This is a genomic window from Streptomyces sp. NPDC008125, assembly GCF_042957125.1.
Lineage (GTDB): Bacteria > Actinomycetota > Actinomycetes > Streptomycetales > Streptomycetaceae > Streptomyces.
Map to the genome: position 1 here is coordinate 65,469 of NZ_JBIBHR010000008.1, position 57,671 is coordinate 123,139.

At 70.6% G+C, this 57,671-nt stretch carries 46 protein-coding genes, 1 tRNA gene and 1 pseudogene; 21 read left to right on the plus strand and 27 right to left on the minus strand.

From position 1 onward, the window contains the following. Positions 1-147 precede the first annotated feature (147 nt). Complete coding sequence (locus ACFZAX_RS15580; protein WP_390962014.1) at positions 148-1,638, minus strand: S28 family serine protease; 1,491 nt, start codon at positions 1,636-1,638, stop codon at positions 148-150. Between the two features lie 118 nt (positions 1,639-1,756). After that, positions 1,757-5,539, minus strand: a pseudogene (locus ACFZAX_RS15585) (ABC transporter ATP-binding protein); the annotation flags it as partial. A gap of 572 nt (positions 5,540-6,111) precedes the next feature. Between ACFZAX_RS15585 and ACFZAX_RS15590 the strand changes: the two are divergent. Beyond that, on the plus strand, positions 6,112-6,483 hold the full coding sequence (locus ACFZAX_RS15590; protein WP_390962016.1) for a hypothetical protein: 372 nt from the start codon (positions 6,112-6,114) through the stop codon (positions 6,481-6,483). A 152-nt stretch (positions 6,484-6,635) separates the two neighbouring features. On the opposite strand, the gene ACFZAX_RS15595 is transcribed toward ACFZAX_RS15590, so the two are convergent. From ACFZAX_RS15595 to ACFZAX_RS15605, 3 genes are all read right to left on the minus strand, one after another. Then, positions 6,636-8,318 (minus strand): thiamine pyrophosphate-dependent enzyme, encoded by a 1,683-nt coding sequence (locus ACFZAX_RS15595; protein WP_390962017.1) that lies wholly within the window; start codon positions 8,316-8,318, stop codon positions 6,636-6,638. Continuing rightward, the gene (speB, locus tag ACFZAX_RS15600; protein WP_390962018.1) at positions 8,315-9,283 is read right to left on the minus strand and encodes an agmatinase; all 969 of its coding nucleotides are present in this window, start codon (positions 9,281-9,283) and stop codon (positions 8,315-8,317) included. Before speB ends, ACFZAX_RS15595 begins: the two co-directional genes overlap by 4 nt. 315 nt (positions 9,284-9,598) lie before the next feature. After that, on the minus strand, positions 9,599-11,158 hold the full coding sequence (locus tag ACFZAX_RS15605) for a sodium:solute symporter (RefSeq protein WP_390962020.1): 1,560 nt from the start codon (positions 11,156-11,158) through the stop codon (positions 9,599-9,601). 392 nt (positions 11,159-11,550) lie between these two features. On the opposite strand from ACFZAX_RS15605, the gene ACFZAX_RS15610 reads away from it, so the two are divergent. Then, entirely contained in the window at positions 11,551-13,086 is a 1,536-nt protein-coding gene (locus ACFZAX_RS15610; protein WP_390962021.1) for a helix-turn-helix domain-containing protein, read from the plus strand. Between the two features lie 290 nt (positions 13,087-13,376). Here the strand turns inward: ACFZAX_RS15610 and ACFZAX_RS15615 are convergent, their stop codons facing one another. Further along, entirely contained in the window at positions 13,377-13,817 is a 441-nt protein-coding gene (locus ACFZAX_RS15615; RefSeq protein WP_390962022.1) for a hypothetical protein, read from the minus strand. A 249-nt stretch (positions 13,818-14,066) separates the two neighbouring features. Further along, complete coding sequence (locus tag ACFZAX_RS15620) at positions 14,067-16,814, minus strand: N-acetylmuramoyl-L-alanine amidase (RefSeq protein WP_390962023.1); 2,748 nt, start codon at positions 16,812-16,814, stop codon at positions 14,067-14,069. A gap of 729 nt (positions 16,815-17,543) precedes the next feature. Between ACFZAX_RS15620 and ACFZAX_RS15625 the strand changes: the two genes are divergently transcribed. The 3 genes from ACFZAX_RS15625 to ACFZAX_RS15635 are packed head-to-tail and all read left to right on the plus strand — an operon-like array spanning position 17,544 to position 20,722. After that, positions 17,544-18,701, plus strand: a complete 1,158-nt coding sequence (locus ACFZAX_RS15625; protein WP_390962024.1) for an acyl-CoA dehydrogenase family protein — start codon at positions 17,544-17,546, stop codon at positions 18,699-18,701. A gap of 50 nt (positions 18,702-18,751) precedes the next feature. Then, entirely contained in the window at positions 18,752-19,630 is an 879-nt protein-coding gene (locus ACFZAX_RS15630; RefSeq protein ID WP_390962025.1) for an acyl-CoA thioesterase domain-containing protein, read from the plus strand. 57 nt (positions 19,631-19,687) lie between these two features. After that, positions 19,688-20,722 (plus strand): cation diffusion facilitator family transporter, encoded by a 1,035-nt coding sequence (locus ACFZAX_RS15635; protein ID WP_390962027.1) that lies wholly within the window; start codon positions 19,688-19,690, stop codon positions 20,720-20,722. Positions 20,723-20,835: 113 nt separating this feature from the next. Here ACFZAX_RS15635 and ACFZAX_RS15640 read toward each other — a convergent pair whose 3' ends face one another. Next, on the minus strand, positions 20,836-21,285 hold the full coding sequence (locus ACFZAX_RS15640) for a MerR family transcriptional regulator (RefSeq protein WP_390962029.1): 450 nt from the start codon (positions 21,283-21,285) through the stop codon (positions 20,836-20,838). 65 nt (positions 21,286-21,350) lie between these two features. Beyond that, positions 21,351-22,382, minus strand: coding sequence for a zinc-binding dehydrogenase (locus ACFZAX_RS15645; RefSeq protein ID WP_390962031.1), 1,032 nt, complete (start codon positions 22,380-22,382; stop codon positions 21,351-21,353). 250 nt (positions 22,383-22,632) lie between these two features. Here ACFZAX_RS15645 and ACFZAX_RS15650 point away from each other — a divergent pair, with 250 nt between their 5' ends. Further along, positions 22,633-23,226 (plus strand): hypothetical protein, encoded by a 594-nt coding sequence (locus ACFZAX_RS15650; RefSeq protein ID WP_390962033.1) that lies wholly within the window; start codon positions 22,633-22,635, stop codon positions 23,224-23,226. A 93-nt stretch (positions 23,227-23,319) separates the two neighbouring features. Here ACFZAX_RS15650 and ACFZAX_RS15655 read toward each other — a convergent pair whose 3' ends face one another. Then, positions 23,320-24,099 carry a phosphatase gene (locus ACFZAX_RS15655; RefSeq protein ID WP_390962034.1) on the minus strand — a complete coding sequence of 260 codons (780 nt, stop codon included), beginning with the start codon at positions 24,097-24,099 and terminating at the stop codon, positions 23,320-23,322. An 81-nt stretch (positions 24,100-24,180) separates the two neighbouring features. Then, positions 24,181-24,801, minus strand: a complete 621-nt coding sequence (locus tag ACFZAX_RS15660; RefSeq protein WP_390962036.1) for a TetR family transcriptional regulator — start codon at positions 24,799-24,801, stop codon at positions 24,181-24,183. A gap of 118 nt (positions 24,802-24,919) precedes the next feature. Here ACFZAX_RS15660 and ACFZAX_RS15665 point away from each other — a divergent pair, with 118 nt between their 5' ends. From ACFZAX_RS15665 to glmS, 7 genes are all read left to right on the plus strand, one after another. After that, entirely contained in the window at positions 24,920-26,557 is a 1,638-nt protein-coding gene (locus tag ACFZAX_RS15665; RefSeq protein WP_390962037.1) for a carboxyl transferase domain-containing protein, read from the plus strand. A 100-nt stretch (positions 26,558-26,657) separates the two neighbouring features. After that, a complete protein-coding gene (locus ACFZAX_RS15670) occupies positions 26,658-28,661 on the plus strand; it encodes a biotin carboxylase N-terminal domain-containing protein (protein WP_390962038.1) in 2,004 nt (667 codons plus the stop codon). A 26-nt stretch (positions 28,662-28,687) separates the two neighbouring features. Beyond that, positions 28,688-29,671, plus strand: a complete 984-nt coding sequence (locus ACFZAX_RS15675) for a hydroxymethylglutaryl-CoA lyase (protein WP_390962293.1) — start codon at positions 28,688-28,690, stop codon at positions 29,669-29,671. A gap of 8 nt (positions 29,672-29,679) precedes the next feature. Further along, positions 29,680-30,849 (plus strand): acyl-CoA dehydrogenase family protein, encoded by a 1,170-nt coding sequence (locus tag ACFZAX_RS15680; protein ID WP_390962042.1) that lies wholly within the window; start codon positions 29,680-29,682, stop codon positions 30,847-30,849. Between the two features lie 103 nt (positions 30,850-30,952). Continuing rightward, positions 30,953-31,600, plus strand: coding sequence for a GNAT family N-acetyltransferase (locus tag ACFZAX_RS15685; protein WP_390962043.1), 648 nt, complete (start codon positions 30,953-30,955; stop codon positions 31,598-31,600). Between the two features lie 504 nt (positions 31,601-32,104). Next, entirely contained in the window at positions 32,105-32,380 is a 276-nt protein-coding gene (locus ACFZAX_RS15690; protein ID WP_266704610.1) for a hypothetical protein, read from the plus strand. Positions 32,381-32,485: 105 nt separating this feature from the next. Next, complete coding sequence (gene glmS / locus ACFZAX_RS15695) at positions 32,486-34,315, plus strand: glutamine--fructose-6-phosphate transaminase (isomerizing) (RefSeq protein WP_390962045.1); 1,830 nt, start codon at positions 32,486-32,488, stop codon at positions 34,313-34,315. Positions 34,316-34,651: 336 nt separating this feature from the next. On the opposite strand, the gene ACFZAX_RS15700 is transcribed toward glmS, so the two are convergent. After that, on the minus strand, positions 34,652-35,173 hold the full coding sequence (locus tag ACFZAX_RS15700) for a universal stress protein (RefSeq protein WP_390962046.1): 522 nt from the start codon (positions 35,171-35,173) through the stop codon (positions 34,652-34,654). A gap of 1,164 nt (positions 35,174-36,337) precedes the next feature. Between ACFZAX_RS15700 and ACFZAX_RS15705 the strand changes: the two genes are divergently transcribed. From ACFZAX_RS15705 to ACFZAX_RS15720, 4 genes are all read left to right on the plus strand, one after another. Beyond that, complete coding sequence (locus tag ACFZAX_RS15705) at positions 36,338-37,558, plus strand: helix-turn-helix domain-containing protein (protein WP_390962048.1); 1,221 nt, start codon at positions 36,338-36,340, stop codon at positions 37,556-37,558. Between the two features lie 10 nt (positions 37,559-37,568). Continuing rightward, complete coding sequence (orn, locus tag ACFZAX_RS15710; protein WP_390962049.1) at positions 37,569-38,174, plus strand: oligoribonuclease; 606 nt, start codon at positions 37,569-37,571, stop codon at positions 38,172-38,174. 143 nt (positions 38,175-38,317) lie between these two features. After that, positions 38,318-38,390, plus strand: a tRNA-His gene (locus ACFZAX_RS15715). A gap of 995 nt (positions 38,391-39,385) precedes the next feature. Continuing rightward, on the plus strand, positions 39,386-39,763 hold the full coding sequence (locus ACFZAX_RS15720; RefSeq protein ID WP_390962050.1) for a tyrosine-type recombinase/integrase: 378 nt from the start codon (positions 39,386-39,388) through the stop codon (positions 39,761-39,763). A gap of 250 nt (positions 39,764-40,013) precedes the next feature. Here the strand turns inward: ACFZAX_RS15720 and ACFZAX_RS15725 are convergent, their stop codons facing one another. From ACFZAX_RS15725 to ACFZAX_RS15760, 8 genes are all read right to left on the minus strand, one after another. After that, complete coding sequence (locus ACFZAX_RS15725) at positions 40,014-43,094, minus strand: N-6 DNA methylase (RefSeq protein WP_390962052.1); 3,081 nt, start codon at positions 43,092-43,094, stop codon at positions 40,014-40,016. 205 nt (positions 43,095-43,299) lie between these two features. Further along, a complete protein-coding gene (locus ACFZAX_RS15730; RefSeq protein WP_390962053.1) occupies positions 43,300-43,809 on the minus strand; it encodes an ATP-binding protein in 510 nt (169 codons plus the stop codon). A 121-nt stretch (positions 43,810-43,930) separates the two neighbouring features. Further along, positions 43,931-44,668, minus strand: a complete 738-nt coding sequence (locus ACFZAX_RS15735; protein WP_390962055.1) for a methyltransferase domain-containing protein — start codon at positions 44,666-44,668, stop codon at positions 43,931-43,933. 61 nt (positions 44,669-44,729) lie between these two features. Then, positions 44,730-46,124, minus strand: a complete 1,395-nt coding sequence (locus ACFZAX_RS15740; protein ID WP_390962057.1) for a hypothetical protein — start codon at positions 46,122-46,124, stop codon at positions 44,730-44,732. A gap of 2 nt (positions 46,125-46,126) precedes the next feature. Next, positions 46,127-46,891 carry a hypothetical protein gene (locus tag ACFZAX_RS15745; RefSeq protein WP_390962059.1) on the minus strand — a complete coding sequence of 255 codons (765 nt, stop codon included), beginning with the start codon at positions 46,889-46,891 and terminating at the stop codon, positions 46,127-46,129. Between the two features lie 39 nt (positions 46,892-46,930). Continuing rightward, positions 46,931-47,515, minus strand: a complete 585-nt coding sequence (locus ACFZAX_RS15750; protein ID WP_390962060.1) for a hypothetical protein — start codon at positions 47,513-47,515, stop codon at positions 46,931-46,933. A 158-nt stretch (positions 47,516-47,673) separates the two neighbouring features. Further along, positions 47,674-47,973: a hypothetical protein gene (locus ACFZAX_RS15755; RefSeq protein WP_150268835.1), complete on the minus strand. Its 300-nt coding sequence runs from the start codon at positions 47,971-47,973 to the stop codon at positions 47,674-47,676. 80 nt (positions 47,974-48,053) lie between these two features. Next, complete coding sequence (locus ACFZAX_RS15760; RefSeq protein ID WP_328721541.1) at positions 48,054-48,563, minus strand: nucleoside-diphosphate kinase; 510 nt, start codon at positions 48,561-48,563, stop codon at positions 48,054-48,056. A gap of 409 nt (positions 48,564-48,972) precedes the next feature. On the opposite strand from ACFZAX_RS15760, the gene ACFZAX_RS15765 reads away from it, so the two are divergent. Both ACFZAX_RS15765 and ACFZAX_RS15770 read left to right on the plus strand, forming a co-directional pair. Next, the gene (locus tag ACFZAX_RS15765) at positions 48,973-49,632 is read left to right on the plus strand and encodes an NUDIX domain-containing protein (RefSeq protein ID WP_390962062.1); all 660 of its coding nucleotides are present in this window, start codon (positions 48,973-48,975) and stop codon (positions 49,630-49,632) included. Further along, on the plus strand, positions 49,629-50,042 hold the full coding sequence (locus tag ACFZAX_RS15770) for an NUDIX hydrolase (RefSeq protein ID WP_328721539.1): 414 nt from the start codon (positions 49,629-49,631) through the stop codon (positions 50,040-50,042). The genes ACFZAX_RS15765 and ACFZAX_RS15770 overlap by 4 nt, the downstream gene beginning before the upstream one ends. A 1,052-nt stretch (positions 50,043-51,094) precedes the next feature. Here ACFZAX_RS15770 and ACFZAX_RS15775 read toward each other — a convergent pair. From ACFZAX_RS15775 to ACFZAX_RS15785, 3 genes are read right to left on the minus strand one after another with little or no spacing between them, the layout of a single operon-like run. Beyond that, positions 51,095-51,799 carry an ATP-binding protein gene (locus ACFZAX_RS15775; protein WP_390962064.1) on the minus strand — a complete coding sequence of 235 codons (705 nt, stop codon included), beginning with the start codon at positions 51,797-51,799 and terminating at the stop codon, positions 51,095-51,097. Continuing rightward, the gene (locus ACFZAX_RS15780; protein ID WP_390962065.1) at positions 51,799-52,818 is read right to left on the minus strand and encodes a hypothetical protein; all 1,020 of its coding nucleotides are present in this window, start codon (positions 52,816-52,818) and stop codon (positions 51,799-51,801) included. The genes ACFZAX_RS15775 and ACFZAX_RS15780 overlap by 1 nt, the downstream gene beginning before the upstream one ends. Before the next feature lies 1 nt (position 52,819). Then, positions 52,820-53,149, minus strand: coding sequence for a transcriptional regulator (locus ACFZAX_RS15785; protein ID WP_390962066.1), 330 nt, complete (start codon positions 53,147-53,149; stop codon positions 52,820-52,822). 410 nt (positions 53,150-53,559) lie between these two features. On the opposite strand from ACFZAX_RS15785, the gene ACFZAX_RS15790 reads away from it, so the two are divergent. Beyond that, on the plus strand, positions 53,560-53,997 hold the full coding sequence (locus ACFZAX_RS15790) for a helix-turn-helix domain-containing protein (protein WP_328721535.1): 438 nt from the start codon (positions 53,560-53,562) through the stop codon (positions 53,995-53,997). 385 nt (positions 53,998-54,382) lie between these two features. Continuing rightward, positions 54,383-54,697 carry an SDR family oxidoreductase gene (locus tag ACFZAX_RS15795; RefSeq protein WP_390962067.1) on the plus strand — a complete coding sequence of 105 codons (315 nt, stop codon included), beginning with the start codon at positions 54,383-54,385 and terminating at the stop codon, positions 54,695-54,697. A 69-nt stretch (positions 54,698-54,766) separates the two neighbouring features. Here the strand turns inward: ACFZAX_RS15795 and ACFZAX_RS15800 are convergent, their stop codons facing one another. The 4 genes from ACFZAX_RS15800 to ACFZAX_RS15815 form a co-directional block, all read right to left on the minus strand. Beyond that, a complete protein-coding gene (locus tag ACFZAX_RS15800; RefSeq protein ID WP_390962068.1) occupies positions 54,767-55,492 on the minus strand; it encodes a hypothetical protein in 726 nt (241 codons plus the stop codon). A gap of 499 nt (positions 55,493-55,991) precedes the next feature. Continuing rightward, positions 55,992-56,480: a hypothetical protein gene (locus ACFZAX_RS15805; protein ID WP_390962069.1), complete on the minus strand. Its 489-nt coding sequence runs from the start codon at positions 56,478-56,480 to the stop codon at positions 55,992-55,994. Continuing rightward, positions 56,480-56,860, minus strand: coding sequence for an ATP-binding protein (locus ACFZAX_RS15810; RefSeq protein WP_390962071.1), 381 nt, complete (start codon positions 56,858-56,860; stop codon positions 56,480-56,482). The genes ACFZAX_RS15805 and ACFZAX_RS15810 overlap by 1 nt, the downstream gene beginning before the upstream one ends. A 35-nt stretch (positions 56,861-56,895) precedes the next feature. Beyond that, complete coding sequence (locus ACFZAX_RS15815; protein ID WP_390962072.1) at positions 56,896-57,408, minus strand: hypothetical protein; 513 nt, start codon at positions 57,406-57,408, stop codon at positions 56,896-56,898. Positions 57,409-57,671 lie beyond the last annotated feature (263 nt).

The following is a 57,671-nucleotide window of genomic DNA, read 5'->3' on the forward strand; positions in this document are numbered from 1 at the left end:
ACCCCCCCGCCGTGCGGCGCGTGCGCGGGGGGGCCCCGGGGGGGGGCCCCGCCCCCGCCCCCCCCCCGCCCCCCCCCCCCCGCCCCCCCCCCCCGGGGGGGCCCCCCCCCCCCCCGCGCCGGGTCGTGTTGCGGGAGAGCGGGTGGATCAGGGGTGCAGGGTGCGGTGCCGGTTCAGCTGGGCGTCCGGCTTGTCGAGGCGGGTGTCGTACGTCGCCAGCGGCGCCGCCTTCGCGGGGTCGGCGGCGACGGCGGCCGGGGTGACACCGGCCCAGCGCAGGATGGTCGCGGTGGCCGCCGCGCTCTCGTCGGCCACCAGACCGGCCACGTTGGAGCCGTGGTTGCCGCCGGGCTGGGTGTAGACGTAGCTGTCGCGGGAGCCCTTGCCGGGGGCGAACCGCTCGGCGCCCCACGGGTCGTTCTGCCCGTAGACGTACATCATCCGGGTGGCGTGGTGGGTGACCCAGGAGTCCACGTCCCGCATGACGCCCTTCTGGAAGGTCATCGGGATGGAACGGGGCACGAAGTCGCGCGGCGGCTGGTAGCCGTACCGGCTCAGCCTGCCGAGCCAGGGCTGCGCGATGTCGGGCGAACCGAGCTGGGTACCGGCCTGGTAGTAGTACGGCGTGTACGTTTCGAGGCCCTGGTCGGCGTAGGCCGAGAAGCCAGAGATGGCGTCGACCGAGTCCCAGATCTCCTGGTCGGTGGCGGACGTGGCGTCGGCCGGGAGGGAGGCGCAGTCGGCGACCTTGCTGTACTGCCAGAACGCCCAGACGTAGTCCATGACGACGGCCTCGTACGCCTTGTCGAGGGTGCCCACGGTGGTGAAGGTGTAGCCGTTCTCCGCCGCGTACGCCGCGTACTTCTCCTCCAGGGGCGCACGCCGGATCAGGGCCTCGCGCTGGACTGCGCTCAGCTTGTCGCGGCACTCCTTCGTACCGACCGTCTTGAAGAAGCGGTCGTACGCGGAGTCCTCGTCGTTCACCACGTCGTCCGGCGCGACGTAGGCGACGACGCCGTCCATGTCCTTCGGGTAGTAGCGCTCGTAGTAGGTCGCGGTCATGCCGCCCTTGGAGCCGCCGGTGGCCAGCCAGTTCTGGCTGTAGATCTTCTTCAGCGCGGTGAACACCCGGTGCTGGTCGCTGGCCGCCTGCCAGATGTCGAGCTTGGACCAGTCGGCGGGCTGGGGACGCGACGGGGTGAAGAACCGGTACTCCAGCGACACCTGGTTGCCGTCGACGATCCGGGTGGGCTCGCTGCGGCTCGCCGTGGTGGAGACGTTGTAGCCGCTGGTGTAGAAGACCGTGGGCCGCGAGGTGTCCTTGTGCAGCAGGGTGATCCGCTGCTGGAACGTTCCCTTGGACGGGTGGCGGTGGTCGATCGGCTGCGTGTAGTTCAGTACGAAGTAGCGGTAGCCCGCGACCGGCTTCTCCTCGATCAGGCTCATGCCCGGAATGGCGAGAACGCGGTCCTTGATGTCGACGACGTCCGCAGTCGCGGTCGCCGGCGCCCCTGCGGAGGTTCCCGCCTGCTCCACGGCCGGCTGCGCGGCGGTGGCCGCTCCGGCCGAGGCGCCTGTCGCACCGACCGTGCCGATCAGCAACGCGAGCGACAGAACACCTCTGAGCGTCTTACGCATACGCACTCCCCTGGGTTCACGACATTGGCCGTGAACCTAGCGGGAGCAACACCTGTCACGCCAGACCCGGTTGCCCCGGCGCGGCGTCCGACTGCCCGCCGCCGCGCCGGGGCTCCGCTCATACGGAGGCGGGCTCGTCCTCGCCTATGAAGGTGCGCCACAGCCGGGCGTACCGGCCCTGGAGCGCGAGGAGTTCGTCGTGCGGACCGTCCTCCACGACCCGGCCGTGCTCCATCACCACGACCCGGTCCGCGCGCGCGGCGGTGGTCAGCCGGTGGGCGACCACCAGCGTGGTGCGGCGGCCGGTGAGCCGGTCGGTGGCCTGGTTGACCAGGGCCTCACTGGCCAGGTCCAGGGAGGCGGTGGCCTCGTCGAGGAGCAGCACGTCGGGGTCGACCAGCTCGGCGCGGGCCAGGGCGATGAGCTGGCGCTGCCCGGCGGAGAGGTTGCGGCCCCGCTCCGCGACCTCGTGCAGATAGCCGCCGTCCAGCGTCGCGATCATGTCGTGCGCGCCGACCGAGCGTGCCGCCGCCTCCACGCGGGCGTCGGAGGCGTCCGGGATGCCGTAGGCGATGGCGTCGCGGACCGTACCGGGGAAGAGGTACGACTCCTGCGGGACGACTCCGAGGTGGTGGCGGTACTCCGTCATGTCGAGCCGGCGCAGGTCGGTGCCGTCCGCGGTGACCCGGCCGGACGTCGGGTCGTAGAACCGGGCGACCAGCTTGACCAGCGTGGACTTGCCGGCGCCCGTCTCGCCGACGAACGCCACGGTCTGCCCGGCCGGGATGCGCAGGTCGATGCCGGTGAGGGCCTCCTCCTCGTCCCCGTACGCGAAGGAGACGTTCTCGAACGCGATGTCGCCGCGCAGCCCGGTCAGCTCCACCGGCACGTCGGGGTCGGCGGTGGAGGTCGGCTCGCGCAGCAGCTCCTGGATGCGGCCGAGGGAGACGGTGGCCTGCTGGTAGCCGTCGAAGACCTGGGAGAGCTGCTGCACGGGTGCGAAGAACAGGTCGATGTAGAGGAGGTACGCGACGAGCGCGCCGACCATCAGCGTCCCGTCGTCGACCCGGCCCGCTCCGACGATCAGCACGGCGGCCGAGGCGACGGAGGAGAGCAGCTGGACGAACGGGAAGTACACCGAGATCAGCCACTGGCCGCGCACCCGCGCCTGCCGGTAGTGGGTGGAGCGCTCCGCGAACCGCGCCGCGCCGTCCCGCTCCCGGTTGAACGCCTGCACGATCCGCAGCCCGGAGACGGATTCCTGGAGGTCGGCGTTGACGGCACCGATCCGCTCACGGGCGAGCTGGTACGCCGCCACGCTCTTGCGGCGGAAGACGACGGTCCCGACGATCAGGAACGGCAGCACGGCGAAGACGACGAGAGCCAGCTGCACGTCCAGGACGAGCAGCACCGCCATGATCCCGAAAAAGGTGACGGCGGAGACGAACGCGGTGACCAGGCCCGTCTGCAGGAACGACGACAACGCGTCCACGTCGGTCGTCATGCGGGTCATGATCCGGCCGGTCAGCTCGCGCTCGTAGTAGTCGAGGCCGAGCCGCTGGAGCTGCGAGAAGATCTTGAGCCGCAGCGAGTACAGCACCCGCTCGCCGGTCCGGCCGGTCTTGCGGGTCTCCCCGATCTGCGCCGCCCACTGCACGACGACGGCGGCCAGCGCGAGGAGCGAGGCCGTCCAGATCGCGCCGGTCGACATCCGCGTGACGCCCGAGTCGATGCCGTGCCGGATCAGTACCGGCAGCAGCAGGCCCATCCCGGCGTCCACGGCCACCAGCGCCAGGCTGACCAGCAGCACCGGCCCGAACCCGTGCAGCAGCCTGCGCAGCCCGTACGAACCCTCCGGACGGACGGCCCGGTCCTCGTCGACGTCCGGGACGTCCGTCGCGGGCGGCAACGCCTCCACCTGGGCGAGCAGCTCCGGTGTGGCGGGCATGCCGGCGGTGGCCCGGTCGCGCTCCTGCTCCTTGCGGATCCAGAGCGCCGGGGTGATACCGCGTTCGGTGTCGAACTCCGCCTCCATCTCCTCCTGGAGCGTCCGGTCGTCCTCCAGGGGCGGAATCCGCACCGGCCGATGGCCGGGCGAGGTGCCGCCCAGCTCGTCCGGGTCGGTGAGCAGCCGCCGGTAGAGCGCGGAACGCTTCTCCAGCTCCTCGTGGGTGCCGACGTCGGAGAGGCGCCCGTCGTCCAGGACGGCGATGCGGTCGGCGAGGCCGAGGGTGGAGCGGCGGTGGGCGATGAGGAGCGTGGTGCGGCCCGCCATCACCTGGCGCAGGGTCTCGTGGATCTCGTGCTCCACGCGGGCGTCGACGGCCGAGGTGGCGTCGTCCAGGACGAGCAGCCGGGGGTCGGCGAGGATCGCGCGGGCCAGGGCGACACGCTGGCGCTGTCCGCCGGAGAGGGTGAGGCCGTGCTCGCCGACCTTGGTGTCGTACCCCTTGGGCAGATCGGCGATGAACCGGTCCGCCTGCGCGGCACGGGCGGCGGCCTCGATCTGCTCCTGGGTGGCGTCGGGACGCCCGTAGGCGATGTTGGCGCCGACGCTCTCGGAGAAGAGGAAGCTGTCCTCGGGGACGAGCCCGATGGCGGCGCGCAGGGAGCCGAGGGTCAGCTCGCGGACGTCGTGGCCGCCGACGAGGACGGCTCCGTGCGTCACGTCGTAGAAGCGCGGCAGCAGCATGGAGACGGTGGACTTGCCGCTGCCGGACGCGCCGACCAGGGCGACGGTCTCGCCGGGCGCGATGGAGAGGGAGAAGCCCTTGAGGACCGGCCGGTAGTGGGTCTCCTCGGCGTCCTCGGTCCCCTCGTCGCCCGACGTGTCCGCGCCGAGGCCGGGGTCCACCGCGGGGGCTCCCGGAGGTGTGCCGTAGCCGAAGCCCACGTTGTCGAACTCGACACCGGCCGGGGCGTCGGCCGGCAGCTCCTCGGTGCCGTCCGCGAACGTCGGCTCGGTGTCGATCAGCTCCAGCACCCGGTCCACACCGGCGCGGGCCTGCTGGCCCACGGTGAGGACCACGGCGAGCATCCGGACCGGCCCGACGAGCTGCGCGAGGTACGAGGAGAACGCGACGAACGTGCCGAGGGTGATCTGGCCCCGGGTCGCCAGCCAGCCGCCGAGCGCCAGCATCGCGACCTGCCCGAGCGCCGGCACCGCCTGGAGCGCGGGGGTGTAGCGGGCGTTCAGCCGGATGGTGCGCATCCGGCCGGCGAACAGCCGGCGGCCGACCTCGCGGAGCTTCCCGGTCTCCTGCTCCTCCTGCCCGAACCCCTTGACGACCCGGACCCCGGAGACGGCCCCGTCGACCACCCCGGCGACGGCGGCGGCCTGGCTCTGGGCGTACCAGGTGGCGGGGAAGAGGCGGGCCCGCGAGCGGCGGGCGATGAACCAGATCGCGGGTGCGACGGCGACGGCGACCAGGGTCAGCAGCGGCGAGAGCCACGCCATGATCACCAGGGAGACGAGGAAGAGCAGGATGTTCCCGATGGTCATCGGGAGCATGAAGAGCAGGCTCTGGATGAGCTGGAGGTCGCTGGTGGCCCGGCCGACGACCTGGCCGGTGGAGAGCTCGTCCTGGCGTCTGCCGTCGAGTCGGGTGATCGTCGCGTACATCTCGGTGCGGAGGTCGTGCTGTACGTCCAGGGCGAGCCGGCCGCCGTAGTAACGACGGACGAACGCCGTGACGTAGATGACGACCGCCGCCCCTATCAGCAGGCCGGTCCAGACGGCGAGCGAACGGGTGTGCGTGGTGACGACGTCGTCGATGATCACCTTCGTGATCAGCGGGACCAGGGCCATCACGGCCATCCCCGCGAGGGAGGCGCCGAGCGCGAGGATCACGTCGCGCCGGTAGCGCCAGGCGTAGCCGGCGAGGCGGCGGGCCCAGCCCTGGGGGGTGGGGGGCTGGGAGGCGGGAGGCTGGGAGGCGGGGGGCTGGTGGCCCGCGGTTTGGCCGCCAGGGGGCTGGTGGCCCGCAGCTCGGCCGCCGGGAGGCTGGTGGCCCGCGGCTCGGCCGCCGGGGGTTCCCGACTGCCCGGAGGTCGGTCCGGTGACGTCCTGTCGTCCGGTGACGTCCCGTTGTCCGGTGACGTCCTGTTGTCCGGTGACCCGTTTTCCGGAGCCTCGTTCTTCCGGTCCCCGTTGTTCCGCGCCCGCCACCGATGCCTCCCGATCGCCCTGCTGCCGCCTGCGAGCGTGCTGTCGCGTGACGCCACTCCCTCTGATCTTCCGCAACGCACCAACGCGCTGGGCTGCGGATTTCATCCCGCTGCAACAAAGGCAGGTCAATGTTCCCGAGGCGAGTCACTCGATCGGCTGAAGTCGGGGTTCGACTCCCTACGCACGTTCGATCCGCGACTACGCTGGGTAACCAAGACGGCGAGCGGCTCCAGCCGGAGAGGCGGAGTCGGGATGTCGGGTCTTCGGGAGACGAGGGCCGCGGCCGAGGGGGACGGGGAGATGCCATGAGCGGGGAGAAGCAGAGGACCGAGGCGTACCGCTGCGGTCAGGTGTACGCGGTGATCGAGGTGCTGGAGGGCCTGCGTCCGGGCGGTGGCTGCAAGCTGTCCGGGGAGAGCTGTCGCGCCGAGACCTCCGTGAAGCCCATGGGCAACCTGCGGATCGCCGTGTCCGGGGTGGGCAAGCACTACATCGAGGCGCGGCTCAAGCATCCGGTCGGTGACGTGGACAAGGTCTTCGGCATGCTGCGGGACGCCATGCCGTTGAAAAATGACTTCCCCGGCCGTCTGGAGGGCGAGGGGCCTGCGGAGTTCCTCCAGGGCCGCGAGGACCAGATAGCGCTCATCAAGAAGGAGACCGGCCTGCGCCTGCGCTGAGCACGCACGCCGGTCTCCCTCTCCCGCCCGTCTCCGGCCCGGGGGCCCGTCCGGGCGTTCCCGGTCGGCGGCCCCCGTCCAGGTTCCCGGTCGGAGGCCCCCGTCCAGGTTCCCGGTCGGCGGCCTCCGTCCGGGACGCCTCCGGCGCATGCCTACAGATGCGTCGGGGCGAACATCCTGAGCAGCGCCGGGAGCACGACCACGGACGGGCCGGGCTCGGCGAGTGCCTTCGCCAGGTCGGCGGCGAGGGCGTCCGGTGAGGTGCGGACGGCCGGGACGCCGAAGGACTCGGCGAGGGCGACGAAGTCCGGGCGGGCCAGCTCGGTGGCGGTGGCCTCGCCGAAGGCGCCCGTCATGTACTCGCGCAGGATGCCGTAGCCGCCGTCGTCGACGATCAGCCAGGTGACCGGGAGGTCGTACTGGCGGGCGGTGGCGAGCTCGGCGATGGAGTACATCGAGCCGCCGTCGCCGGAGACCGCGAGTACCGGCCGGCTCGGGTCGGCGGCGGCGGCCCCGAGGGCGGCCGGGAAGGCGTAGCCGAGACCGCCGGCGCCCTGGGCCGAGTGCATGGTGTTGGGGTGGCGGGCATCGAAGGCGGACCAGGCCCAGTAGGCCAGGATCGTCATGTCCCAGAAGCTGGGCGCGGTGTCCGGGAGCGCCTCGCGGACGGAGGCGAGGACGCGCTGTTCCAGGGTGAGGTCCTGGGCCTCGATGCGGGCCCGGACCTGCTCCAGCAGGGTCCGGACACGCCTCGGGGCGGTGGGGTCCTCGCGGGTCTCGACCGCCTCCAGGAGGTCGGCGAGGGCCTCGCGGGCGTCCGAGTGGATGCCGAGGGCGGGGTGGTTGGACTCCAGCTTCCCGGCGTCGGCCTCGATCTGGATGACCCGGCCCCGGGGGCTGAAGGTGTGGTAGTTCGAGGAGAGTTCACCGAGTCCGGAGCCGATGACGAGGAGGACGTCGGCGGACTCCAGGAAGTCGGTGGTGTGCCGGTCCTCCAGCCAGGACTGGAGCGAGAGGGGGTGCTCCCAGGGGAAGGCGCCCTTGCCGCCGAAGGTGGTGACGACCGGGGCGTCCAGCTTCTCGGCGAGGGCGAGCAGCTTGCCGCTCGCGTCGGAGCGGACGACACCACCGCCCGCGACGATCGCCGGACGTTCGGCGCGGGAGAGCAGCCGGGCTGCGGCGAGCGTCAGCTCGGGGCGCGGGTAGAGCTCGCGCGGGGTGGCGTCCATCGCGGAGACCGGCGGCAGCGTGGTCTCGGCGAGCAGCACGTCCTGCGGGATCTCGATCCAGACAGGCCCGTGCGGGGCGGTGAGGGCCGACTCCCAGGCGGCGGCGATGGCGGAGGGGATCTGCGAGGCGGTCCGCACGGTGTGGACGGACTTCACCACGTCGCGGAAGGAGGCCTTCTGGTCACGCAGTTCGTGGAGGTAGCCGTGCCGGCCGCCGCCGAGGCCGGCGGTCGGGATCTGGCTGGAGATCGCGAGGACCGGCGCGGAGGCGGCCGCCGCTTCCTGGAGGGCGGCGAGCGAGGTCAGCGCGCCGGGGCCGGTGGAGAGGAGCAGCGGGGCGACCTCTCCGGTGATGCGGCCGTAGGCGTCGGCCGCGAAGCCCGCGTTGTTCTCGACGCGGAGTCCGACGTACGAGAGGGAGGAGCGGCGCAGGGCGTCGAACATGCCGAGGGCGTGCTGGCCTGGCAGGCCGAAGACGGTGGTCGCGCCGAGTCCCTGGAGGGACTCGACGACGAGGTCACCGCCGTTGCGGCCGGGCGGCGGGTTGAGTGCGGCTTCGGCCTGGGCCTCGGTGAGGCGGGGCCGGTCGTCGTGGTCGTGGCTCACTTCGTCCGGGCCTCGGCGATCTGGCGGGACATGATCGTCGTCAGCTCGTACGCGGTGTGCGAGGCGGCGACGGCGGTGATCTCCGCGTGGTCGTACGCGGGGGCCACCTCGACCAGGTCGGCGGAGACGAGGTGGCAGGAGGAGAGGCCACGCACGATTTCGAGGAGTTCGCGGGAGGTGAGACCGCCGGCCTCGGGGGTGCCGGTGCCGGGCGCGTGGGCCGGGTCGAGCACGTCGATGTCGATGGAGATGTAGAGCGGCCGGTCGCCGATGCGTTGGCGGAGCTGGTCGGTGATCTCGTCCACGCCGCGCCGCATCACGTCGGCGGAGGTCACGATGCCGAAGCCCAGCTTGGCGTCGTCGGTGAGGTCCTGCTTGCCGTAGAGCGGGCCGCGGGTACCGACGTGCGAGAGGGCGGAGGTGTCGAGGATGCCCTCTTCGACGGCCCGGCGGAACGGGGTGCCGTGGGTGTACTCGGCGCCGAAGTAGGTGTCCCAGGTGTCCAGGTGGGCGTCGAAGTGGAGGAGGGCGACCGGGCCGTGCTTCTTGGCGACGGAACGCAGCAGCGGCAGGGCGATGGTGTGGTCGCCGCCGAGGGTCATCAGCCGGGCGCCGGTGGAGAGCAGGTCGTCGGCGGCGGCCTCGATCGTCTCGACGGCCTCGTTGATGTTGAAGGGGTTGGCCGCGATGTCACCGGCGTCGGCGACCTGCGCCAGCGCGAACGGCGAGGCGTCCTGGGCCGGGTTGTAGGGGCGCAGGAGGCGGGAGGCCTCGCGGATCGCGTTGCCGCCGAAGCGGGCGCCGGGGCGGTAGGAGACGCCGGTGTCGAAGGGCACGCCGACGACGGCGACATCGGTGGTGCCGACCTCGTCGAGCCGGGGCAGCCGGGCGAACGTCGCGGGACCGGCGTACCGGGGCACACGGGAGGAGTCGATGGGACCGCGAGGCGATTCGCTGCTGCTCATGGAGGGCCTTCCTTCGGGTCGTTCGGGTCGTTCGGGTCGTTCGGGTCGTTCGGGGTGTTCGGGTCGTTCGGGGTGTTCCGGGTGGGGGGCGTGGGTGCGGAGGTTCCGGAGCCTCCGCACCCGGGGAGTGGTGGCCCGCCCGGGTGCGGAGGTCCGGGAACCTCCGCACCGGGTGGGCCGCGGCCGCCCCCGGTGGGACGGGACCGGTGGCAGCCGTGGGTCGGCCGGTCGTGCCCGGGCTCCCGTGCGCGACCGAGGGGGCGGTCGGCGGCGGGGGCCCGGTCGAGGGGTCCGGCGCGAGTGGTCTCGTGGGTGCTACACGGTGGCCGGCTCCTGGGCGGAGCCGCCGGTGGCGGAGGCGCCCCCGTCCCGGCCCCCGCCGCGCCCGTCGCGTCCGGCCAAACGTTCCCGCCAGGCGTCGAGGACGGCGGGGTCGGTGGGCCTGGTGGCCAGCGAGACGACGACGTACACGGCGAGCGAGAGGAGCAGTCCGTAGTAGACGGGTTCATTGGCAAGGATGCCGTACACCGCCATCAGGACGACGACCGCTACCCCGCCGACGCCGACGGCGGCCAGCGCCCCGGCCGCCGTGCCCCGGCGCCACAGCAGTCCGCCGAGGATCGGCACGAGCAGTCCGGCGACGAGAAGGTTGTACGCGACGGTGAGTGCCTCGACGACGTCGTTGAGGGCGATGGCGATGAGGATGACGGCGACGCCCATGATGAGGATGAACGCACGGTTGCCCCGCACCTCGTCGTGCCCGCCCTCTTCCGCGGCTCCGCCTGTCCCTGCCCCGTCGGCGCCCGCTGCCTCCGTGACGCCCGGGGCTCCGGGCCCTCGGCCGAACGCGCCGCGCAGCCGGGACCAGATGTCGTTGTTGGCGACGGTGGCGCAGGCGATCAGCGCGCCGGAGGAGGTGGACATCACGGCGGCTAGGGCGGCGGCCAGCACGAGCCCGCGCACGCCGACCGGCAGCTCGTCCTTGACGATCGTGGCGAACGCCGAGTCGGCGCTCGGCAGCGTCGGGTACATCACCTTCGCGGCGGTGCCGATGACGGCTCCGGCGACGGCGTAGACGAGGCAGTAGGTGCCGGCGACGGTGCCGCCCCAGCGGGCCGTACGGTCACTGCGCGCGGTGAACACGCGCTGCCAGATGTCCTGGCCGATCAGCATGCCGAAGGTGTAGATCAGCACATAGGTGAAGATCGTCTCGCCGCCGATGCCGAGCGGGTCGAAGTACTCGGTGGGCAGCTTGGCCTTCATCTCGCTGAACCCGCCCGCCTTGACGACCGCGATGGGCAGCAGCAGGAGGAGCACGCCGATCGTCTTGACGACGAACTGCACCATGTCCGTGATGGTGATCGACCACATGCCGCCGAGTGTGGAGTAGGCGACGACGATCGCCCCGCCGAGCACGATGGCCACGGTCCGGTCGAGGTCGAAGATGACGTCGAAGATCGTGGCGTAGGCGATGGTCGAGGTGACGGCGAGCATGAGGGTGTACGCCCACATGACGACGCCGGAGATGATCCCGGCCCGGCCGCCGTAGCGGAGGTCCAGCATCTCGGAGACGGTGTAGACCTTCAGCCTGGCGATCCGCGCGGAGAAGAAGACGGACAGGGCGAGCAGGCCGAGGCCGATGGTGACGACCATCCACGCCCCGGAGAGGCCGTACTGATAGCCCAGGCCGACGCCGCCGATGGTGGAGGCGCCGCCGAGGACGATCGCGGCCATGGTCCCGGAGTACATCCAGGGTCCGAGCCTGCGCCCGGCCACCAGGAACTCGCTCTTGGACTTGGCGCGGCGCATGCCCCACCAGCCCATGGCGAGCATGCCGGCCAGGTAGACCACGATCACCGCGTAGTCGACAGCCATGGGCGTCCCTCCATCTCAGTCGGTCGGGTGCGCACGCCGGGTCGTTCCGCGACGCGCCGACACCGGGCGCCCAGGCGTTCCGGCGTCCCCGGCGTCCCGGCCTTCCGGGGCCGGGCAGCCTGCGAGGCTGCCGTTCCGGCAGGTGGCCCTCGGCCCCGGAGGAGTCCCGGAAGCGTTCCGGAGGCGTTCCGGAGGCGTTCCGGAGGCGTTCCGGAGGCGTTCCGGAGGCGTTCCGGAGGCGTCCCGGAGACATTCCGGACGACAGGTGTCCGTCCCGCGGGGACTTACACGTCTCGTACGTCTCGTGCGCCCTGATGACGGTAGGTGGCCCGTAGACGGTGCTGAAGTGTACGTTTCCTCCATCCTTGACGTACACGATGGAGCAATCATCCATGCCGGACTCCCCCGCAGGCCCCTTCCCGGCCCCTGAACCCGCCGGACCCGCGGGACCGACCGCCCCCGCAGCGCCCGCCGCGCCCGCAGCGCCCGCCGGGCCGCCCACGCCGCCCGTCTCCCTGGGCGCGCTGCTGGCCCGCGAGGAGCTGGGGCTGCGCAGGATCGCCGGACCCGGGCAGGCGGAGCTGCTCTGGGTGCACACCTCGGAGATGGCCGACCCGTACCCCTATCTCCTCGGCGGCGAGCTGCTGCTCAGCGCGGGCGTGCTGCTGACCGACCCGGAGTGGTACGTCTCGCGGGTGGTGGAGGCGGGCGCGGCGGCGCTGGGCTTCGGGGTGCGGCCGGTGCACGAGTCCGTACCGCCGGGGCTGGCGGAGGCGTGCGAGCGGCACGGGCTGCCACTCCTCGAGGTGCCGCCGGAGACCACGTTCACCTCGGTCGCCCGGGCGGTGTGGCAGCTGATGGCGGACGCCCGCCACCAGGAGCTGCGCCGGACGGCCCGCGCTCAGCAGGCCCTGGCGTCGGCGGCGGCCCGGCCCGATCCGGTGCCCGCGGTGCTCCACCAGTTGGCGGCCCAGCTGGGCGGGCACGCGGTGCTGCTGAGCCCCGAGGGCGGCGAGATCCACACGGCGGGCGCCCGTACCGCCCCGCCCGTGCGCACCGCGCTCTCCCGGCTGGCCCGGGTGGTCGCCCCGCAGGAGCGGCGGGCCGCTCCGGCGTCCGCCACCGAGACGGTGGACGGCACCCATCTGTCGGCGTACGCGCTGGGCGGCGGGCACGGTCTGGTGCTCGCCCTCGCCACCGGCCCCCGCGAGCCCGGCGACCACACGGTGGCCGGGATGGCCGTCGTCCTGCTCTCCCTGCTGGCCGCTCCGCACCAGGGCGCGGGCTCGGCGGACCGTTCGGCCGCGCTGGTCCGGATGCTGCTCGGCGCGGCCCCCGGGGACGTGGCACCGCTGCTCGGTTCACAGGGCCCGTGGACCGTGGTGCACGCCCGCCGCACGAGGAGCGGCGGCACCGCCCCGCTCACCGCGGGGACCCTCGGGGCTTCCCTGGGTTCGGCGCTGGTCGACACGGGCCGCCGTCCGGAGGAGGCGGTGCGCGTGCTGCTCACGGACACCGCCCGGCTGACCCCGCAGCCCGGCTGGGTGCTCGGCGCCTCCGACCCCGTACCGCTGGACGGGCTCGCGGCGGCGGACACCCGGGCGTCCCGGGCGCTGGCCCGCGCGGAGGCGACCCGTACCCCGCTCCTGCTCCACCGCGCGGACCGGGGCCTGACCGACCTGCTGACCGGCGAGGCGGCCGAGGCCCATGCCCGTACCCTGCTCGCCCCGCTGTCGGCGACGCTGCGGGAGACCCTGCGCTGCTGGTTGTCGCTGCACGGCAGCTGGGACCGTACGGCGGTGGCTCTCAAGATCCACCGCAATACGGTCCGCCAGCGCGTCGGCCGCTGCGCGGAGCTGCTGGGCACGGACCTGGACGACATGGACGTACGGACGGAGTTGTGGTTCGCCCTGCGCGTCCTCGGGTGACGCGGAAGCGGGGCGGCGACGTGGGGCGGGGCGGTCGGTACGCCGGCCCGGGTGCGGACCGGACGGTCGTCGTCGGGCAGGTCCGTGGTGCCGGCGACCCGTGGGAGCGGTTCCCCGCACGCGCGGGCCCTCGCGTCGGCCGTCCGGGACGAAGAGCGGGACCGGGCCCGGGAGTTCGGCCTCCCCGGCGCATCCTGGACGGCGTACCCGTGCTCATCGGCGCAGGCGCGTCCCGGACCGGGCCCGGCGGACCGTGACCAGCCGCGTGAGGGCCGGGAGCCGCCCCGCCCTCAGCGGGTCGGCTCGGCCGTCGGCGAGGGCTCCGCGACGGTGAGCGCCATCTTCACCAGCAGTCCGGACCGGTTGACCAGCAGCACCGGGACGTCGTCCTCGTAGAAGCGGAGGGCGCCGATGGTCCCCTCGGTACGGGCATGGCGGGCGAGCCGCTCGGCCAGGGCGTCGAGGTCGGGCAGCGACTCGGCGTGCACCTCCTGGCGGGCGGTGAGCGACCACCCGCCGCTCGTCCGCGCCAACTCCCCCACCAGCACTCCCCCGACCCGCGCCGCGGGTCCGCGCCCCGCCAGCAGGGGATACGTCCCCGCGACCCCGGACTCGCCGTACTCGGCCCCGTCCGCCCGTGCCCCGAGATGCCACTGCAGATCCGTCAGCACCGGGACGGGGGCGGAGGACGTGAGGTCGAGGCAGAAGTCCACCACGTACATGTCACTCATGGCGTCAGCGTACGGGCGGCGGCGCCCGCGCCCGGACGCACGGCGGGAGGGGTGGGCGCGGCGAAGAACGCTCGCCGCACCCACCCCTCCCGCCTTCTCCGGCTACCGCCTCCGTCACGCACGGAAGCAGCCGGTGAGGTCCGCCACGTCACGCACGGAAGCAGCCGGTGAGCTCCGCTACGTCACGCACGGAAGCAGCCGGTGAGGTCCGCTACGTCACGCACGGAAGCAGCCGGTGAGTCCGCTGCGTCACTTGCGGAAGTAGCCGGTGATGTCCGCGACCAGGTCGACGCTGCCCGCGTTGTTGTAGAAGCTGACCTTGCCGTTCACCACCGGCACGATCACCAGGTTCGGAACGGTCTGCCCCGCCACGACGTTCAGGTTCGACGCGCTCGTGCGGGTCGTCCCGTCCGGGTAGACCGACACGTAGCTCAGGGCGGTCGGGTCGGTCGCCGTCACGTTCAGCACCACGGCCGTGACACCCGTCGCCGGGACCCCGTTGACGCCCGCGACCTGAAGGGTCACCACGCCCGCCGGGCCGACCTTGGCCTTCGGCACTCCCAGTCCCGACCGTGTGTCCATCACGCGCTTCGGGCCGAGGTTGATGTGCGAGGCGCCCTCGCCACCGGAGGTGAAGTAGCCGGTGATGTCCGCGACCAGATCGAGGCTGCCCGCGTTGTTGTAGAAGCTGACCTTGCCGTTCACCACCGGCACGATCACCAGGTTCGGCGCGACCTGGCCCTCCACGACGTTCAGGTTCGACGCGCTCGTGCGGGTCGTCCCGTCCGGGTAGACCGACACGTAGGTCAGGTCGGTCACGTTGGTCGCCGTCACGTTGAGCACGACCGCCGTGACGTTCTCCGCCGGAACGCCGTTGGCGCCGGCGACCTGGAGGGTCACCACGCCCTTCGCGCCGACCTTCGCCTTCGGCACCCCGAGACCGGAGCGGGTGTCCATCACCCGTTCGGGGCCGAGGTTGACGTGGGTGGACCCCTCACCGGTGGTGCTGAAGTAGCCGGTGATGTCGGCGACCAGATCGACGGTGCCGGCGTTGTTGTAGAAGTCCACCTTGCCGTTCACCACCGGCACGATCACCAGGTTCGGGACCGTCAGCCCCTCCACGACGTTCAGGTTCGACGCGCTCGTGCGGGTCGTCCCGTTCGGGTAGACCGAGACGTAACTCAGCTCGGTCGGGGCGGTCGCGGTCACGTTGAGCACCACGGCCCCCACACCGGTGGCCGGGACTCCGGCGGTACCGGTCACCTGGAGGGTCACCACGCCCTTCGCGCCGACCTTCGCCTTCGGCACACCCAGTCCGGACCGCGTGTCCATGACCCGCTGCGGGGTGACGGGCACGAAGGTCTTCGGGGCGGGAACGTTCACGTTCACCGCCGCGGTCGTGGTGGTCGCACCCGACTGGTGGTACGCCTTCACGGCCAGCTTGTGGATGCCCGGCACCGTGAGCGTCGTCGCGGCGGTACGCGCGGCGGGGGCCGTGGTCGCCACCGGCCGACCGTCGGCCAACAGCTCGAACTTGCTGATCAGCGACGAGGGCGTGCTGGTCGACCAGTTCACCGACACGGGGCCCGGGGTCTCGTAACCGGCGTCCACGGCGAAGGCGCCGCCACCGACCGAGGAGACCTTGAGGTTCTGGACGGGACCGGCCGCGAGCGTCCGGATGGCCGGGAGCTGCGGGTAGAGCTTGGCTCCCGGGCACTCGGTGTTGAAGCCGTCCCGGTGGCCGGAGATCTGGTTGAACGTGTACGACTGCCCGGCGACGAACGCCTGGCCCGCGTAGTTCGTCTGCGTGGCGCCGGCGACCAGCGAGGTGGTGCCCGCCGGGTTGCCGCCGTACTGGCCGAGCTTGTACGCGGCCACCCGCGCGGTCGCCTCCAGCGCGGCGCTCGACGCGGCGGTGTTCGTGTAGTCACCGATGATCGCGACGCTGGTGGACTCGCTGTTGAAGCCGTAGGTGTGCGCGCCCATGACGGGCTGGTCGATGCCGCCCTGACGACCCTCGAAGATCGTCCCGCACTTGTCGACCAGGAAGTTGTATCCGAGGTCGCGCCAGCCGTTGGTCTTCACGTGGTAGACGTGGATGGCCCGCACGATGGCCGCCGAGTCCGCGCAGTTGTAGTCGGCGTCGGTGGTGTGGTGGACGAAGACCGCCTTGATGACGCCCTTCTCCAGGTAGATGGGCCCCTCGTCGTCCAGCGACTCGTCGGCCCCCCACTCGGCGCGGGTGACGACCGGCGGCTGCGGAACCGTGGACGGCGGCCCCGGCTCGATCTCGGCGGCCTCCCGCGCGGCGGCGGACGTGCCGGTGGCGGACGTGCCGGTGGCGGACGTGCCGGTGGCGGCGGAGAACACTGCGGGCTCGACGCCCGCGACGTCACTTCCCGCCGCGGCGGTCCCGGACGCACTGGTCCCGGACGCGCCGGCCCCCGAGGCACTGGTCCCCGCGTCGAGGTCCGGGTCGACCATGTCGAGCCGGAGGCCGGCCGGCAGGACGCCCGCGGACGCCCCGTCGCTCACCCGCACCTCGGCACCGTTCGAACGCCCCACCCAGACGGGCTCCGTGGATCCGCGCTCCGCGGGACGCACGCCGTCGAGGCCGGGCGCGTACGGCTCCAGCGTGATCCAGTCCGACCACGCCCCCGTCTCCGCGCTCCGGGTACGGGCCTCGATCGTGCCCTTTATCGCGGCTCCGGCGTCGGGCCAGGACACGCCCAGCAGCCCGAACGGCTCGGTCGTACGCCGCGAGAGGGTGGCCTTCCGCCGGCCGTCGGCCGTCAGGGCGAGCTTGTGCACCTCGCTCCTGACCGGCCCGTCGGCCCGCGCTCCGGCGGTGTACGTGCCCGTACCGCCGGTCCGAGCCTGCGGGGCGGCAGGTGCCACCGCCGCGGTCCGTGCTTCTGCGGCGACGGCACCGGTCGAAACGCCCTGAAGTCCCAGCGCGGCCAGAACTCCGAGCGCGACGGCAGCCGTGCCGCTCACTCGTTTCGGTCTCAATTTTCCCCCTGAATGAACAGAACATCACCGAACGGCGAAATAATACAGATCTCTCCACGAATCACGCCGAAGGGGTTACGAATGTTCCGGCCATTCCCGGAATGATTCATTCCCTTTCATGGACGGACGGAGCGCCGACGCCCGGACGTCGGACGACGGGACCGCGCGGACAACTCGAACCCACCACCGGCTGAACGGAACACGACCAGCCGGTACCTTCCGGTTCCACTTTCCGGCCCCCTTCCGGGACCTACCTTCCGGACACTGCGGCAATTTCCTGGAATTGCCACCCATTTCGCAAGGCTGTCGCACGTGCGCAGAAATGCCGACATACCGATATCGGTGGACCGGGCCCGTTCCACAATCCCCACGGCCTCACCGGCGGGGCGAGAATTCCCGGCGCGGCACACCAGGGACGCACCCGAGAAAGCGCCTGAGGAAGCACCCGGGGAACAGGGGTACCCGACGGTGCGCCACGGGCGGAGGATCGCCTCGCGGAGTGGGGGGCATCACCCTGGACAGCTCCGTGACCGCCGGGTAACTTCGGAGACCACTGAGCAAGCGCTTAGGTGACGCCCGGCGGCACATGGCCGGGGCCCCGGCGTCAGGGACGGCGCCGGCACGGCACCTGACCACGGCAACGGCACGGCACCTGACCACGCTCACTGAACGACCGGCCCACCGAACCCAGGCACCCGACCAAGGAGGCACCCCGTGCGCCGTACGGTATTCAACGAGGACCACGAGGCGTTCCGGGACACGATCCGCGCCTTCATCGAGGCCGAGGTCGTCCCCGTGTACGACGAGTGGTTCACGTCCGGTCTGGTGCCGCGCGACTTCTACTACAAGCTGGCCGAGCTGGGCATCTTCGGCATCGAGGTGGACGAGGAGTACGGCGGCGCCGGCATCGAGTCGTTCAAGTTCGAAGCGATCATCTCCGAGGAGACCGCCCGCGCGGCCGTGTCCTTCGGCGGCTCCGGCGTGCACGTGCTGCTCTGCCTGCCCTACCTCAAGGCGTACGCCACGAAGGAGCAGAAGGAGCGCTGGCTGCCTGACTTCGTGACCGGCAGGACGATGTACGCCATCGCCATGACCGAGCCGGGCACCGGCTCCGACCTGGCCGGCATGAAGACGACCGCGAAGCTCTCCGAGGACGGCACGCATTACGTCCTCAACGGCGCCAAGACCTTCATCACCGGCGGCGTGCACGCGGACCGCGTGATCGTCTGTGCCCGTACGGACGCTCCGAAGGCCGACGACCGCCGCCACGGCATCTCGCTGCTGGTGGTCGACACCAAGGCCGAGGGCTACTCGGTCGGCCGCAAGCTCGACAAGCTGGGCCTGCGCACCTCGGACACCGCCGAACTGTCGTTCGTGGACGTGAAGGTCCCGGTCGAGGACCTGCTCGGCGAGGAGAACAAGGGCTTCTCCTACCTCGGCCAGAACCTCCCGCAGGAGCGCCTGGGCATCGCGGTCAACGCGTACTCGCAGGCCAAGGCCGCCGTCCGGTTCGCCCAGCAATACGTGTCGGAGCGCACCGTCTTCGGCAAGCCGGTCGCCGCTTTCCAGAACACCAAGTTCGAACTGGCCGCCTGCCAGGCCGAGGTGGACGCCGCCGAGGCCGTCGTGGACCGGGCGATCGAGGCCCTGGACGCCAAGGAGCTCACCGCCGCCGAGGCCGCCTCCGCCAAGCTGTTCTGCACCGAGGTCGCCCACCGGGTGATCGACAAGTGCCTCCAGCTGCACGGCGGTTACGGCTACATGAACGAGTACCCGATCGCACGCCTGTACGCCGACAACCGCGTCAACCGCATCTACGGTGGTACCAGCGAGGTCATGAAGTCCATCATCGCCAAGTCCATGGGCCTGTAAGGCACTCGGACGCACGGGCCCGAACGATCCAGGACGGCTACGTTCCTCCCATGAGCGAAGCACTTGATTCCCTGCTCGATCTGCTCGACCTGGAGCGGATCGAGCGGGACATCTTCCGGGGCGCCAGCCGCTCGGCGGTGGTGCCCCGGGTGTTCGGCGGCCAGGTCGCGGCGCAGGCGCTGGTCGCGGCCGGCCGGACCGTGCCCGACGGCTGCCGGGCGCACTCCCTCCACGCGTACTTCCTGCGGATGGGCGACCCCGGCGCGCCGATCGTCTACAGCGTCGACCGCATCCGCGACGGCCGGTCCTTCACCACCCGCCGGGTCGTCGCGGTGCAGCACGGGCAGCCGATCTTCCACCTCTCCGCGTCCTTCCAGACGTACGAGGAGGGGCTGGAGCACCAGGTCACCGTGCCGGACGCCCCTGACCCGGAGACCCTGCCGACGGCCGCCGAGATGATGCCCCGGTACGCCGACCGCTTCACCGACCCCGGGATGATCGACCGGGTGCTGGAGGCGCGCGCGGCGGTGGACCTGCGGTACGTGGAGGAGCCGCCGTTCGCCACCGCCGGGCAGCCGCGCGAGCCCCGCTCGCAGGTGTGGTTCCGCACCCGGGGCAAGCTCGCCGACGACCCGCTGCTGCACGTCTGCCTGGCGACGTACGTCTCCGACATGACGTTGCTCGACTCCGTGCTGCTGGCCCACGGGCGCGGCGGCTGGGCGGTCGGCGACGTGGTCGGCGCGAGCCTGGACCACGCGATGTGGTTCCACCGGCCGTTCCGGGCGGACGAGTGGCTGCTGTACGACCAGGAGTCCCCCACCTCGTCCGGCGGGCGCGGACTCGGCCAGGCCCGGATCTGGACGCAGGACGGGCGCCTCGCGATCACCGTGATCCAGGAGGGCCTGATCCGCGCCCCGCGCGGTCGGTGAGGCGCACGGTCACGCCGGTACGGAGTGTCCGGCCGCATCGCGGACATACTCGCCACCATGAGTGCCGACCCCGCGAAGAGCCCCGAGAACCCCCAGGACCCGAAGACTCCCGGGAGTCCCGAGCACGCCGCCCGTCCCGAGAAGTCCGAAGAGTCCACGGCCACCGTCGTGGTCGCGGCGGCCGCCAACCTCGGCATCGCCGTGGCGAAGGCGGTCGCGGGCCTGATCAGCGGTTCGAGCGCGATGCTCTCGGAGGCCGCGCACTCGGTCGCCGACACCGTCACCGAGGTCATGCTCCTCACCGCCCTCAAGCGCAGCGAGAAGCCGGCCGACGAGGAACACCCGCTGGGGTACGGCCCCGAGCGCTACATCTGGGCGATGCTCGCCTCGATCGCCACCTTCGTCGGCGGCGCGGTGTTCTCGGTCTACGACGGGGTGCACACCCTCGTGCAGGGCGAGGAGCTGGGCGACCCTCTCGTCTCGTACATCGTGCTGGCCGTCGCCTTCCTGCTGGAGGGTTTCTCCCTGCGGACGGGCGTGAAACAGGTGCGCCGCGAGGCCGCCCGGCTGCACGCCCCCGCCGCCCACTATCTGCGGCACACCCCGGACACGGCGGTGAAGGCCGTGGTCATGGAGGACTCGGCGGCGCTGGCCGGGCTGGTCCTCGCGGCGGGCGGCCTGCTCGGCGGACAGCTGACCGGCTCCGGGACGTGGGACGGGATCGCGTCCGTGCTGATCGGCCTCCTCCTGGTGTACGTGGCCTGGGTGCTGGGCCGGTCCAACGCGCAACTGCTCATCGGCCGACCGCTGCCCGGGGCGATGCGGGCCGGAGTCCGGGCCGAACTCCTCACCGTGCCGAACATCGTCCAGGTGCTGGAGCTGACCACTCTGATCCAGGGGCCGACGGAGATCCTGATCGCCGCGAAGATCGACTTCCGCGACCTGGCGAGCGCCGCCGACGTGGAGTGGGCCTGTGAGCGGGCCGAGCGGCAACTGCGGGAGCGTTTCCCGTCCGTGAAGCGGGTGTACCTGGACCCGACACCGGGCCCGGAGCAGCGGCGGGAGCGGGAGGAGGGCGCGTCAGCGGGGTGAGCGGGGCCGTCCCTGCCGGGTGTGCCCGATGAGATGCGCGGGCGACCGGCAGCACCGCCCTACTCCAGTGCCGGACCATGACGGCACCGTCCCTCTCCCGTCCATCTCCCGGATCACGTGCGTCCGCCGACTCGACGGACTCCGGTCGACGTCCCCGACGGGCTCACCGCCTGACGGGCCCCCTCGGAAGGTGCGTCCGCCCCCTCCCCCGACACCTTCCGTGCCAGCGCCTCGCGCAGTCCGGTGAGGCGGGCGATCTCCGCGTCGAGGGCGGCGAGCCGTTGGCCGACGACTCCGGGCGATCCCGGCTCGGTGGAGGTGCAGCGCACCGGCCGGCCCGAGGTCAGCAGGTGGAGGCGGTCGGCGCAGGCGTGTACGTCCGCCACGGTGAACCCGGCGGCGAGCAGCTCCCGGACGACGCGGACCCGGGCGATGTCCTCGGAGTCGTACTCCCGTTGGCCGGAGGAGGTCCGGGCGGGCGGGTTGAGCAGGCCGCGCTGCTCGTAGAAACGCAGGGCCCGCGGGGTCGTCCCCGCCGCCGCTGCCGCGTCCCCGATCCGCATCCCGCACCGCCCCCGTCGCCACCGGTCCTCGGGGGCACGCGCATCGCCCCCCGTATCGCATCCCGTCAGGAGAAGACTTCCACCACGGCCCCGCCGAAATGCCTCCCCTCGACGAGTTGCTGGAAGGCGAGCGGGGCGCTCTCCAGCCCCGCGACGGCGGTGTACGGGAAACGGATGGCGCCCGAGCGCAGCCAGGCGCCGAACCGCCGGGTCCACTCCGCGTCGACGTCCGGGTGGTCGCCACCGGTGTAGCCGCGTACCGAGACACCCTTCACGATCAGCCGGTAGGTGTCGATCTCGGCGGGTGCGCTGCCTCCGCCGCGCCGGGCGTCCAGCTGTCCGGAGAGCGCTCCGACCAGGGCGAACCGGGCGCCCGGCCGGGCCGCGTCCACCGCCGCCGTGAGCTGTTCGCCGCCGACGAGGTCCAGCAGCACGTCGATGCCCCCGGGCGCCGCCCCGGCCAGCTGCCCGGCGAAGTCCGCGGTGCCGCGCACCACGACGGCGTCGTAACCGAGCTCGGCCACCAGGCGCTCGGCCTTGGCGGGCGAGCCGGTGGTACCGACGACCCGGGCCGCGCCCAGCAGCCGGGCGATCTGCCCGGCGAGGGTGCCGACCGCCCCGGCCGCCCCCGTGACGAGCACGGTGTCGCCGGGGCGGACTCCGGCGAGCCGGGTCAGCGCCCCGTACGCCGAGGAGCCCTGGGCGAGGTGAGCGACCGGGTCGGGGAGTTCGTCACCGAGCGGCAGCACCTGTTCGACGGGCAGGACGGCGTACTCCCGCCAGCCGAGCAGATGCGTCACCCGGTCGCCCGGCCGCAGCGGGCCGCCGTCCGGCGCGGAGACGACCTCGCCCACCGCCGGCCCGATGACGGTGTCGCCGCCGCGCAGCGGGGGCAGCGGGACCCCGTCGTTCTCGGTGCCCATCAGGGTGCGCAGTCCGGCGAAGAGGGCGAAGTGGCTGTTGCGGACCAGCACGTCGCCGGGACCGGGTCGTGGGATCGGGGTCTCGGCGAGGGTGAAGTGCTTGGCCTCGGGCAGCCCGTCGGGCGTCACGGCGAGGCGGATCTCGCGGGAGGTACGGGGCAGGTCTGCGGACATCGCGGGCTCCTGGCGTTCGCGGGTCGGCGGGCGGCGGGGCGCACCCGTCGCCCAACGGGTGGGCGGACGCTAGCCCTTGACCCGCGCGTCAGGGTCAAGTCCGGTGGAGGGACCCAGCGGGGTTCCCCGGATCGGTGCAGGTCAGGCATGCTGAGCCGGTCAGCCCACGCCCGGTTCCGGCATCAGCCGCGAGGCTCCCGTCCGTACCGTGGGGCGCCCGCCTCCGACAGAACGAGAGCGAACAAACGCCATGGCCACGGACCTGATCGAAGTCCCGTACGCGCTGACCCTCTCCACACGGGCCGACGGGGTCGTGCGGGCCCGTGTGCGCGGCACCCGGTTCCGGGCAGCGGTCGCTCTGCTGGTCGTGTGCGCGGCGCCGGCCCTCTACCTCTGGCGGGGAGAGGGGTGGTGGTCGAGCGGAGGAACGGGCGTGCACACGAAGGGGGCGACCGTGGAAGCGCTGCTTGCCATAGGCGTGTGCACAAGCTTCCTGTGGCGTCATTACTGCGCTTCGCGCGTCGTCTTCTCCGCCACGTCCGTTCTCGTGGTCGAGAGTCTCGCGCGCGTCAGGGTCCCCCTCTCCCGCGTCGAAGGGTTCCACCAGAGCGAGGGGGACGCGACGGTGTGGATGCGCGTCCGGGGAGCCACGACGGCCATCGGCCTCTTCCGCCCGCAAGGCGCCCCGGGCTCCGCCGACTGGCTCAACGCCATGCTCCCCGAGGAGCTCCCGGAGGCGGTGGCGGACGTCCCCGAGGCCGAGCGGAGAAGGTACGTCGCCGTCTCCGATCTGGCGCTCCTCGCCTCCCTCGGGATCGCCGCCTACGTGCTGCTCGCGTGGTGACCCGAATCGCGCGGCGCTTCCCGGACTCCCCGCCGACGCGGACACGCCCGCCCCTCGCCCGGCCCGCGACGCCCTTCAGCCGCCCAGGAACCCTCAGGCCAGCCCCGCCGCTCCCAGCAGGTACTCCGTCAGCGGGTCGTAGTGGCGCGGGTCGGGCACGTTGTCGTCCAGCGGGACGGTGACCAGGAGGGAGCCCTCGGCCTCGCCGAGGAAGAGGGCGGGGTCGTTGCAGTCGGCGTAGCCGATGGCGTCGAGTCCGCGTCCGCCCGCGCAGCCGGCCCAGCCGTGGTCGGCGAGCACCAGGTCCGGCCGGGGGCGGCCCTCGCGTTCCAGGCCGTCCAGGATGGCGGCCATCGGGGCCGGGGAGTGGGTGTGCCAGAGGGACGCGCCGTGTTCCAGCACCGCGACCCCCGCGAACTGGACGACGTTGCCCTCGTCGGCGCGCAGCCCGGCCGGGACGGTGATGATCTCGCAGCCCGCCGCGCGGAGCGCGTCCGCCGTCCTGCGGTGCACGTCGAGGAGGCCGCCGGGGTGGCCGGTGGCGACGAGCACGCTCTCGGTGTCCGCCACCGCCTTCCGCAGGCGTTCCGCCATCCGGTCGAGTGCGTCGACGGTCAGTTCGGGGTCGATGGTGTCCTGGCCGAAGCGGTGGGCCGGGTCGTCGATGACCCCGCAGCGCTCCGCCATGACGGCGAGGACGTCCTGTTCGTCGGTCCAGCGGTCGCCGAGTTCCAGCCCGAGCCAGTAGTGGCGGTCTCCGTTGGCGAGCGCCCGGTAGTGCGCGAGGTTGTTGTCGCGGGGCGTGGCCACGTCGCCGGCGATGCGGGTACGGACGAGGTGGTCGGTGAGTTCGGCGCGGCTGGGTATCGGCATGGCGCCCATTCTGCCGTCACCGGTGCGCGCCGCGCCCGGCATCCCGTACCCCGGAACCCGCGCGGGGGCGCGGCCGGGTGCTCAGCGCCCGTCGGCCGCCGCCGCGAAGGCGCCCCTGGCCAGCCGGTGCAGCAGCTTCGCGGTCGCGGCGCGGTCCGGGAGGGCCTCGGGGCGGGCGAGGCGCGGGGTGGAGTTCAGCAGGCCGAAGACGGCGTGCACGGTGACGCGGGCCTCGGCCTCGGTGAGGGCGGGGTAGCGGGTGCGGGCGACGGAGACCCAGATCTCGACGTACTCGCGCTGGAGGCGGCGGACCCGCTTGCGGTCGGTGTCACGCAGGCGGTCCAGCTCGCGGTCGTGCAGGGTGATCAGGGGGCGGTCGTCGAGGGCGAAGTCGATGTGGCCCTCGATGAGCGCGTCCAGCAGCGCGTCCGGGGAGCTCTCCGGTGCGGCGGCGTCCTCCTCGACGCGCAGCCGGCCGCCGGTGAGGAGGCGCTCGCTGATGCCGACCAGCAGCTCGGAGAGCATCGCGTCCTTGCCGGGGAAGTGCCGGTAGAGGCCGGGGCCGCTGATGCCCACGGCGGCACCTATCTCGTCGACACCGACGCCGTGGAAGCCGCGCTCGGCGAAGAGGAGTGCGGCCTCCCGGAGGATCTGCTCGCGGCGGGTGGGCCCCGCGACGCGGGCGGTGGCATGGGTGCTCATGGGGATTCATTCTAGACAGGGCCGTTAGCGCTCGTTAACCTGAGGCCGTTCGCGTTAACGCTCATTAACCGCACGGCGGGGGCCACGGGCCCCACCGCTCACGGGGAGGCTCGACACGATGCAGCCGGCACCGGCACCACAGGCACCGGTCCTTCTCAGCGCGGCCGATCCCGCCTCCGAGGCCTGGCGGGCCAACGAGACGGCGCACCGCGCGCTCACCGACGAGCTGCGCGCGCGGCTCGCCTCGGCCCGGCTCGGCGGGGGCGAGAAGGCGCGCGCCCGCCATGTGGCGCGCGGCAAGCTGCTGCCCCGGGACCGGGTGGACACGCTGCTCGACCCCGGCTCGCCCTTCCTGGAGCTGGCGCCGCTGGCCGCCGAGGGGCTGTACGGCGGCGCCGCACCGGCCGCCGGGGTGGTGGCGGGGATCGGCCGGGTGAGTGGCCGGGAGTGCGTGATCGTCGCCAACGACGCGACGGTCAAGGGCGGCACGTACTACCCGATGACCGTGAAGAAGCATCTGCGGGCGCAGGAGGTGGCGCTGGAGAACCGTCTCCCCTGCCTCTACCTCGTGGACTCCGGCGGCGCCTTCCTGCCGATGCAGGACGAGGTGTTCCCGGACCGCGACCACTTCGGCCGGATCTTCTTCAACCAGGCACGGATGTCCGGCGCGGGCATCCCGCAGATCGCGGCGGTGCTGGGTTCCTGCACGGCGGGCGGCGCGTACGTCCCCGCGATGAGCGACGAGGCGGTCATCGTGCGCGGCCAGGGCACGATCTTCCTCGGCGGCCCGCCGCTGGTGAAGGCGGCGACCGGCGAGATCGTCACGGCGGAGGAGCTGGGCGGCGGCGAGGTCCACTCGCGTACGTCCGGGGTCACCGACCACCTCGCCGAGGACGACGCGCACGCGCTGCGGATCGTGCGGAACATCGTGGCGACGTTCCCGGCGCGCGGGGCGCTGCCCTGGACGGTGCGCCCGGCCGAGGAGCCGAAGGCCGACCCGGCGGGGCTGTACGGCGCGGTGCCGGTCGACTCGCGCACCCCGTACGACGTGCGCGAGGTGATCGCCCGGGTGGTGGACGGGTCGCGGTTCGCGGAGTTCAAGGCGGAGTACGGCCAGACGCTGGTCACCGGGTTCGCGCACGTGCACGGCCATCCGGTCGGGATCGTCGCCAACAACGGCATCCTGTTCTCCGAATCGGCCCAGAAGGGCGCCCACTTCATCGAGCTGTGCGACCAGCGGGGCATCCCGCTGGTCTTCCTCCAGAACATCTCGGGCTTCATGGTCGGCAAGGCGTACGAGGCCGGGGGCATCGCCAAGCACGGCGCGAAGATGGTCACCGCGGTGGCCACCACCCGGGTGCCGAAGCTGACGGTCGTCGTCGGCGGTTCGTACGGCGCGGGCAACTACTCCATGTGCGGCCGGGCCTACTCGCCCCGCTTCCTCTGGATGTGGCCCAACGCCAAGATCTCGGTGATGGGCGGCGAGCAGGCCGCCTCGGTCCTCGCCACGGTCAAGCGGGACCAGCTCGGCGACGCCTGGAGTGCGGAGGACGAGGAGGCGTTCAAGGCGCCGGTCCGTGCCCAGTACGAGGAGCAGGGCAACGCCTACTACGCGACCGCCCGGCTCTGGGACGACGGGGTCATCGACCCGGCGGACACCCGGCAGGTGCTCGGCCTCGCGCTGACCGCGTGCGCCAACGCCCCGCTCCCCGAGCGGAATCCGGCGGACCCGGGCTTCGGCATCTTCCGGATGTGAGGCACGACGGGTGAGGCACGAGACGTGAGGCACCGGACGTGAGGCACCGGACGTGAGCGAGCGCATGCGTCGTACGGGCGAGAGGGAGAGAGGGACGTCCATGTTCAGCACGGTCCTGGTCGCGAACCGGGGTGAGATCGCCGTCCGGGTCATCCGGACGCTGCGCGCCCTCGGCGTCCGGTCGGTCGCCGTCTTCAGCGACGCGGACGCGGACGCGCGGCACGTACGGGAGGCGGACACGGCGGTACGGATCGGCCCGGCGCCCGCCGCGCAGAGCTACCTCGCCGTGCCCGCCCTGCTGGAGGCGGCCCGTCGCACGGGGGCCGAGGCGGTCCATCCGGGGTACGGCTTCCTCGCGGAGAACGCCGCCTTCGCCCGCGCGTGCGCGGAGGCCGGGCTCGTCTTCATCGGGCCGCCCGCCGACGCGATCTCCCTGATGGGCGACAAGATCAGGGCGAAGGAGACGGTCGCGGCGGCCGGGGTGCCGGTCGTCCCCGGTTCCTCCGGCAGCGGCCTCACCGACACCCAGCTCGCCGACGCGGCCCGGGGGATCGGCATGCCGGTGCTGTTGAAGCCCTCGGCGGGCGGCGGCGGCAAGGGCATGCGACTGGTGCACGACGAGACGCTGCTCGCCGAGGAGATCGCGGGGGCCCGCCGCGAGGCGACGGCCTCCTTCGGCGACGACACGCTGCTGGTGGAGCGGTGGATCGAGCGCCCCCGGCACATCGAGATCCAGGTGCTCGCGGACGCCCACGGCCACGTGGTCCACCTCGGCGAGCGGGAGTGCTCGCTCCAGCGCCGCCACCAGAAGGTGATCGAGGAGGCGCCGTCGGTGCTGCTCGACGCGGAGACCCGGGCGGCGATGGGCGAGGCGGCGGTGCGCGCGGCCCTTTCCTGCGGCTATGTCGGCGCGGGCACGGTCGAGTTCATCGTGCCGGGCGGCGACCCGTCCGCGTACTGCTTCATGGAGATGAACACCCGGCTCCAGGTCGAGCACCCCGTCACCGAACTGGTCACCGGGATCGACCTGGTGGAGTGGCAGCTGCGGGTCGCCTCCGGCGAACAACTCCCCTGCGCACAGCCGGACATCACCTTCACCGGGCACGCCGTGGAGGCCCGGGTCTGCGCCGAGGACCCGGCGCGCGGCTTCCTGCCCTCGGGCGGCACCGTGCTCGCCCTGGACGAACCGCAGGGCGGCGGGGTCCGGACGGACTCGGGGCTGAGCGAGGGCACGGAGGTCGGTTCGCTGTACGACCCGATGTTGTCGAAGGTCATCGCGTACGGCCCCGACCGGGCGACCGCCCTGCGCCGGCTGCGGGCGGCCCTCGCCGACACGGTGATCCTGGGCGTACCGACCAACGCCGGTTTCCTGCGCCGCCTGTTGGCCCATCCGGCGGTGGTGGCGGGCGAGCTCGACACGGGGCTGGTGGAGCGGGAGGCGGCGGGGCTGGTCCCGGACGGCGTAGCGGACGAGGTGTACGCGGCGGCGGCGGCCGTACGGGCCGGTGCGCTCGCCCCGGTGCCGGACGCGCACGGGTGGACGGACCCGTTCTCCGTACCGAGCGGCTGGCGCACCGGTGGCTCCCCCGCCCCGCTCGGCTTCCCGCTGCGGGTGGCCGGCCAGGAGCCGGTGGTACGGGAGGCGCCCCCGGGTGCGACGGTCGGTCCGGAGCGGGTGTCCGTCGAACTCGACGGCGTGGTGCACCACTTCCGCCGCGCCGGGCAGTGGCTCGGCCGCGACGGCGACACCTGGCAGGTGCGGGACCACGACCCGGTGGAGGCTTCTTTGAGCGGGGCGGCCCGCGCGGGCGCGGACACCCTCGCGGCGCCCATGCCGGGCACGGTCACCGTGGTCAAGGTGGCGGTCGGGGACGCGGTGTCGGCGGGACAGGCGCTGCTGGTGGTCGAGGCGATGAAGATGGAGCACGTCCTCTCCGCCCCGCACGCCGGGACCGTCACCGAGCTGGACGTCTCGCCCGGGTCCACCGTCGCCATGGACCAGGTGCTGGCCGTGGTCGCGCCGGACGCCGGAGCAGCGGACCCGGCGCCGGCCCCCGCCCCGGCCGTCGCCACCGCCGCCGCCCCGGAGGAGAGGCAGTCATGACGCCCCCCGAACGCCCCGCCCTGCCGATGACCGTCGCCGCGCAGGACCTGCCCGCCCGGGTCCGTATCCACGAAGTGGGCGCGCGCGACGGGCTGCAGAACGAGAAGACAGCTCTACCGACCTCCGTGAAGGCCGAGTTCATCCACCGGCTGGCAGCCGCCGGGCTCACCACCATCGAGGCGACGAGCTTCGTCCACCCCGCGTGGGTGCCTCAACTCGCCGACGCCGAGGAGCTGTTCCCGATGCTCGGCGATCTACCGGGGCCGGGCGGTGCGAACGGCGTCGCGCTCCCCGTCCTCGTACCGAACGAACGCGGGCTCGACCGGGCGCTGGCGCTCGGGGCGCGGCGGATCGCGGTCTTCGGCTCCGCGACGGAGAGTTTCGCCGCCCGCAACCTCAACCGGTCCGTCGCCGAGTCGCTGGCGATGTTCGAGCCGGTCGTGACCCGCGCGAAGGAGCACCGGGTGCATGTGCGCGGCTACCTCTCGATGTGCTTCGGCGACCCGTGGGAGGGGCCGGTCCCGGTGCACCAGGTCGTCAGGGTGGCGAAGGCGCTGATGGACCTCGGCTGCGACGAGCTCTCCCTCGGCGACACGATCGGCGTCGCCACCCCCGGCCACGTGCGGGCCCTGCTCGCCGAGCTGAACGAGGAGGGGGTGCGCACCGACACCATCGGCGTGCACTTCCACGACACCTACGGCCAGGCCCTGTCCAACACGCTCGCCGCCCTCCAGCACGGGGTGACCACCGTCGACGCCTCGGCGGGCGGCCTCGGCGGCTGCCCGTACGCGAAGAGCGCCACCGGCAACCTCGCCACCGAGGACCTGGTGTGGATGCTCCGGGGCCTCGGCATCGACACCGGGGTCGACCTCGACGCCCTCTGCGCCACCAGCGTGTGGCTGGCCGGGCGGTTGGGCCGCCCGAGTCCGTCCCGTACCGTCCGCGCGCTCTCGCCCACCCCGCCGCCGTCCCCCGCGTCCCCCGCGTCCCCCGCGTCCCCCGAGGAGTGACCCCCGCCATGCCCCTGGACCACCGGCTCGCCGCCGAGCACGAGGAACTGCGCCGCACCGTCGAGGAGTTCGCCCACGAGGTGGTCGCCCCGAAGATCGGCGCCTTCTACGAACGCCATGAGTTCCCGTACGAGATCGTGCGGGAGATGGGGCGAATGGGCCTGTTCGGGCTGCCGTTCCCGGAGGAGTACGGCGGAATGGGCGGCGACTACCTCGCCCTCGGGATCGCCCTGGAGGAGCTGGCCCGGGTCGACTCCTCGGTGGCGATCACCCTGGAGGCGGGCGTCTCGCTGGGCGCCATGCCGGTGTACCGCTTCGGTACCGAGGAGCAGAAGCAGCGGTGGCTGCCGGCACTCTGCTCGGGCGAAGCGCTGGGCGCGTTCGGGCTGACCGAACCGGACGGCGGATCGGACGCGGGCGGCACCCGCACCACGGCGGTACTGGACGAGGCGGCCGGCGAGTGGGTGATCAACGGCTCCAAGTGCTTCATCACCAACTCCGGCACGGACATCACCGAGTTGGTGACCGTGACGGCCGTGACCGGCCGCAAGGACGACGGCTCCCCGCGGATCTCCGCGATCGTCGTCCCGTCGGGCACCCCCGGCTTCACGGTCGCCGCCCCGTACTCCAAGGTCGGCTGGAACGCCTCCGACACACGTGAGCTGTCTTTCGCCGACGTCCGCGTCCCGGCCGCCAACCTGCTCGGCGAGGAGGGCCGCGGGTACGCCCAGTTCCTCCGCATCCTCGACGAGGGCAGGATCGCGATCTCCGCCCTGGCGACCGGACTGGCCCAGGGGTGCGTGGACGAGTCGGTGAAGTACGCCGCCGAACGCCACGCCTTCGGCCGCCCGATCGGCGCCAACCAGGCCATCCAGTTCAAGATCGCCGACATGGAGACCCGTGCCCACATGGCCCGTGTCGGCTGGCGCGACGCGGCCTCCCGCCTGGTGGCCGGCGAGTCCTTCAAGAAGGAGGCGGCCATCGCGAAGCTCTACTCCTCGACGGTCGCCGTCGACAACGCCCGCGACGCCACCCAGATCCACGGCGGCTACGGCTTCATGAACGAGTACCCCGTCGCCCGCATGTGGCGGGACTCCAAGATCCTGGAGATCGGCGAGGGCACGAGCGAGGTCCAGCGGATGCTGATCGCCCGGGAGCTGGGGCTGCCGGCGGCGTGAGAGTGCCGAAGATCGCGAAGCCCGCGACCATGATGACCGCCGCCCTGGTCACCACCCGGTTAAGCGGTCGACACCCTTCCGGGCGCTGCGACAGAGTTCGCCCATGACGACCCCGTACGAGCACTGGCCCCTGCACGGACTCCGTATCCGTACCCCCCGGCTCGAACTCCGGCTCCCGGACACCGCCCTCACCGACCGGCTCGCGGCGGTGGCCGCCGCGGGTGTGCACGCGCCGGACCGGATGCCGTTCTCGGTGCCGTGGACCGACGGTGAGCCCGGGGCGGTGGCGCGGGCGGTGTTCCAGCACGTGCTGTCCACGATCGCGAACTGGTCGACCGCCGACTGGGCCCTGAGCCTCGCCGTCCTGCACGACGGCGAGGTCGTCGGGCGGCAGGACCTGACGGCCAGGGACTTCGGGGTGACCCGCCAGGTGGCCACCGGCTCCTGGCTCGGCCTCGCCCACCAGCGGCAGGGGTTCGGGACGGAGATGCGGGCCGCCGCGCTGCACCTGGCGTTCGCGGGGCTGGGTGCCGAAAGCGCCGTGTCGGCGGCGATGACCGACAACCCGGCCTCCCTCGGCGTCTCGCGGCGCCTGGGCTACCTCCCCGACGGCACGGCGGTCGCCGCCGTACGCGGGGCCCCGGTGCTCCTCCAGCGACTCCGGCTCGACCGGGCACGGTGGGAGGAGTACCGCAGGGTGGAGGTGTCGGTCGAGGGGCTCGACGCCTGCCGGGGCGACTTCGGGGCGTGACCGGCGGAGGCCCTCGGCGGAGGCAGAGGCGGGGAATCCCGCGGAAGGGGCCCTCGGCGGGTGAACCCCTCAGCAGGGGCACGGCGGAAGCGCTCGGCGGGGAACCCTCGGCACGGGTACCGGCGGAAGCCCTCGGCGAGCGGTTGCCCGGCCCGGACGAACCCACCCCCGGCGCCTCCCATCCGGCCACCGTGGCCGGATGACCGCAGCCCGGGGCTCCGGAACCGACCGGGCGGACGGCGTCCGACGACCCGCGTACCAGGCCGGGCCGCGGGGCGTGCCCGTTCGCGGTGGCCCGCATCGGCCGGTACGCCTCGGCCGCGATGGGTGGAACCGCGCGCGACCTTCGGCTCCGGCGAACCGCTTCCGGCCATCTCCGGGGAGCACCCCCGTGAGCACCGCACCGCAGGCGTACACACCGCCACACCACATGTTTCCCACAGCTCCTGCCCGATTTCGGGCAGATTTCTTGCATAAGACCGCCTGCCCACGCAGTATCAACGGGTGCTCGAACGCCGCTCGTCCCACGACGACCTGATCGACCACCTCGTACGCTCCACCTCGCTCCAGCGCGGCGAAGCGGCCCGGGTGGTACTCGACGTGCTGGCGTTCTTCGACGAGACGACCGAGGCCTTCGTCCGGCGCCGCCACCGCGAACTGCAGTCCGGCGGCCTGGTCAACACGGAGATCTTCGAGCGGATCGCGGCCGAGCTGCCGCACCGCGCGGTGGCACCGCCGGAGCTCTCGCTCCGCCAGCTGCGCCGCATCGTCTACGGCTGAGGCAACGGCTGAGGCAACGGCCGGGCCACCGCCGGGCCACGGTCGGGGCCACCGCCGGGGCAGGGCACCGCAAGGCATCTGTACGTCGTAGGAGGGGTAGAAGACATGTGCGGGATCGTCGGATACATCGGCAGGCGTGACGTCGCTCCGCTGCTGCTGGAAGGTCTGCAGCGGCTGGAGTACCGGGGGTACGACTCGGCGGGCATCGTCGTGACGAGCAAGGCCGCGGCGGGCAAGCCGGGCACCTTGAAAATGGTCAAGGCGAAGGGCCGCGTCCGCGAGCTGGAGGCCCGTATCCCCAAGCGCTTCGCGGGCACGACCGGCATCGCGCACACCCGCTGGGCCACCCACGGCGCCCCGAGCGACGAGAACGCCCACCCGCACATGGACGCGGAGAACAAGGTCGCCGTCGTCCACAACGGGATCATCGACAACGCCTCCGAGCTCCGCGCGAAGCTCGTCGCCGACGGCGTCGTCTTCCTCTCCGAGACCGACACCGAGGTGCTGGTCCACCTGGTCGCCCGCGCCCAGGCCGAGACCCTGGAGGAGAAGGTCCGCGAGGCGCTGCGCTCCGTCGAGGGCACCTACGGCATCGCGGTGATGCACGCGGACTTCAACGACCGCATCGTCGTCGCCCGCAACGGCTCCCCGGTCGTCCTCGGCATCGGCGAGAAGGAGATGTTCGTCGCCTCGGACGTCGCCGCACTGGTCGCCCACACCCGCCAGGTCGTGACCCTCGACGACGGCGAGATGGCCACCCTCAAGGCCGACGACTTCCGTACGTACACCACGGAGGGCTCGACCACGACGGCCACGCCGACCACCGTGGAGTGGGAGGCCGAGTCGTACGACATGGGCGGCCACGACACGTACATGCACAAGGAGATCTCGGAGCAGGCCGAGGCGGTCGACCGCGTGCTGCGGGGCCGTATCGACGACCGTTTCTCCACCGTGCACCTGGGCGGCCTCAACCTGGACGCCCGTGAGGCGCGCGGGGTGCGCCGGATCAAGATCCTCGGCTGCGGCACCTCGTACCACGCCGGCCAGATCGGCGCCCAGCTGATCGAGGAGCTGGCCCGCATCCCCGCGGACGCCGAGCCGGCGTCCGAGTTCCGCTACCGCAACCCGGTCGTGGACCCAGACACCCTCTACGTCGCCGTCTCCCAGTCCGGCGAGACCTACGACGTACTGGCCGCCGTGCAGGAGCTGAAGCGCAAGGGCGCCCGGGTCCTCGGCATCGTCAACGTCGTGGGCTCCGCCATCGCCCGGGAGGCCGACGGCGGTACGTACGTCCACGCCGGCCCCGAGGTCTGCGTGGTCTCCACCAAGTGCTTCACCAACACGGTGGTCTCCTTCGCGCTGCTCGCCCTGCACCTGGGCCGCATCCGCGACCTGTCGGTCGCGGACGGCAAGCGGATCATCGCCGGTCTGCGCCGGCTGCCGGAGCAGATCAGCGAGATCCTGGCCGGCGAGGACGAGATCAAGCGGCTGGCCGCCGAGTACGCGGACGCCAAGTCGATGATGTTCATCGGCCGTGTGCGGGGCTACCCGGTGGCCCGCGAGGCCTCGCTGAAGCTCAAGGAGGTCTCGTACATCCACGCCGAGGCGTACCCGGCCTCCGAGCTGAAGCACGGGCCGCTGGCCCTGATCGAGCCCGCGATGCCGACCGTCGCGATCGTGCCGGACGACGAGCTGCTGGAGAAGAACCGGGCCGCGATGGAGGAGATCAAGGCGCGCAGCGGCCGGATCCTCGCCGTCGCGCACCAGGTCCAGGAGAAGGCGGACCACACCATCGTGGTGCCGAAGAACGAGAACGAGCTCGACCCGATCCTCATGGGTATCCCGCTCCAGCTCTTCGCTTACCACACGGCGCTGGCCATGGGCCGCGACATCGACAAGCCGCGCAACCTGGCGAAGTCCGTCACCGTCGAGTAGGGCTCGCGGGTCCGCACCGGACCGGGGCGACGAGAAGCGGGCGTCCACCACGATCGAGTGGTGGACGCCCGCTTCCGTCATGCGCGTCATGCACCTCACGTGCGGGTGACCCGCGTACTGATGTGCAGCCACTACCCGTTGACGGTCCGTCAATCCAGCGGCTGATCAACACCCGGGGTGCGTCGGGTCCTTCGTCGGGATCGGTCGGATCGGATCGGATCGGTCGGATCGGATCGGTCGGATCGGACCAGCCGGACCAGTCCGGTCGGATCAGTCCGGTCGGATCAGTCCGGTCGGATCAGTCCGGTCGGATCAGATCATCCGGATCGGTCGGGATCAGGGAATGACGATGACGGGACGTTGCGCACGGCGGGCGAGACGGCCGGCCACGGAGCCGAAGATCCGGCCCACCAGCCCGTGCGTCGACCCGACGACGATCGCGTCGGCGGCATACTCGCGGCCGACTTCTTCCAGTTCGTGGCAGATGTCGCCGCCGCGCTCGACCAGCACCCACGGCACCTCGGCGAGGTACTCCGCGCAGGCCAGTTCGAGACCGAGCACCTCGGTGCGGTGATCGGGTACGTCGACGAAGACGGGAGGTTCGCAGCCTGCCCAGACGGTGGTCGGGAGCCGGTTGGCGACATGCACGATGATCAGTCCGGAGCCGGACCTGCAGGCCATGCCGATCGCGTAGGCGAGGGCTCGCTCACTGGACGTGGAGCCGTCGAAACCGACCACGACGCCGTGCCGGAAGGCCGGGTCGCAGGAATGACGCGTTTCTTCGACCGTCAGGGGGTCCGACCCGTGGTCGGTTACCTGCTTGCGGTCTGCGGGTTCAGGGAATTCGTGACCGGCCATCGGTGTCTCGGCGAAGAGAGTCCTCTTGAGGAGGGAACGGCTAGGGGGACGTGTACGGCTGCGGGGAACGGTTGCCGTGCGGCGCTGTGGACTTGTGCCCTACGGCCGTCCGGGTCGGGAGCCCGACGACGGAGGTCGCGGGGCTGCTGCCCCGGGCTGGTGTCGGGCTGTTGTCCGGGAATCATCTTTCCAACCCTTTACCCCCAAGGGTACGGCGCCACTCCTCCACCGCCCAGACCGCCGCAAAGCGCGTGACGCGCTTTGGGGGAGCATGCACGAGGCGAGGGCGGTTGGCAATGCCGGATGGTCCGTACACCGAGCGTCGCGGTGCCGGAGAGTGCCCTTCGCCCCGTTTTTCCGACGGGCCGGTATGGCCAGGAGAGGGTCCTGGAACAGCGGCGCACGCCTCGTACGGCCTCCGGAGCGGCCTCTGTTGGCCACCCCGGCACGCCGATGACGACGCCGGGGCGCCGGGGTGCGCACCCCGAGCGTGCGCGTCGCGACCGCCCGCGCCCGACGCCACCCGGGCGCTCCCAGCCAGGCCGGGCACGAGCGCGGGAGGGCGCACGGGCAGGCGCACCGGGCGCAAGCGAATTCCCGGGCGTGCGCCGGTGAAGCCGTTGGTGCACCGGGCTCGCGTGCTCTCTTCGGCCCACCCCGTCCACGCCCCCGCCGGCGGTCCGCGGGGGCGACGAAGATCCCCTGGTGGGCCGCTTCGCGGATGCGCGGGGGGCGCGACCCACAGGGCACAGAGTGCGCGGGGAGCGCGCCGGGGCGTGACTGAATCCCACGCGCACGACGGTCGCTTTTCAGCCAACTTCACATCTGCGCCGAAACCTTGGCGATGTGCCCCTCATTTGCACTTGTCACCTGGCAGGAACGGACCGCGCGGTACGCTTTCACCCGACGCGGACGGGCCATGATCGCGACGCGCACTTCACAGTGCCGCTCGCGAGTGGAACGCTTCGTGATCGAACGCTTCACGCCACGTTGCCTTGTCGACATTGAGCCGGTGAGGGAACGTGTCATTTCGGCATCGCGGGACGCAGTAGGTTCGATCTTGAAATCGAGCACTGGGACACGTGCGGCACCGAGGGGACACGTGCAGGAGCGACAGGCCTGTAGGGACCAGGGAGACGCGAACACCGAGGGGGGCTTAGCGTCATGAGCCAGGACTCCGCATCCGCAACGGAGGCCGCACGGAAGTTGGCCGGGCGGCGACGCCGGGAAGTCGTAGCCGTACTGCTGTTCAGCGGTGGCCCGATCTTCGAGAGTTCCATCCCGCTCTCCGTCTTCGGCATCGACCGGCAGGACGCGGGCGTACCGCGCTATCGCCTGCTGGTCTGTGGCGGGGAGGAAGGGCCGCTGCGCACCACCGGCGGCCTCGAACTCACCGCGCCGTACGGCCTGGAGGCGATCAGCAGGGCAGGCACCGTGGTGGTGCCCGCCTGGCGTTCGATCACCTCGCCGCCTCCGGTCGAGGCGCTCGACGCGCTGCGCCGCGCCCACGAAGAAGGCGCCCGCATCGTCGGGCTCTGCACCGGGGCGTTCGTCCTCGCGGCCGCCGGCCTGCTGGACGGCCGCCCGGCGACGACGCACTGGATGTACGCGCCGACGCTGGCGAAGCGCTATCCGTCGGTGCACGTCGATCCGCGCGAGCTGTTCGTCGACGACGGTGACGTGCTCACCTCGGCGGGCACGGCCGCCGGGATCGACCTCTGCCTGCACATCGTGCGGACGGACCACGGCACGGAGGCCGCCGGCGCGCTGGCCCGCCGGCTCGTGGTGCCGCCGCGCCGCAGCGGCGGCCAGGAGCGCTACCTCGACAGGTCTTTACCCGAAGAGATCGGCTCCGACCCGCTCGCCGAGGTCGTGGCCTGGGCCCTGGAGCACCTGCACGAGCAGTTCGACGTGGAGACGCTCGCGGCCCGCGCGTACATGAGCCGCCGCACCTTCGACCGGCGCTTCCGTTCGCTCACCGGCAGCGCGCCGCTGCAATGGCTGATCACCCAGCGGGTGCTCCAGGCGCAGCGGCTGCTGGAGACGTCGGACTACTCGGTGGACGAGGTCGCGGGCCGTTGCGGCTTCCGTTCGCCGGTGGCGTTGCGCGGTCACTTCCGCCGTCAGCTGGGCTCCTCCCCCGCCGCGTACCGGGCCGCCTACCGGGCCCGCCGTCCGGGGTCGGGGCCGGAGCCCGGCGCGGTGGAGGCGGTGGTACCCGCGCAGGTGGCGTCCGCGGTACGGAGGATGCCGGGCGGTTCCCCGGGGCTGGCGGCGTTCGCCGCCTCCTCGGGAGCTCCGGTCCTCCAGGACCGGCCGGACCGGAGCCCGGACGGTTATCCCGGTGGGCGCCCGGCCCTGCCGGGACAGCGGAGCGCCCCGTAGGGTGGGGCCCATGAACGACCGCATGGTATGGATCGACTGCGAGATGACCGGACTCTCGTTGACGGACGACGCACTCATCGAGGTGGCGGCTCTGGTCACCGACTCGGAGTTGAACGTGCTCGGCGAAGGGGTGGACATCGTGATCCGCCCGCCGGACGCGGCGCTGGAGACGATGCCCGAGGTGGTGCGGCGCATGCACACCACCTCGGGCCTCCTCGACGAGCTGGCCGGGGGCGCCACCCTGGCCGACGCCGAGGCCCAGGTGCTGGCGTACGTGCGCGAGCACGTGAAGGAGCCGGGCAAGGCGCCGCTCTGCGGCAACTCCGTCGGCACCGACCGGGGCTTCCTCGCGCGCGACATGCAGGCGCTGGAGGGGTACCTCCACTACCGCATCGTCGACGTGTCCTCGATCAAGGAGCTGGCCCGGCGCTGGTTCCCGAAGGCGTACTTCAACAGCCCGGACAAGAACGGCAACCACCGGGCACTGGCCGACATCCGCGAATCCATCGCGGAGCTGCGCTACTACCGCGAGGCCGTCTTCGTGCCCCAGCCCGGCCCGGACTCGGACCGCGCGAAGGAGATCGCCGCCCGCCACGTGGTGTCGGGCGAGAAGTAGCCACCCCGCGGGAAACCCCTGTTCACGGGCCTGGAAGGGCCTGTGGGCGGGGCCGCGGAGGGGGCCGGGGAAAGGTGGCGCGAGCACCCCCGAAAACCCTGTACACTTTTTCTCGGCCGGTCGGAAACGCCCGGACGAACATGGTGGGTATAGCTCAGATGGTAGAGCACCTGGTTGTGGTCCAGGATGTCGCGGGTTCGAGTCCCGTTACTCACCCTTGAAGGGGAAGCCCCTGATCTGCGGAAACGCGGGTCAGGGGCTTCTTCGTGTTCCGGGCTGGCCAAACCGCGGCCAAACGCGGCCGGATTTTCGCCCTACCGTCTGCGCCATGGCAACGATCAGGGAGCGGGTCCGCAAGGACGGTACGGCGAGTTTCCAGGTCCGCTGGCTCCAGGGAGGGCGCGGCGGCACCTGGGAAGCCGAAAGGTTCGAGGACCCGGAGCAGGCGGACACGTTCAGGAAGCTCGTCGACGCCCACCAGCAGCAGTGGCCCTACGGGTGGGTTCCCGGCCAGGGCTTCGTCGAGCCCGAGCAGGACCCCGACGACGTGCCCCTGACCGACTGGGCCCGGCGCTACGTCGACCGGCTGACCGGTATCGACCCGCGGACCCGGGACGACTACCGGCGCGAGGTGGGTCGCCACATCTCCCTCATGGTGCACACCACCCGATCGGGGCTCGTGATGCCGGCCACGATCGGGAACATCACCGCTGACAACGTCCAGGACTGGGTTCGGCTTCAGGAAGCGGGCCAGCCGGACGCGAAGGCAGGGCGGTGGGTCCGTCGACCGGCCTCGCCGAAGTCCACGGCCAATCGACACGGCCTGCTGTGGTGCATCGCGCAGGCGGCGATCGATGCCGATCCCCCGCTGCGCACCAAGAACTGCTGCGCGAACACCCGCCTTCCTCGTGTCGACGACGGGACGTCCGAGGAGATGGTGTTCCTGGAGCAGGAGGAGTACCAACTCCTCCGCAAGCACCTCACCGAGCCTGTGGCGCGCGACCTCGCCGACTGGCTGATCGGTACTGGCATGCGGTGGGGCGAGGCCACGGCCCTCCAGGTACAAGATCTTCGGCTGGGCAGCCCCGGGCCGACAGTCAACGTCCAGAGGGCCTGGAAGAGGTCGCCCAGGGGCGCACAGTCCTCGTTCTTCCTCGGACCCCCGAAGAACGAGGAAAGCGCGCCGTCTGGTCGCCCTCGCCCCGACGCAGGTGGACCTCGCCCAGAGGCTGAAGCAGGGGATGCCACCGGAGGCGTTCCTCTTCCGCACGCCGATGGGCAAAGCCTGGAGGCACTCCAACTTCTACAACCGGAAATGGATACCCGCCGTCGCTGCCGCGATGGAGACCGGCCTCCCCCGCCGACCTCGGATCCACGACCTACGGCACAGCCACGTCGCCTGGCTGGTGGCCGCGAACATCCCTCTGCCGGCGATCCAGGCCCGGCTGGGCCACGAGTCGATCCAGACGACGATCGACCGCTACGGCCACCTGGCCCGGTCGCTCGACTCGGACATCAGTGCCGCCGTGCAGGCGGCAATGGGAGGCCGCCCGCCGTCCGATCACGGCCTGCGATTGGTCAGCGCTTGAAGGACGCCCGGTGACCCTTCACCGACCTACGCATTACGAGGGCCTGCAAGATCATCTAAGGCTGTACCACGTGATGCCGCAAAAATCTCGTTTCCGCTGGTCGAAAAGTTCAGCCGCCGTCCACGTAACACCGCGCCCGCCCTGATGCCAGCGGATCCGCTCACGCAGGGTGGGGCAGTTGCGGACCCGCGGGGCACCTCCTTCCCCGCCGCCGAGAAGGGAAACGCACGATTGGGGTGCGGGTTACTTCTCAGCCGAGTAGTTCGGTGACCAGTTGATCCAGTTCTTCGGCGTCGGTAGAGCTGAGGAGGAAGTCGCGCAGCGTTCGGCGGATCTGGATGTAGCTCTTGCCGTCCTCGAACTTCAGCTCTGCGATCCGCTGATACTCGGCCTCACCGAGCTCCGCGATGCGTGCATGCTTATCGTCGGCCGAGTCAAAGGTCGGGATAGGCAGCTCCCACACAGCCTTGTCGATGTCTCGCTCGTCCTTACCGTAGGACATAAGGGGACGCACGGCTTTGGTGCTATACGAAGAGTTCAGGAGCGCGAGTAGATACATGCCCTCCTGACGGGTCGAGACGGTTCCCCAGTACAACTTGTGGTCGATGATCGCGTTCGGGTCATCTACGAGCGCGGCAGTGACGTACATGCCAGCTTTCCCGTACACAACCCGCAAGGGCGCACCGGGAAGCTGATCAGTCAGGCCCCTACGAAAGTCGAGTCTCTCAGCCAGCGTAAGCCGTTCGCTTGAGCGGTTGTCATCCCAGAGCCGCTCAGCCTCGCGCCACCAAATCGCGAGGTCGGGGTACCGGTCAAGATGGTCATGCTCCCCGTTCATGAGAGTGTTCTTCCCCTCAACCGGCAAGACGACCTTATCGGAGCCCAAGATTCGGTAAGGGACAACGTGCTCGCCCAGCAGGACGGGCCGGACGAACTGTTTTTCGACTGATCCCTCCCGGTCGGGTAGTTCCTTCCAGGGCTTCTTCTCCAGGGTGCTGCGCTGGGAGCGAACCGCAACTCGACCGCCGCCGAGACCAAGGGGATTGGCAGCTTGTTCTTTGACAAAGAAGAGCACTCTAGGGACCACGGTTGCCCCTTGCCCGAACCGGTCCCGGTACGGCGAGTTGATCAACCCTTCCTTGGGGTAACGCAGCTCACCTGACTTCCGTGTGATCCAACCCTTGGCGCGATCCCAATGAGCCGCGCTCTTGGCGATCTTCCCGGTCCAGATCTCGGTCTGCCGAGGCAGAGGGATGGCACTGTTTCCCCTCTGGCCGATGGCAAGGGCGCGACGGCGGCCAAAGATGACGGCAGCGGCGCGGGGAAAGAAGTGCGGACGCAACCGGCGTAGATCCCAGGAGCCTGTGAAGTTGACCTTAACGGGGTGGTCGGGGTCGGTCCATTCCCCGCTGCGGAAGCCGGTCCAATAGGGGCGATCCAGCACGGGGTTGGGGACGACGAAGGCGAAGGAACCGCCTTCGCGTAGGTACTGCTGGACAGCGCGAGCGATGAACAGGCCAGAAAGGTCCTGATGAGTGGCGACCTCGAACCCCTTCCAGAGGCCGCGGGCCTGCATCATCTCCTTGAAAGTCGTCTGCATATCGCTGGGCATGTGCCGGTAGGACAGCCAGGGCGGGTTGCCGACGAGAACGTCAACGCGGTTCTCGGCGCGGGACAGCCACATGGGGCGGGCCAGGTTGCGGACGTAGTAGGCCCAGATGTGGTTGCGGCCCTCGTCAACGAGATCGCAAAGGACACGGAAGTTGTCCGTCAGCTCTTCCCGGTCGTCCGAACTGGAGATTCCGTGCCGGTTGAAGAGGGCCGCAAGGGATGGCAGCTTGCCTTGTGTCCGGTGAGGGTCAGCCGCCTTGTCGGCAAGCTCATTGACGATCGCATCGAAGCGGCTGGCATCGTGCAGCAAGTCTTCGGAGAAGCGGAGCTCGTTGGTGAAGAGCTGGTTGCCCGTGCCGGTCTGGATGACGAGGTGCCCATGGTCAATGAGGTCAGTGCGCTGGTCCCACTGAAGGCTGTCGCCCAGGTAGACAGGGACGCTTATCGGGCCACGCTCCTCGGAGGTAAGCGTCTCGCGGCCAATGGCAAGGAGGTAGGTGACGCGGGCAAGGGCCACGGCAACGGGGTGGAGATCGATGCCGGCAACATGGTCGTGGAGCCCGTCCAGCGCCTCTCGCAGTGGCAGTCCGATATCCCGTGCGGCCGCCAGATAGCGGCGGACGCCGTGGAAGAGGAACGTGCCAGAACCACACGACGGGTCCATGATCCGCTGGTTCAGCGGATCGGGGACAGCTTCGGTCACTGTCGCTTCGGCCAGCCAGTCTGGCGTGTAGTACTCCCCCTGCTTCTTACGGGTCTCTGCGGCGATCACCGACTCGTACAAAACCTTCAGTACGTCGTGCTCGACCCTTGACCAATCGAAGCCACCGAGGCGACGAGAGAGGTCTTGGACAAACCCCTCACCGCCTTCAATCTCCAGCGGCCAGCCGAAGAAGTCCGACTCCACCACACCTGAAATCCTCGCCCGCGTGAATAGCTGACCGTTAACTAGCGAGGCTGGCGGGGTGTCCTTCACGTCGATGCCCATCACCGCGTGAGCGATGATCGAGGCGGTGTTCACGAGGAGCGTGTGCTCGATGAACAGATCGTCGCTGTCCTCGAACTGGGCGCCCAGTGCGCTCCGCAGCAGCCGCGACCACAGATCGCGCTTCAGCTGAACGGTCGGCAGGCTCTTGTTCTCCTCATACAGCGCGGCCAGTACCGCCTTGTCGATGGAGTGGGCGACGCTGTCCGCTCCAAGCCGGGTCGCGATGGCATCCGGCGTGGGTGCCGCGCCCTCGGACGTCGCAAGGACACCTTCGAGCCACCGGACCAAGTCCAGCGGCTTGACGTTGCGATCACGCGCAACGAAATGGTTCACCTCGTTCAGCTCGTTGTTGACCAGCGTGTAGGCACGCCAGTCAGCGCCGTCTGTGAGAATTCCGACGTGCCGCCGCTCGCGCTGCTCGGTGCGGGCCCGCACGTACTTGGCCAGCTGCGCAACCGCGTCCTTGCGGATCTTTGGACGGCTGATGTCCTTCTTAACCTCTATGACGGTCGCGCCCATCTCAATATCAATGCGGTGACCGGTACCGCCGCCCACCTGCGCTTCCAGCACTGGAGTTAGGAGATCATGCTCGCCTAGATTGAGATCCGCATCGAGCAGGAACTGGCGGATGTCCGCCTGCAGTGTCGCTTCAGCGCGGACAGCCTTGCGCTCGATGACCCGCTTGAACACTGTTTCAAGCGCGGTGGGCGAGGGGGGTACGGAGAGCGTCACGGCGAGAGCTCCAAGAGCATCAGGGTCTGCAGGTAAGCGCGGGACCTCTGGTCCCGCCGACCATTGTCGTGCAGGTAGGGCGTGCCAGCACAGCCCCCCCCTGGTGCGATGTGTTCCATCCGGTCTCGCGTCCCGGCCGCGCCAGCCCATCTGGCTTCGAACCGCCGGGCATAGTCATTGGTACGGCACAACTCGCGTAGGCCCGTCAGGACCCGACCGATGAGCAAGGAGCAGCCTCACCACCGCCGGAACCGTTCTCGCCCAAATTGCTGCTGGGGTGGCTGGGGATCTCCGCCCAGATGGTTTTCCCGGGGTACGACTGCGTCGGGGAGTAGCCCCAGCGGTTGGTCATGGCCTGGACGAGGGCAAGTCCGCGGCCCCCGGTGGCACTGGCGTCATGGGCGCGCGGTGCAGGCGGTCGCGGGTCGGGGTCGCTGACCCCGATGATGATGCCGCTGTCGGTGGGCCACAGCCTGAGAACGATCGTACCGACACCAACGGATCCGGTGGCGGACATTTCAGACGTCTCCGTGGGGCGCGCGTGCTGAATCGCGTTGGTGGCCAGCTCCGAGACGAGGAGTCGGGCGACTTCGATCCCCTCGTCGGGGAAGTGCCAGCGCTGGAGGATGTCGACGGTGTGGCGGCGTGCCCAGGCGACGGCGTTGGGGGTGGCGGCGAGAGTCAGCTCGCTGATGGACGGGGGGACCTGGTTCATGCGGGTGGCTCCCTCGGCGGCGTGGCCGGGCGGGTGCGGGGCGCTGGGGCGTGGGTGGAGGACCGCCGAGGTCGGGACGGCTAGGGACGGGGCGTCTCGGCCTCGCGGGCTGCTTGAGGGGTTACTTCGTGGCGACGACGTAGACGCTGCCCCAGCGGCGTTTCGGGTTGGCCATGGTGGCGTCGAACGTCCAGGGCTCAACGGCGTTGAAGCCGGCCTCGGTGAAGAGCTGGACGAGCTTCTCGTGGTCGTAGGCCCACAGGTGCGGGGTGTACGTGGGGTCGTCCTCCTGGTCGCGGAAGACGAGGTTCACGAGGTCGAGTCGCGTGTTGATGTCGCCGCGGCAGTCGCGCTTGGCGTACCAGCGCTCGATCGTCTCGTCGGTGGCGTCGAGCGGGCCGGGGTACTGGCTTAGGGCGAAGGCGGCGTCGGGGACGCCGGTGATGATCCGGCCGCCCTGCGCGAGGATGCGGTGGGCCTCGCGGACGTACTGCTTGGCCGAACGCGGGTAGTCGATGTGCTCCAGGAAATGCTCGGAGAAGATCTCTTCGACGCTGTCGTCCTGGAGCGGTACGCCCTCGCGGATGTCCCAGAGCAGGTCGGCCGGCGGGACGAGGTCGATATTGAGGAAGCCGTCGATGCGGTGGGCTCCGCCGCCGATCTGCACCTTGGCGGGCTTGTCGTCGATCCGGCCGTTGGGCCAGACGCGGCGGCTGGAGTGGTGGTACCGGTGGAGTTCAATCTCCTTGGCGGCGGCCCGGAGGGCACGGGCGAGGCCGTGGGTGGTGGCGGGGTCGGCGAGGACGGAGGCGATCTGCTCGCCGAGGAGGTCGACGGAGGGCATGCCGGAGGGACTCATCACGGGTCTCCTACGTGTGAGGTTGCTCGGGGTGTGGAGGGCCGCAGGCGGCGGCGGTGGATCAGGCAGCGCTGGGCGCGGGGGCGGTCCACTGGTTGTTGCGCATGAGGGTGTACTTGATGTCCACCAGGCGCGGGGCGATGGTCAGCGAGAGCTCCTCGGCCGGGTGAAGGTGGCCGGCGTCGTCCTGCTCGGCGCGCCAGACGCGGTAGTCGAGGTTGGGGTAGGCCGGGTTGATGCCGATCTCGCCCTTGGGCATCGTGCCGTTGAACGGGGCGACGATGTCCATGTGGTTCCAGTAGTTCCAGGCTTGCAGCGCCTTGTGCTGGTCGAAGTAGAAGTAGAAGTCGGGATAGCGGCCGAAGGTGCGCAGTTCCCGGTGGATCAGGTGGCCAAGCAAAGGGCCGAGCTGGGTGGCCAGGGAGTCGAACTCCCAGCGCTTGTGGTGCCAGGCTTCGGGGGCGTCGCCGGGCGCGAAGAGGCGGGCGGCGACGAGGTAACTGATCCGCTCGACCAGGTACGAGCTGGCATGGGTGGTGTCGATGGTCGGGTCGACCCGAAGGAGGAGCGCGGCCAGCTGCTTCGGTCGGGGTCGGAACCTCGCCAGGTCGAACTTTCCGGCCATGGCGGGGAAGGAGGCGAACAGCATCTCCTTGTACAGCCAGTTGTTCAGCTCGCCGAGCTCGGCCAGGCGCTGCGTGTGGTGCGAGGTCGAGTGGAGCATCAGGTACTCGGCGACCGCTTCGAAGTACAGGTAGCCGAGGATCGGCAGGCGGGGGATCGTCTCGTCGAGCAGCCGGAGGTACGGCTCGGCGTCGATGCGGGTGCCCTGGTAGGCCACGGTCGCCGCGGTGGCGAGGTACGAGGCCGAGTTCTTGACGCGGCCGACGACGGTCTCGCGCAGCTGGTACCGCTCGTTCTTGCTCAGCAGGTATTCGAGGTGGCTGTAGATCTGCAGGTGGATGATTCCCAGCCGCAGGTAGTCCACTCCGGCGAGTCCGCGGTATGCCTGCGGCGGGGTGTCGATCTCGAAGATCAGCGGGGTGGGGACGCGGTCGGTGACGCCGAGCTTGGCCAGGAAGGCCGGCGCTTCCTTGGTCAGGACGTACGAGCCCAGGTTGTGCATGCGGAAGCCCTGGGCGGTCGCCGTGAGCGGCGCGCAGTAGATGCTTCCGACGAGGCAGCCGCCCGACGGGTAGAGCACCCCCTGCTGGCTGATCTCCTCCAGGGCGTGGGTGACGTGCAGCAGGTGCAGCTTGCCGTTCCCGCTGAGGGCGTCGAAGAGAGCGTTCTGCCGGAGCAGATGGCCGTTCGGGGTCTCCTCGGCGAGCCGACGGTCCCAGTCCGCGGCCTGGGTGGCGAGCGGGTCGGTGTGGCCGGAGGGGCTGAGGATGAGGGCGGAGTCGAAGAAGGCGTGGGCATCGGCCCACAGGTGGTAGGCGTCGACGAAGTCCATGGTCAGACCAGGCCCTTCTCGGCGAGTGCGTAGCGGACGGCCTCGGTGCCGTTGGCCCCGGCGAGGTAGGCCCGCTCGGAGACCAGGACGAGGTCGAAGGCGAGGCCGCGCGCCTGGTCGAAGGCGGGCTCGCGGACGTACCGGGCCTCTGGCCACCACTTCAGCTTCGGCAGGCGGTAGCGGTCCAGGGCGTCGGCGGCCTTGACCACATCGGTGATGCGCTCAGCGCGGGCGTGGTCGGTCCGGTCGTCGGTGCTGAACGCCTCGTACGGGACGTCGTGCAGACGGACGGCGGTGGCCGCCTGGATGATCCGCTTCGGTGTGGCGGTGAGGCCGAAGTGCGCCCAGACGGTGTCGGCGTTCGCCGCAAGCCAGATGGCCGCGCGGTCGCCGTGTCCTCGATCGCCCTTGTCGTTGTGTCTCTGGCAGTCGTGGACGGCGGCGGCAATGATCGTCGTGGTGGTGTCGGCGGCGTCCAGACCGCTCGTCTCCGCGAGGACGGCGGCCAGCGCCGCCGTCCTCATGGCGTGTCGGACGCCATGGAGCGAGGTGTACAGGCGCGGGTCGGTCCACCACCGGGTGGGCAGACCGCCTCGAAACAGGAGCTCCCGCGACAGCGGACGCAAGGCCGGCTGCGGCGCCTGCGGGAGGTCGGGCCTATTGTCGCCGATCCACGCGATGGTGGCTTGGTCCATGTGCTGGTGGAGCGGCAGCCGCCCTCGGGCAGCCAGGTCGATCAGACTTGCGGTCAACGGGGTCGTGCTCATTCGTGCCCACCCCCTTGGTGGTCTCCGCGGTGCAGTTCCCTACCGGATCGGCGCGGCCTGCTGCTCGCGCTCCTTGCGGTCCTTCTCGGCGGCCTCGAAGGCAGCGGTGAAGGCGGCCAGCTCGTGCTCCGTCATCAGGGTCACGCCGAGCGCCGTGGCGACGTCCGTGATCTTGGCCTCCGCCTCGACGCGGGCCGCGTCCGAGGCATCGTTCTCCAGCAGCACCTCGAACTCGGCGTGGTAGCCCCACGCCTCACTCCACTTGACCGCGATCTCGACCCCGTCGAAGCGGAAGTTGTGGCGGAAGTTGAACGCCTCGTGCATCGCGGTCTCGAAGCCGAGGGCGTTGAACACCTTCACCGCGGCAGGGACATCGGCGGGGGCGATGTCGAACTCGGTCTCCGCGAAGGCCGCGCCCTGCCCGATCCTGCTTCCCTTGAGGGTGATCTTGGCGGTGCCGGCGGCGGTGTTGTCGGTGACCTTCAGGAGCTGGTCGGGGAGCACGTAGAAGTAGATGTGCTTGTCGTCGGGGCCCAGGTCCTCTCCGTTCTCCTTCAGACGGGTGACGAGCAGGTCGTGAGCTTCCTTGGTGAAGCGGGCACGCATCTCGATCTCGACGGCCACGGGGCTGGTGCCTCCTTGTTTCAGGCATGGCGAAGCCAGCCGGACCCTGCCGTGAGGGGCCTGTCCGGTCGGGCGATCGCTATGGGGTCGGTGGTGGAACGCGGGGTGATGCGGCCGATGCTGGTGCCGGCCGCATCACCCCTGTGGATCTGCGGGTGTCAGCCGAGGGCCCCGAAGCGCTCCTGGACGACGCCCGAGTGCAGGTAGGTCGGCAGCTGGATGCCGCCCACCGACGTACGGCCGGTGGCGACCTGCTCCTCCGTCTCGCTGGGGAAGCCCTCCAGCAGGCGCAGGCACTGCTGGGCCCATTCCTGCGACGCGGGCCAGTCGCCCAGGTCGCGGTGGCGCACTGCCAGGGCGTACGCGGTCTCGGTGGCGGCCCACCGGTCGGTCGCCAACTCACGCTGGAAGATCGACTCCAGCTCGTCGGTGGAGGCCAGGCGGGTCTGGTTGGTCATGGTGCCCTCTCGGTTCAAACAGTCGTGCCCCAGTGCTGATCAACGCCCCGGCGTCCCTGCGGTGACGCCGTGACCCGCTGCTAGTACGTGTAGATCTCGGCCAGCGTCTTGTAGTCCTGCAGCTCGTCCTTGTCGAACCACAGCTCCACCTCCTGCTTGGCCTCCTCCGCGTTGCCGGAGGCGTGCACGAGGTTCGCGACCGCCTTGCCCGAGGCGATGCTGGCCGCCGAGCTGTAGTGCGAGAAATCGCCCCGCACCGTGCCGGCCGGAGCCTGATTCGGGTACGTGCTGCCGACGATCTTGCGGACGGTGGCGATCGCGTCGAAGCCTTCGAGCACCAGGGCGATGACCGGCCCCTGCTGCATAAACGTCGCCGTGACGCCGTAGACCTCCGAGCCCAGCCGTTCCTCGAGGTCGAAGTAGTGCTTACGGGTGAACTCCTCGTCCATCCACTTCATCTTGGTACCGACGATCTTCAGCGCGGCATCCTCGAATCGAGTGATGACCCTTCCTGCCAGGCCACGCGCCAGCGCATCGGGCTTGAGCAGGACGAGCGTGCGCTCGACAGTGTGTGCCTGAACCTCGGCCATTGACTCCCTTTCGCCTTGCTAACAACCGCACATGACGGACGATCAGCCGTCACTGGCTGAGATTACCGGCGCTGACAGAGCGGTTCGGGCGTACGGGCAAATGCCCCGGCCGGGCAAACGTGGGTGGGAGGACCTACGACCAGCCGAACATCAGGACCGATTCGGCCAACTTCCCTGTCTCTGCTATCCGCCGGGTGCGCGCACCTAGAATCCCCTTGTGGTCGTCTGGCGTTTTGGCGCCTCTTATGAGCCTCCTAGGGCCTGAGCCTTCGGAAGCGTGATTCCTTGGCCCCTGGTGTCTACGATTCTTCCGGGGCTTCTGCAGCGCGACCATGAAGCGCCAGTGCAGTGGGAGTGCACTTTCGGCGCGCAGGTTCCTGCACCAAAGCGGCGACGAGGGGGCAGCTTTGTGGACGTGATCGAGCGCTGGAGCGGCCGTTACGCCTGTCTGCTGCAGTCCGCCCTGCGGCTCGGCAACGAACAGTTCGCCGCGCGCCTGGGTATCGCCGTGAGGACCGTGGCCGCCTGGCACTCCGACGCGTCTGTCGTGCCTCGCAGGGAGATGCAGCAACTCCTCGACACGGCCCACGAGCAGGCTTCGGAGACCGTTCGACAGCGCTTCGCGCTCCTGCTGGCGAAGGAACAGACCCCAACGAACTCGACACCGCCAGGTGCGCAGGCGCTACGGGTAGCCATCGCGGTGGTCGTCCGCGACAGCGATGTCCTCCTGGTGTGCCGACGGGACGACGACGCCGCTGGAATCACGTGGCAGTTCCCGGCCGGCGTCATCAAGCCGGGAGTCAAGCCGGAGACCACCACTGTGCGGGAGACCTTGGACGAGACGGGTGTCCACTGCGCGGTCCGGCAGCGCCTCGGAAACCGCCTTCACCCTGTGACCGGCGTGCTGTGCGAGTACTTCCTCTGCGAATACCTGGCCGGCGAGGCCACGAACAGCGACGCGGCCGAGAACATCGACGTCATGTGGGTCCCCAGAAACGCGGTGCCTCGCTTCATCCCCGTCGATACGATCTTCCCACCCATCCTGGCCGTCCTGGAGGAGCAGACGTGACGAACCAGAACACGGACGAGCGCCCGGGCATCGCTGCCGCGATCGTCGTGAACGAGGGCCGCGTACTGATGGTGCGCCGCCGAGTCAGCGAAGGACAGCTGTCCTGGCAGTTCCCCGCTGGAGAGGTCGAGCCCGGCGAAGCCCGCGAGGACGCTGCTGTACGGGAGACCCAGGAAGAAACCGGGCTGATCGTGACGGCCGTAAAGCTCCTCGGCAAGCGCGTCCACCCGAAGACGGGCCGGCTGATGTCCTACACCGCATGCGAGGTACTGGACGGCACGGCCCACGTCGCGGATACCGAGGAACTGGCCGAACTGGCTTGGGTCGCCCATGGCGAGATCCTGCGGTACGTGCCATACGGCCTCTTCGAGCCGGTGCAGGACTACCTCGACGCGGCCCTGCCTTCCTGAGCGGCCTTGGGCCACAGAAGTACGTGCAGGCGGCGCGGCGCATCGCCGTTGTCGGGGCTCGGACCGAACAGTGGAGCACAGCCGGTGGTCGGGGAAGGCTCTCGACCACCGGTCGCCGTTTCTGGTTCCCGTGCGCCCTCGCTCGGGAACCAGCCGAACGTCCCCTGCCCTCGTGGGCGGGGGCAAGTGCGTACGACCGGCCGTAGGACGGTCGTACGCGACAACTTGCTCCGCCAGGAGCCGTCGTGGGGTCATGCTGCTCTCCGGCCGGGTAGGCGAATCGGTGTCGGTCACCGGCTCGTCTCCGCGCGCCCTTGTCGGATGTCGCGGACGACGTTCTCGATCCAGTCCATCGCCAGGACCGGCCGTGCAGGGTTTCCGGGGTCAGCTGGTCGGAGTGCGCTGAGCGGTCCAGCTTCACTCGGTCCGGACTGCGCCCGTGGAGGTGGCCGTGTGCCAGACGGTCGATCACGAGTCGCCCTGGGACGATGCGGCGGGGCTGGTGACCGGCTGGGTACACCTGGCCGGTCACCCGCTTCGTGCTTCCGGTCAGTTCCGAACGGAGGTGACCGGTTGTCCGGGCCTCGCGGTCACTGGCCGCGTCGGCGTGACCGGCCCGGCGGTAGACGGCGGGTCACCGACCCGGCGGTCAGTGACCGGGGCGGTGGTCGCCGCTCGGTCAGTGACCGGAGACCCAGTGACCGGCTGACCGCCCAGGTCAGCGGCTCCCTCCAGCTGACCGATGCCACCGGTGACCGCCGCCCCGGTCAGTCAGGGCGATCGGGGCGGTCACCCTGACTGACCGGGCCGCCCGGACTGTCGCCCGGAGTCTTCGCGGTCACCTTCCTTGGCCACGCACCATGCGATGAGGATGTAGAGGTGAACCGCACCGACCAGGGCGGCGGAATGATGGTCGCCAGGAAGGCGGCCACCATGTCCCCGCACCGCAGGCCACCGGCTGGGGTGTGTCCAGCGATGAGCCGGACCGCGTGGCGTGCGCTCGCTAGCGGGCGCGCACGGGCACGCGGCCCGTTCTGGCGACCTTCGGTAGGTCAGGCCGCAGTGCGGGCGCGTCTGCGGTCGACCGGCTCGAACAGGACCCGGGTGGTCATCTGGTCGAGCCTGCTGGTGACGCGGTCGCCGAGGTAGGCCCGTAGGTCCCGGATCGGCAGGTTGGTGGTGATCAAGGTCGGGAGTTCGTAGTTGTAGCGGCGGTTGATCAGCCGGTACGTGATCTCCTCGGTCCAGTCGCTGGCCTTCGCCGCGCCGAGGTCATCGATGATCAGCAGGGGGCACCGGCTGACAGCCGCCAGCTCCCGCTCGCTGTCCACGCCGGGCCGGGGGCGCAGTTCGGCGTAGAGGTCGGCGGTGGTGGTCGCTCGCCAGCGCACTCCGATGCCGCTCTGCGCGAGGAGGCGGATCGCGCCGTACGCCTGGTGGGTCTTGCCCGCCCCCACGACGCCGGCCATCAGCAGACTGGGGCCGGTGGTGACCTGTCGTCGTGCGCCCCGACTGGGGGGAACCGCGGCCTCGGCGACGTCCCGGGCCCAGTCCAGGACCTGGGGGTGGTCGGCCAGGGCGGCCCGGTAGCGCGGGGGCATCCCGGCCGACAGGGCATCCAGCGGCGAGAAGGGCTCGGGCTCATCGGCGGAGGCGGCAACGGCAATCGGGTCGATGTTGCGGGCGGCCAGGATCCGGGCCATCCGGTCCAGGGCGCCCTCGCCGAGAGTCTGCGGCTCGCGGTTACGGGTGCGCATCACAGCTCCTCGGCGTAGGCAGCGGCGCTGACCGGGTTGGTCCACGCCTGGTGAGCAGGCACATTAGGCCGACATCCCGGCCGCCCCAAACCAGCGGAGCGAGCGTTCATTGCCTCGTTGACCATGCTGGTCAGCACACTCGGATGCTTCGGGTTGGCCGCGAAGTTCGCCAGGCCGCCACGGATGTGCTCCGGGGCGATCCCCTCGCCCAAGAGCTTCTTGGTGATCCGCCCCAGGTGTGCGATCACGTCGCTGGGCGGGCGCTCGTCGCAGGCAGCGACGTACTCGCCGACCAGTTCCTTGGCTGAGACGGTTGCGGCTGCGGGCGCTGTGCGCCCCGTAGGGAAAGAAGATCCAGGATCCAAGATCCTAGATCCAGGCGCCGAGCCCTCCCCGAGGCTTCGGGGAAGGTTCGGGGAGCCTTCCCCGAACACCCTCTGACCTGGGCTTTTCCGAGCTGGACGAGGTGGGCCGCCGAGCGGGCTGTCGAAGCCGTCCTGCTGGGCGGCGGGGACCTCGTCCGCGTGACCGGGAGGCGTTCCGACGGCCTGCGCGGGCAGATCGAGGGCTCGGGGAACGTTCGCCGAGGCTTCGTCGAACCCTCCGAGAGGGGTGGTCGAGACTTCGGTAGGCTTGGTGCAGATTCCCTTGCAGTGGCCGCACCGGTCGGCCGCGTGGTGCTGCGGGCAGGCCGGCAGCCTGGACTGGCTCGGCTTGTCGATCTTCTGGTGCTCGGTCCAGGTCACGATGTGGAGGTACCGGCGGCCGTCGCAGCCGGTGTACCGGCAGATCAGACCGGCGTTCGCGAGCTGGTGGAGGTCGTCCTCGACGTGGACCGACGTGTGCTCGGCGCGAAGCGGCCAGAGCAGACCGGCAATGATCGCGGCGTTGTCCCGATGCCGACCGTGGTCGTCGGACTGCGTGAGCGGCCCGTAGAAGGTGCGTTCAGCTTCGACGCTCACCTCGGCGAGCGACTCGGAGATGAACGCCTCCGGCTTGATGGTCCGAATCCGCGCCATGTCAGCGGCCCCAGCCGAACGCGACGAGGTCGCTACGGGTAAGGGAGGTGCTGGCGAGGTCGAAAATCTGCGGCCGTCGCCGCCGGTCCACCTCCGACGAGACCCGCAAGATCCAGCGGGCTGCGCCCCGGACGGTCGTGCGGTCCAGTTCAGCCGTCTCCCCTGCCCCGTCCCTGACGATGGCGTACGGGTGGGGCCCCGCGTTAATCGGATCGCCGAGGCCGACGCGGGTGGTGGCTACCCCCGGGATCAGGTTCGGAAGCTGTGCGGCAAGGCGGTGCTGGCGGCCCGTGTCCGGGCAGGCCAGGGTTTCGCTCGGCATGGCGAGCATGCGACACTCCGTTGTTCATAGGAGCGCGGCGCGGCGTTCTCGTGCAAGAGTCCCGCCGCCCGCGTGATGTGAGTCAGCACCCCCGGGTGCTGGCCCGGCGCTTGGGAGCTGTACCTCCCGAGCGCCGGTTTTCTTTGCCCTACCGGGCTTCTACTGTCCGTGCACTGCGCCTTCCTTCTGCCCTCTCCCTGGCCATCGTTCTGCATGCACGGGGACGAAAGCGCTGTGTCACCCCTCGCACACCCCCAGCCGATGCCCGACCCGGCGTGGAACACTGCAATAAACGACTTTCAGGGCCAACGTACACTGCAATGGCTAACGGGCGTCAACTGCAATGTCGGCTCACGCGACGCGGACCGACCCTCGATCCACTGGAATGGATAGGATGGCGGCCACGACGAAGGGTTGAGATGAGCGAGAAGAACGAGCGCACCTTCGCGGAGCTGCTCGGCCGCCTGTTTCGGGAGGTGCACCCGAAAGGGCGCGGCCCGTACACATATGCGGAGGTATCACAGGGGATCCGCGACACCTCTGGCTTCACCATCTCCGCGAGCGCCATCCAACAGCTCCGCACCGGGACCAACACGAACCCGAAGATGCAGACGATCCGCGCGCTGGCCGGCTTTTTCGGCGTAGCCCCGGGTTACTTCTTCGACGAGGAAGAGGCCGAACGACAGCGCGCGGAGATCGAACTGGTTGCCGCCATGCGCGACCAGAACGTGCGCCAAGTCGCTCTGCGAGCCAACGGACTCAGCACGGCGAGCCTGAACATGGTGACCACGGTGATCGACCAGACCCGCCGGCTGGAGGGATTGGCGGACGACTCCGGACCTCTCGACGGCGGATGAGAAGCGTCCACTGAGCACGGCGGATCCGCAGCAGATTCGGCGCGACTAGCGTCGGCTCTGCGACCAAGCTGTGGGTGCTCACGTCTCATCTGCCCGGTTGGCCGTCATCCGTTCATGAGCCGCAGCCGGGCGGCGCCGAGAAGTGCACCGGCTCGTCTGGCCTGGATGGTTACCCGCTGGAGGCCCGGTCCGTATCGATTTCCCATGGCCCTGGAAGGGATGCTCCAGGCGTTGGACGACACCCCGCAGCACGCGATGCCCGACCGCCGCGGATTCATGAAGCTAGGCGGCCAGGCCCTGACCCTTCTCGCCGGACAGTGGCTCTCCCAGGAGTCCGAGCCGATGGCCGCCGCCCTCGCCGGAGGCAGAATCGACCTGCGGCTCATTGAGGACCTGGAGGACGGACTGCCTCGGCTGCGTCGGCTGGAAGCCGCGCTCGGCGGGCCCCGGGCCCGCCTGCTACTCCCGCGTCTCGAAGGCCGGCCTGAACGCACTTACCCAGATCCTCGCCACCGAGCCGGCGGACACCGGCATTCTCGTCAACGCGGCTTCACCAGGCCAGATGGATACCCGCATGGCCTACGGCAAGACGAAGCGCACCCCCGACGAAGCGGCCGACACGCCTGTCTGGCTCGCCACCCTTCCCGACGACGGCCCGACCGGCGGTCTCTTCTACCAGCGTCAACCGTTGGACTGGTGAGGCTGCCCCGGGGCACACATCGCTCCGCGCCAAGGAAGGTCCGCATCCGAAGAACGGCTTCCCCGTCCGCTATTCCTTGGTATTCCGGACGCGCTTGAGCGCGGCTGCAAGCGCGAGCGCGTCGTCGGCGTCCAGGAAGTCGATCCAGATCTGGTTCGGGCCGTTGTCGTCCCGGCAGTGCCCACAGGTCGGGCGAGACTCGACGGGAACCATCCGGCCGGTGGCGGTGTGAACAGTCGTCTCCAGGTAGTCGGCGAAGGACTCGTGATCACGCCATTCGGTCAGCGCGAGGTCGCGCACGGCCACGTCATCGCCGCCGAGACAGCGGTACAGGCAGGCGGCGTCGTCCGGTGTGAAGGCGCCGGTGTCGATCAGGCAGTCGTCCAGTATTCCTACGCGTCGTTCCAAGTCGGCGAGCCCGAGGGCGCGGTGCAGCTGCAGAGCGGCGTTCTGGATCTCGGTGAGACGGGTCTCGACGAGGCGTCCGAGCGCACGAACGTCCTCCGTCGAAGGCAAGTCGAGAGCAAGCCGAGCGCCAGGACAGGGAAGAGGCTGCTCGATCCGCCGCGCCGTGGCGATGATCCCGTCCGCGAGAAGGTTTCCTTCCACGTCCCCGAGGGTCCAGGGGTGGGTGGGTGAAGGCTCCAGCCGCAGTCGGCTCCCGCCATGCGGTGCACTCTCCTCAAGGTCGAAGGAGATGCCGGCGTAGTACAGCGCCAGCTCCAGAGTGAGGGTCGCCTCCGCAGCGGCCTGCTCTTCGGCCATGTCAGCAGCTATCGGCATGAGGTGGGTCATCGGACCGTCCTGTCAGGTGGGTCGGAAAGTGTGTGGCCGGTACCGGGCCTGCATCAAGGCCCAGTACCGGCTTGGGAGTCCGCGCGCCGACTGCCTTGGTGGGGCTGTTCCTGGCGGACAGTGTTGGTAACGCGAAGCAGGCTGAACGAGGCGGGCAACGTTCTGTGCCCCACTCACCCCGACCTGCGGGTCGCCGGCCGGAGGCACCTGGTTGAGCCGACGAGCCCGGTCTCCCGGGACCACCGCAGCGCGGTGTGCGGCCGTCGAGTTCGAGGGGAGGGACCGGAAGACCAGGTCGAGGTCTGCCGCGACGGTCCGTCCGTTGGTTGTGAGTTGGTCGAGCAGCCGCGCGGAGTCTTCGACGGGCGGAAGCGCGTGACCCGAGTGGAACCAGGCGAGCGCAGCCGAGCGCGGCGCGCGAAGAGGAGACGTTCCGGGGCGGGGGATCCGTCGGCGGGGGCCACTACGGACAACCGACCGGACGCCGTCGGGAAGGCGGTCACTCGTCGTCTCCCATAAGGTCGAGCACGGCCAGAATGGCCAGCGCCCATCGCCGTAAGTACGGCAGCGCACCGCCCGGAGGCGCGTGGCCGTCGCGCAGGGCCACCAGGAGCGACAACTCGCGAGTGGGGTAGGTCTCCGCGCGGTACGGGGCGACCTGCAAGAGGATCTGGGTCGCCCGACGGAACCGGTCGATGAACCGTGCCGCGTCCTCGTCACTCAGCGTAGCTACGTCGGGAAGCCGCTGCGGGCGGGGTGGTAGACCGACGCGGACCAGCAGTCCGTCGAATCTTCGAGTCCGGGGCGCGGAGACGGGCCAGTAGCTCAAGACCTCGTCGAGGGTGACGATCAGGTCATAGCTGATGCCCTCGGCAACAAGCGAGCGGGTGAGGCAGAAGGCCACTCTGCGCTTCTCCTCGTCGCTGAGGGCCGCCGACACGGCCCCTGGTCCAGGACCAGCGAGCCCCGCCTCGTTCAGCACCGACATCACGGACTCCCGTCGCCGACACGGAAGAACGCCCACGTGGTGCGACCGTCTTCGCTCACTCCCCAGTCCGCCGCAAGGCAGGAGACGAGAAGCAAGCCGCGGCCGTGCTCGTCATCGGCCGCCGCGGGCCGGAGCCGGGCGGGTGCCGGGTTACCGTCGACGACCTCAAGGAGAAGCCCCTTGCCGGTGAGCGACAGCCGGAAACCGACCGCACCATGCCCGTGTTCGATGGCGTTCGTGACCAGCTCCGAGACGACCACCGCCACGTCCTGAACCACGATGCTGGACGCCCATTCCGCGACCAGCACACTGGTGATCCGCCGCAACTGAGCGATGCGCACACGGTCGGGATCGATGGTCATATCGAAGGTGAAGTCCATGACGGGGACCGTGACGGGGACAGAGGCCAAGCCGCTCATGACTGTGCTCCGGTGATCTCGGGAACTACCAGCGCGTCGATGCCGAAGTGTTCCTCGAACCGCGCGCGCTCATTTCGGCACTGATCGATCTCACCGCTGACCACGCCAGCCATGAGCACTACAACCCCTTCCGCGAGGCCGGCCCGAATCAGCTCGCGCACGGAACTCCAGCCCTGCCGCCCGTTGGGGGCGGTCGCCTCATCAGGATCCGTAAAGGTCTGCTCCCTGCTGACCGCCGAGAAAGAACGCCGCTCGTACTTCTCCGCCGACCTCAAGGAGACCCGGGGGACCTCCCTGTCGACGGAGATCGCGTACAAGCACACCCTCGGACTCGGCCTGGTGGCCTGGAGTCGCGCGAGAACCCGCGTCAGGTCCTCGCACCGCCGGGCCTCTATCGGCGCATACAGATCGGACTCGATACAGAACTCCCGTGGGCGCAACCACTTTGCGGGCGCGTGCCCCTGGGCCACACGGTCGGTCTCGCGGGTGCTGGTGCCCATCACATTCATGTCCGGGTCTCCACACGTACGGGTGGACGGAGCCACGGCGGTGTTCGCCGACGGCATGCGGGGTGGCGGAGATTCCCGACCAGAGATCCGTCGGCTCCGCGCCAACTACCCTGCTGTAGGCGGTCACTAGGATTCAACGTATTCCCACGGGAATACTCCGAGAGGAATAAATTCGTATATGCCGTAGCGCGCACATGGACTGTCGCGGCGCGCGCATGCGGTGAGAAACTGCGCACATGGTCGGTCGAGCCCCGCAGATCGGT

Excerpts from the sequence above, each read along its gene's own strand:
- ACFZAX_RS15660 (WP_390962036.1), bottom strand. The coding sequence starts at position 24,801 with ATGAGCACCCATGCCACCGCCCGCGTCGCGGGGCCCACCCGCCGCGAG.
- ACFZAX_RS15780 (WP_390962065.1), bottom strand. The coding sequence starts at position 52,818 with ATGGCGCGGATTCGGACCATCAAGCCGGAGGCGTTCATCTCCGAGTCG.
- ACFZAX_RS15790 (WP_328721535.1), top strand. The coding sequence starts at position 53,560 with ATGAGCGAGAAGAACGAGCGCACCTTCGCGGAGCTGCTCGGCCGCCTG.
- ACFZAX_RS15630 (WP_390962025.1), top strand. The coding sequence starts at position 18,752 with ATGAGCGAAGCACTTGATTCCCTGCTCGATCTGCTCGACCTGGAGCGG.
- ACFZAX_RS15680 (WP_390962042.1), top strand. The coding sequence starts at position 29,680 with ATGCCCCTGGACCACCGGCTCGCCGCCGAGCACGAGGAACTGCGCCGC.
- ACFZAX_RS15665 (WP_390962037.1), top strand. The coding sequence starts at position 24,920 with ATGCAGCCGGCACCGGCACCACAGGCACCGGTCCTTCTCAGCGCGGCC.
- ACFZAX_RS15745 (WP_390962059.1), bottom strand. The coding sequence starts at position 46,891 with ATGAGCACGACCCCGTTGACCGCAAGTCTGATCGACCTGGCTGCCCGA.
- orn (WP_390962049.1), top strand. The coding sequence starts at position 37,569 with ATGAACGACCGCATGGTATGGATCGACTGCGAGATGACCGGACTCTCG.
- ACFZAX_RS15730 (WP_390962053.1), bottom strand. The coding sequence starts at position 43,809 with ATGAACCAGGTCCCCCCGTCCATCAGCGAGCTGACTCTCGCCGCCACC.
- ACFZAX_RS15615 (WP_390962022.1), bottom strand. The coding sequence starts at position 13,817 with ATGAGTGACATGTACGTGGTGGACTTCTGCCTCGACCTCACGTCCTCC.
- ACFZAX_RS15735 (WP_390962055.1), bottom strand. The coding sequence starts at position 44,668 with ATGAGTCCCTCCGGCATGCCCTCCGTCGACCTCCTCGGCGAGCAGATC.
- ACFZAX_RS15645 (WP_390962031.1), bottom strand. The coding sequence starts at position 22,382 with ATGTCCGCAGACCTGCCCCGTACCTCCCGCGAGATCCGCCTCGCCGTG.
- ACFZAX_RS15635 (WP_390962027.1), top strand. The coding sequence starts at position 19,688 with ATGAGTGCCGACCCCGCGAAGAGCCCCGAGAACCCCCAGGACCCGAAG.
- ACFZAX_RS15685 (WP_390962043.1), top strand. The coding sequence starts at position 30,953 with ATGACGACCCCGTACGAGCACTGGCCCCTGCACGGACTCCGTATCCGT.
- ACFZAX_RS15810 (WP_390962071.1), bottom strand. The coding sequence starts at position 56,860 with ATGGACTTCACCTTCGATATGACCATCGATCCCGACCGTGTGCGCATC.
- ACFZAX_RS15670 (WP_390962038.1), top strand. The coding sequence starts at position 26,658 with ATGTTCAGCACGGTCCTGGTCGCGAACCGGGGTGAGATCGCCGTCCGG.
- ACFZAX_RS15800 (WP_390962068.1), bottom strand. The coding sequence starts at position 55,492 with ATGACCCACCTCATGCCGATAGCTGCTGACATGGCCGAAGAGCAGGCC.
- ACFZAX_RS15650 (WP_390962033.1), top strand. The coding sequence starts at position 22,633 with ATGGCCACGGACCTGATCGAAGTCCCGTACGCGCTGACCCTCTCCACA.
- ACFZAX_RS15740 (WP_390962057.1), bottom strand. The coding sequence starts at position 46,124 with ATGGACTTCGTCGACGCCTACCACCTGTGGGCCGATGCCCACGCCTTC.
- ACFZAX_RS15700 (WP_390962046.1), bottom strand. The coding sequence starts at position 35,173 with ATGGCCGGTCACGAATTCCCTGAACCCGCAGACCGCAAGCAGGTAACC.
- speB (WP_390962018.1), bottom strand. The coding sequence starts at position 9,283 with ATGAGCAGCAGCGAATCGCCTCGCGGTCCCATCGACTCCTCCCGTGTG.
- ACFZAX_RS15640 (WP_390962029.1), bottom strand. The coding sequence starts at position 21,285 with ATGCGGATCGGGGACGCGGCAGCGGCGGCGGGGACGACCCCGCGGGCC.
- ACFZAX_RS15655 (WP_390962034.1), bottom strand. The coding sequence starts at position 24,099 with ATGCCGATACCCAGCCGCGCCGAACTCACCGACCACCTCGTCCGTACC.
- ACFZAX_RS15760 (WP_328721541.1), bottom strand. The coding sequence starts at position 48,563 with ATGGCCGAGGTTCAGGCACACACTGTCGAGCGCACGCTCGTCCTGCTC.
- ACFZAX_RS15580 (WP_390962014.1), bottom strand. The coding sequence starts at position 1,638 with ATGCGTAAGACGCTCAGAGGTGTTCTGTCGCTCGCGTTGCTGATCGGC.
- ACFZAX_RS15815 (WP_390962072.1), bottom strand. The coding sequence starts at position 57,408 with ATGAATGTGATGGGCACCAGCACCCGCGAGACCGACCGTGTGGCCCAG.
- ACFZAX_RS15805 (WP_390962069.1), bottom strand. The coding sequence starts at position 56,480 with ATGTCGGTGCTGAACGAGGCGGGGCTCGCTGGTCCTGGACCAGGGGCC.
- ACFZAX_RS15705 (WP_390962048.1), top strand. The coding sequence starts at position 36,338 with ATGAGCCAGGACTCCGCATCCGCAACGGAGGCCGCACGGAAGTTGGCC.
- ACFZAX_RS15755 (WP_150268835.1), bottom strand. The coding sequence starts at position 47,973 with ATGACCAACCAGACCCGCCTGGCCTCCACCGACGAGCTGGAGTCGATC.
- ACFZAX_RS15590 (WP_390962016.1), top strand. The coding sequence starts at position 6,112 with ATGAGCGGGGAGAAGCAGAGGACCGAGGCGTACCGCTGCGGTCAGGTG.
- ACFZAX_RS15675 (WP_390962293.1), top strand. The coding sequence starts at position 28,688 with ATGACCGTCGCCGCGCAGGACCTGCCCGCCCGGGTCCGTATCCACGAA.
- ACFZAX_RS15775 (WP_390962064.1), bottom strand. The coding sequence starts at position 51,799 with ATGCGCACCCGTAACCGCGAGCCGCAGACTCTCGGCGAGGGCGCCCTG.
- ACFZAX_RS15785 (WP_390962066.1), bottom strand. The coding sequence starts at position 53,149 with ATGCTCGCCATGCCGAGCGAAACCCTGGCCTGCCCGGACACGGGCCGC.
- glmS (WP_390962045.1), top strand. The coding sequence starts at position 32,486 with ATGTGCGGGATCGTCGGATACATCGGCAGGCGTGACGTCGCTCCGCTG.
- ACFZAX_RS15605 (WP_390962020.1), bottom strand. The coding sequence starts at position 11,158 with ATGGCTGTCGACTACGCGGTGATCGTGGTCTACCTGGCCGGCATGCTC.
- ACFZAX_RS15610 (WP_390962021.1), top strand. The coding sequence starts at position 11,551 with ATGCCGGACTCCCCCGCAGGCCCCTTCCCGGCCCCTGAACCCGCCGGA.